Source organism: Streptomyces sp. NPDC088810 (assembly GCF_044750305.1).
In the GTDB taxonomy this organism is placed as follows: domain Bacteria; phylum Actinomycetota; class Actinomycetes; order Streptomycetales; family Streptomycetaceae; genus Streptomyces.
The window spans coordinates 109436-166489 of record NZ_JBIVJQ010000009.1; the positions used below are offsets into that span (position 1 = coordinate 109436).

Below are 57054 nucleotides of genomic sequence, written 5' to 3' on the forward strand. Positions count from 1 at the left end.
GCCGGCCGCAAGCCGACCGTCGCGCAGTGGATGGAGACCTACCTGACCGAGATCGCGAGCCTGAAGCTCAAGCCGCGTTCCCTGGACGACTACTGGTCGAAGACCCGCAACGACATCATCCCCGGCGTGGGACAGCACCGGCTCGACAAGCTCGCCCCGGAGCATCTGGAACGGATGTACCGCGCCATGTTGGACGAGGGACACGCCCCGTCGCACGTCCTCAAGGTGCACCGCATCCTGTCGCGGGCGCTCAAGATCGCGCACCGCCGCCGGATCATCGGCGAGAACGTAGCGACACTGGTCGACCCGCCGACCGTCGATGAGACCGAGGCGAACCCCTTCACCACCGAGGAAGCCAAAGCGTTCCTGGAAGCCGCGGCGAAGCGGCCCACCTTCATGCGGTGGTGCGTCGGTGTCGGCATGGGCTTCCGGCAGGGCGAGACGCTCGGCCTGCGCTGGTCGTACGTCGACCTGGAGAACGAGCTGTTTCACCCCCAGTGGCAGCTCCAGCGGCTCACCTGGCGGCACGGCTGCAAGGACCCTCACGGCTGCGGTGCTCGACTGCACCGGTTCGAGCCCTGTCCGCCGGACTGCCAGACGCACAGGACCTACAAGCGCGGGTGCCCCAAGCCGTGCCCGAAGGGCTGCACCCGGCACGCGAGCGCGTGCCCGGAACGCAAGAACGGCGGACTGGTCTTCACCCGGCCGAAGACGAAGAAGAGCCGGAACCCGGTACCGATCCCTCCGCCGTTCGTCCCGTACCTGGTCGAGCACAAGGAACGGCAGGACGCCCTGCGAGTGTCGGCGGGTGACTCCTGGGAGGAGTGCGGCGCCGTCTTCACGCGGCCGGACGGCCGGCCGATCGACCCCCGGGCCGACTGGGAGGAGTTCAAGGAGCTGCTGGCGGAAGCCGGGATCGATGATCGCCGGCTGTACGACGGGAGTCGCCACACCGCCGGCACGATCCTCAACGAACTGGGGGTGGACATGCCGACCATCATGGAGATCCTGCGGCACACCCAGATCAGTCAGACCCGGCGATACGTGAAGGGGCGCTCGCACCTCTCGAAGGACGCGATGCGCCGCATGGGCGACGCCTTCATGCCCCGTCCGGAACCCGCGACTGAGACCAGAAGTGAGACCGGCGACAGCCGAGCGGCCCGCGCCCGGCGCCGCCGTCGCGTCCGCTGAACGACGAAAGACCAGCTAGGAACGTTCCTGGCTGGTCTTTCCAATGGAGCCGCTTTCGGGATTCGAACCCGAGACCTACGCATTACGAGTGCGTTGCTCTGGCCATCTGAGCTAAAGCGGCGTGCTGCCCGCACCATGGTGCGATCGGCAACGTCGGTAAGTCTACACAGTTTCCGGGGGTGCTTCGTACCCGCCCCGGAGGGGGTGGTTCCGGGGCGGGCGGGAGGGGTCAGGAGCAGCGCTTTCCGGGGGTGGGCGGGGTGCCGCGGAGGAGGTAGGTGTCGATCGCGGTGTCGATGCAGGCGCTGCCGCGGCCGTACGCCGTGTGGCCGTCGCCGTCGTAGGTCAGGAGGCGGGCCGAGGAGAGCTGGGCCGCCAGGGACCGGGCCCAGCGGTACGGCGTCGCCGGGTCGCGGACCGTGCCGACCACCACGATCGGCGCCGCGCCCCTCGCCTGGATGCGGTGCGGCTCGCCCGTTGCCCGCACCGGCCAGTACGTGCAGCTCAGCGTGGCCCAGGCCAGGCCCGGACCGAAGACCGGGGACGCCTTCTCGAACACGGGCAGCGCCTTCTGCACGTCCTCGGGGCCGCTGAAGGCCGGCGGCAGGTCCAGGCAGTTCACGGCGGCGTTGGCCATCATCAGATTGCTGTAGCGGCCGTCGGCGTCCCGCTCGTAGTAGCTGTCGGAGAGGGACAGCAGGCCGGCGCCGTCATTGTCCTTCATCGCCGAGTTCAGGGCCTCGCGCAGCTGCCCCCAGGCCCCCTCGTCGTACATGGACGCGATCACTCCGGTGGTGGCCAGCGCCTCGCCCAGCCTGCGGCCGTCCGCGTCGCCCGCCGGGATCGGATGGGCGTCCAGCTTGCGGAAGAACGCCTTCAGGTGGTCGCCGGCCTGCGCGGGCGTCGTCCCCCTGCCGCCGAGCGGGCAGTCGGAGTGCCGTACGCAGTCCTTCGCGAAGGCCCGGAACGCCGTCTCGAAGCCGGCCGTCTGGTCCAGGTTCAGCCTGCGGGCGTCCAGGGACGGGTCCATCGCTCCGTCCAGCACCATCCGGCCGACCCGCCGGGGGAACAGTCCGGCGTACGTCGCGCCGAGGAACGTGCCGTACGACGCCCCGACGTAGTTCAGCTTCCGGTCGCCGAGCACCGCCCGCAGGATGTCCATGTCGCGTGCCGCCTCGACGGTGGAGACGTGCCGCAGCAGCCGCGCCGAGCGGGCCCCGCAGCTCTCCGCGAACTTCCGGTCGGCCGCGACCAGCGCGTTCCGTTCCCTGGCGTCGTCGGGGGTCGTGTCCGTCTGCGTGTACGCGTCCATCTGCCGGCCGTCGAGGCATTCGACGGGCTCGCTGCGGGCGACGCCCCGCGGGTCCACCGCCACCATGTCGTAGCGGGCGCGGATCCGTGCCGGGTAGCCGACGCCGGCGTACTGCTGGAGGTACTCGACCGCCGAACCGCCCGGGCCGCCCGGGTTGACCAGCAGGGAGCCGAGCGGCTCGCCCTTGCCGGTCGCCTTCTTGCGGGCGACGGCGAGCCGGACGTCACCCGTGTCGGGTTTGTCGTAGTCCAGCGGGGCCCGCATCGTCGCGCACTGGAATCCGGGGACACCGCAGTCGCGCCACCGCAGCCGCTGGGCGTAGTACGGCGCCAGCGCCGACGGCGTCGCACGTGGCAGCTCGGCGAGCGCCGCCTCCACCCTCCCGCCCGCCGACGGGGTCGAGTTCCCCGACGAGCAGGCGGACACGAGCAGGGCGGCGGCCGCGAGGAAGCCGGCCGTCAGGCGGATCGCCAGCCGGGTGCGGGTGCGCCGGTGCCGACGGGAACGGGGGGATGGCCTGGTACGCATCGGACGAGCGTAACCGTGAGCGACGAGGTGAGTGCGGTGCGTGGGCCGGGGTGGCTCGTACGAGGGACAGAGCCGGGTCGGCTCGTACGCGGCGCGGGGCCCGGGTCGCCCCTACGAGTGACATCCCCACGAGTGACATGGTGCGCGGCGCCTCACCCCGCTCGCAACGCCATCGTCATCGCCTCCACCGCCAGCAGCGGGGCCACATTGCGGTCCAGGGCCTCGCGGCACGCGGCGATCGCCTCAATACGGCGGAGCGTGGCCTCCGGGGTGCTGCCACGGGCCAGCCGCTCCAGGGCGTCCTCGGCGTCGGCGTTGGCGATCGCCACGCGGGTGCCGAGCTGCAGGGCGAGGACGTCGCGGTAGAAGGCGGTGAGGTCGCCGAGGGCGACGTCCAGGCTGTCGCGCTGTGTACGGGTTCTACGGCGCTTCTGCATGTCCTCCAGGTCCTTCATCACCCCCGCCGTACCCCGCGGCAGCCGGCCGCCCTGGGCCGCGCCGAGCGCCGCCTTCAGCTCCTCGGTCTCCTTGCCGTCCATCTCCTCGGCGAGCTCCTTGGCGTCCTCGGCAGCCGCGTCGACCAGCTCCTGGGCGGCCTTGAGGCAGGCACCGACCTCGTCCAGCCGCAGCGGCAGCTTCAGCACGGCGGCACGGCGCTCGCGGGCCGCCGGGTCGGTGGCCAGGCGGCGGGCGCGGTCGACATGGCCCTGGGTGGCGCGTGCAGCCGACGCGGCCACCTCGGGCTCGATGCCGTCGCGCCGGACGAGCATGTCGGCGACCGCCTCGACGGACGGGGTGCGCAGGTTCAGGTGGCGGCAGCGGGAGCGGATGGTCGGCAGGACGTCCTCGATGGAGGGGGCGCACAGCAGCCAGACCGTGCGGGGGGCGGGCTCCTCCACGGCCTTGAGGACGGCGTTGGCCGACTTCTCGTTCAGCCGCTCGGCGTCCTCGACCAGGATGATCTGCCAGCGGCCGTTCGCCGGGGAGGTGAACGACTTGCGGACCGTGTCCCGCATGTCCTTGACCAGGATCTCGGCGCCGACCGCGGCGACCGTCGTGACGTCCGCGTGGGTGCCGAGCAGCGCGGTGTGGCAGCCGTCGCAGAAACCGCAGCCGGGGGTGCCGCCGAGGGCGCGGTCGGGGCTGACGCACTGCAGGGCGGCGGCGAAGGCCCGCGCCGCCTGGTTCCGGCCCGCGCCGGGCGGGCCCGTGAACAGCCAGGCGTGGGTCATCTTCGACGCCTCGGGCAGCGGTTCGTCCGCGGCGGCGGCCGTGACGAGGGCGTCGGCGTCCCGCGCGGCCGCGTCGAGCACCGCGCTCACCTTCTCCTGCCCGACGAGGTCGTCCCACACGGTCATGGGTCACGCCGCCCTTCCGTCACGTTCCGCGTTCCGGAGTCCATTGTGCGGGTGGGGACTGACAACGGGGGCGGGTGGAGGGTGCGGGGGCGGTGGGGCCGGAGGTGGCTGCCCAGTGCGGGGGGGTGCGGCTGGCGTCGGCGTCCGGTCCGTTGTCCGTCGCCGACGCCTGGCGGGAGCTACAGCCGTCACCGGCGCCCAGAAGCACCGTGCTGCCGATGTCCCGGGCGCCCGCTCTCACCGGCGCCCGGAGACCCGGCTCGCAGCGGCATGCCGCTCAGCCCCGGCGCCCCCGGCCGCGTCCCTTGCGGCCCGGTTCCTCGCCGGCGCCCTGGTCGCCGTGCTCCCCCTCGTCGTAGGAACCCAGCAGTTCGTCGGCCAGCGTCGGCAGGTCGTCGAGCGGGGTCTCCTCGGCCCAGTCGGAGCGCGGTCGGGTGCGGGGCGTGCCGTCGGCGTCGAGCTGGGGCATCTCGCGCGTGCGCGGCTCGGAGCCGTCGGGGCCCGCGGCGGGCTGCTCGTCCCGGAAGAAGCCGGGCGGCACCCGGTCCGACGGGTCCCGTACGGGCGGCAGCACCGCGGTCTCGTCCGCCGCACCCGGAGCCACCGACGGCAGCTCGGCCGTCTCGTCTGCGGGCACCGGCGGCAGCACGGCCGTCTCGTCCGCCGCGCCCGACGGCACCCGCGGCAGCACCGCGGTCTCGTCGGCCGGCCCGGTGGCCGCCGGCGGCTGCGGCAGCTCGGTGGTCACCTCGGAGTCGGAGTGGACACCCCGGGCGTCACGTGCGGGGCGCTCCTCGCGCACCGGACGCAGCACCGTCGTCTCCTCGTCCGTGTCCCGCGTGTCCGTCCCGCGCGGGGCCGCTTGCGGCGACACCACCGGCGTGGGGACCGTCACCGCGTCCGGGACCACGCCCGGTGCCGCGGGCAGGGGCGCGCTGGGCCTGCGGGCCGCCGCATCGGCGGCCGCGGCGGCCGCGGCGGCCTGCCGGCGGGCCTCCTCGGCCCGCAGCAGCGCCTCCTCGGCCTTGCGCTGCGCCTCCAGGCGCCGGGCCTCCTCCTCGGCGCGCAGACGGGCCTGCCGGGCCTCTTCCTCGGCGCGCCGCCGGGCCTCTTCCTCGGCCTCCTTGCGGCGCCGCTCTTCCTCGGCCCTGCGGCGGGCCTCCTCCTCGGCGCGTGCCTTCTCCTCGGCGAGCAGCCGCTGCCGCTCCTCCTCCGCGCGCCGGCGCGCTTCCTCGGCCCGCTGCCGGGCCTCCTCCGCCTGCCGTTCGGCCTCGCGCCGCTGCGCCTCCTCCAGCTCGCGGCGCTTACGCTCCTCCTCCTCGGCGCGCAGGCGGGCGAGCTGCTCCTGGCGCTCGCGCTCCAGGCGCTCCTCCTCGGCCTTGCGGGCGGCCTCTTCCTCGGCCTTGCGGCGGGCTTCCTCCTCGGCCTTCCTGCGGGCCTCTTCCTGGGCCTTGATCTCGGCCTCGGACAGCGGCAGCACGGTGTCCAGGCGGTGCCGGATCACGGTGGTGACGGCCTCGGGCTCCTGCCCGGCGTCCACGACCAGGTAGCGGCCGGGGTCGGAGGCGGCCAGCGTGAGGAAACCGGACCGCACGCGCGCGTGGAACTCCGCGGGCTCCGACTCCAGCCGGTCCGGCGCCTCGGTGAACCGCTCGCGCGCGGCCTCCGGGGAGACGTCCAGCAGGACGGTGAGGTGCGGGACGAGCCCGTCGGTGGCCCAGCGGTTGATGCGGGCGATCTCGGTCGGGGACAGGTCGCGGCCGGCGCCCTGGTAGGCGACGGACGAGTCGATGTAGCGGTCGGAGATCACGATCGCGCCGCGCTCCAGGGCGGGGCGCACGACCGTGTCGACGTGCTCGGCGCGGTCGGCTGCGTACAGCAGCGCCTCCGCGCGGTGTGACAGGCCCGCCGAGGACACGTCCAGCAGGATGGAGCGGAGCCGCTTGCCCACCGGGGTGGCGCCGGGCTCGCGGGTGAGCACGACCTCGTGGCCCTTGGCGCGGATCCATTCGGCGAGGGCCTCGGCCTGGGTGGACTTGCCCGCGCCGTCACCGCCCTCCAGGGCGATGAAGAAGCCGTTCGTCGCCGGTGCCGTGACGGGGTCGTCGCCGCCGAGCAGCGCGTCCCTGAGGTCCTGGCGCAGCGGCACCCCGGACCGGTCGTCGACCTTGGCGAGCACCAGTGCGGCCACCGGCAGCAGCAGCGCGCCGACCAGCATCAGTGTGAAGGCGGCACCGCCGTGCGCGAAGACGAACCTGCCGTTCTCCAGCCGGTGCGGGCCGATCAGCGCGGCGACCAGGGGTGCGACCAGGGCGCCGAGCGCTATGAAGACGCGGACCACGGCGTGCAGGTGCTCGGTGGTGCGCGCCCGGCGGTGGTCCTCGGTCTCCTGGTCCAGCAGGGTGTGCCCGGTGTGGGCGGCCACGCCCGCGGCGGCGCCGGCCAGCGTGACGATCAGCAGGACGGTGGTGACGTCCGGGACCAGTCCGGCGGCCAGCAGCGCGATGCCGGTGACGGCGATCGCCAGGGCCAGCAGGCGGCGGCGGGAGAGCGAGGGCAGCAGCGCGGGGGCGGTACGGACGCCGAGGGCGACACCGCCGGTCAGGCCCAGCACCAGCAGGCCGTAGAGCACCGGGCCGCCGCCGAGGTCCTTGGCGTGCAGCACGCACACCGCGACGGCCGCCGCGATGGCGCCGGCAACTCCGGCGCAGGCCGGGACGAGCAGCGGGATGGCGCCCGTACGGCCCTTGTCGACGCCGGTGGCGGTGCGCGGGCGGCGCAGGCCCTCCAGCGGGGACCGCGCGCGCGGGGTGCGCGTGTCGGGCAGCTCCAGGTAGACCAGCACGGACAGCGAGCCGGCGAACAGGCCCGCCGCCACGTACGAGCCGAGGGCCGCGTGGTGCTGGTCGAACCAGGCCACGCCGGTGCCGAGCAGGTTGTTCAGCAGGGCGGCGACGATCAGGGCGGCGGCGGCCAGCGGGATCGCCAGGAAGGTCGTACGCAGCGACAGGCGGCGCAGCGCGTCCATGTGGTCCGGCAGCGGCCGTACCGTCGCGCCCTCCGGGGGCGGGGCCGGCAGCAGGGCGGGGGCGGCGCTCTCCCGGCACACGGTCCACAGCCGCTCGGCGACGCCGGTGACGAAGGCGGTGACCAGCAGGACCGCGAGCGCGTTGTCCGGGGTCCAGTCGATCCACAGGGGCGCGACGATCAGCAGGGCGGCACGCAGGCCGTCGGCGCCGACCATGGTCCAGCGGCGGTCGAGCGGGCCGTCCTGGGCGGTGAGCGAGGTCAACGGACCGAGGAGGACGGCGCCGAAGAGGAGCGCGGCGAGGATGCGGGCCGCGAAGACCGTCGCCACTGCGAACGCCACGCCGCGGTAGCCACCGCCGAAAGCCCCCTCGGCTATGGCCGCCTGGAGGACCAGGACGACCAGTACGAAGAGGGAGAGGGCGTCACCGACCCCGCTGACCAGCTGCGCGCTCCACAGGCGCCTCAACTGCGGTCGGCGCAGCAGGGAGCGAACGGCGCGTTCGCGGGAGTCCGCGACCAGGGCGTCGTCCGGTGCTGTGGTGTGGGCCGTTGGCTGCTCGGCTCGCGTCATGCGTTCAGCCTATCCGCAGCCACTGACACCACACCTCGCGTGTCCGTACGAGCGCGCCCCGGCACCGATACGGCGCCGGGGCGTTCTTTTCGCGAACCCGACCGGGAAGCGACCGAGCCGGGGCGGAGTCGCCGGCCCGGTGGCCAGACGCCGACCGGCCCGGTGGGCAGACCACCGACCCGGCGGTGAAGCCGCCGGGCCGGCGCGAGGTCAGTCCTCCGTGCCCGAAGCCGTCGCCTTGGAAGCCGTCGCCTTCTTGGCGGTGGTCTTCTTGGCGGTCGTCTTCTTCGCGGCAGCCGTCGTCTTCTTCGCGGCCGTCTTCTTGGCGGCGGTCTTCTTCGCCGGTGCGGTCTTCTTCGCCGCCGCCTTCTTCGCGGTCTTCTTGGCGGGAGCCTTCGCCCGCTTCTCGGCGAGCAGCTCGAAGCCGCGCTCCGGAGTGATCGTTTCGACACTGTCGCCGGAGCGGAGGGTCGCGTTCGTCTCGCCGTCGGTGACGTACGGGCCGAAGCGGCCGTCCTTGACCACGACCGGCTTGCCGGAGACCGGGTCCTCGCCCAGCTCCTTCAGCGGCGGCTTGGCCGCGGCCCGGCCACGCTGCTTCGGCTGGGCGTAGATCGCCTGCGCCTCCTCCAGCGTGATCGTGAAGATCTGGTCCTCGGACTGCAGCGAGCGCGAGTCCGTGCCCTTCTTCAGGTAGGGCCCGTAGCGGCCGTTCTGCGCGGTGATCTCCTGGCCGTCGGCGTCGGTGCCGACGACGCGCGGCAGCGACATAAGCTTCAGCGCGTCCTCGAGCGTCACCGTGTCGACGGACATGGACTTGAAGAGCGAGGCCGTCCGCGGCTTGACCGCGTTCTTGCCCGACTTCGGGGTGCCCTCGGGGAGGATCTCCGTGACGTACGGGCCGTAGCGGCCGTCCTTGGCGACGATCGCGTGGCCGGTGGCCGGGTCGGTGCCCAGCTCGAAGTCGCCGCTGGGCTTGGCCAGCAGTTCCTCGGCCAGCTCGACGGTCAGCTCGTCCGGCGCCAGGTCGTCCGGGATGTCGGCGCGCTGGTGCTGCTCGGTGTCCTTCTCGCCGCGCTCGATGTACGGGCCGTAGCGGCCGACGCGGAGCACGATGCCGTTGCCCACGGGGAACGACGACACCTCGCGCGCGTCGATCGCGCCCAGGTCGGTCACCAGCTCCTTGAGGCCGCCGAGGTGGTCCCCGTCGCCGTTGCCGGCGTCGGCCGCGCCGCCGGTGGCGGTGCCCTCACCGAAGTAGAAGCGCTTCAGCCACGGCACGGCCTTGGCCTCACCGGCCGCGATGCGGTCGAGGTCGTCCTCCATCTTGGCCGTGAAGTCGTAGTCCACGAGCCGCCCGAAGTGCTTCTCGAGCAGGTTCACCACGGCGAAGGACAGGAAGGACGGGACGAGTGCCGTGCCCTTCTTGAAGACGTAGCCGCGGTCGAGGATGGTGCCGATGATCGACGCGTACGTCGACGGGCGGCCGATCTCGCGCTCTTCCAGCTCCTTGACCAGGCTGGCCTCGGTGTAGCGGGCCGGGGGCTTGGTGGCGTGGCCGTCGACCGTGATCTGCTCGGCGGACAGCGCGTCGCCCTCGGAGACCTGCGGCAGCCGGCGCTCGCGGTCGTCCAGCTCGGCGTTCGGGTCGTCGGCACCCTCGACGTAGGCCTTCAGGAAGCCGTGGAAGGTGATCGTCTTGCCGGAGGCGCTGAACTCGACGTCGCGGCCGTCGGCGGCGGTACCGCCGATCTTCACCGTGACGCTGTTGCCGGTCGCGTCCTTCATCTGGGAGGCGACGGTCCGCTTCCAGATCAGCTCGTACAGCTTGAACTGGTCGCCGGTCAGGCCGGTCTCCGCGGGCGTACGGAAACGATCACCCGAGGGACGGATCGCCTCGTGGGCCTCCTGCGCGTTCTTGACCTTGGCGGCGTAGACGCGCGGGGTGGCCGGCAGGTACTCGGCCCCGTACAGCTGGGTGACCTGGGCGCGGGCCGCGGTGACCGCGGTGTCGCTCAGAGTCGTGGAGTCCGTACGCATGTACGTGATGTAGCCGTTCTCGTACAGCTTCTGGGCGATCTGCATGGTCGCCTTCGCGCCGAAGCCGAGCTTGCGGCTGGCCTCCTGCTGCAGCGTCGTCGTACGGAACGGGGCGTACGGCGAGCGGCGGTACGGCTTGGACTCGACGGACCGCACGGAGAAGCGGGTGTTCTCCAGGGCGGCGGCGAGGGCGCGGGCGGTCGCCTCGTCGAGGTGGAGGGTGTTCGCACTCTTGAGCTGTCCCACGGAGTCGAAGTCGCGGCCCTGCGCGACCCGCCTGCCGTCGACGGTCTGCAGGCGGGCGACCAGCGACGACGGGTCCGACGAGTCTCCAGCGCGGCCGGTACCGAAGGTACCCGTCAGGTCCCAGTACTCAGCAGAACGAAACGCGATGCGCTCGCGTTCCCGCTCGACGACGAGTCGCGTGGCGACCGACTGGACACGGCCGGCCGACAGCCGGGGCATGACCTTCTTCCACAGGACCGGCGAGACCTCGTAGCCGTAGAGGCGGTCGAGGATGCGGCGGGTCTCCTGGGCGTCGACCAGCTTCTGGTTGAGCTGGCGCGGGTTGGCGACGGCCTCGCGGATGGCGTCCTTGGTGATCTCGTGGAACACCATGCGCTTGACCGGGATCTTCGGCTTCAGGACTTCCTGGAGGTGCCAGGCGATCGCCTCGCCCTCCCGGTCCTCATCGGTGGCGAGGAAGAGCTCGTCGGAGTCCTTCAGCAGGTCCTTGAGCTTCTTGACCTGCGCCTTCTTGTCCGCGTTGATGACATAGATCGGCTGGAAGTCGTGGTCGACGTCCACACCGAGTCGACGCACCTCGCCGGTGTACTTCTCCGGCACCTCCGCGGCGCCGTTGGGAAGGTCGCGGATGTGCCCGACGCTCGCCTCGACGATGTAGCCGGGGCCGAGGTAGCCCTTGATCGTCTTCGCCTTGGCAGGCGACTCGACGATGACGAGTCGGCGACCGCCCTGTGCGGTCTCGCTGGTCGGGGACAACTTCGCTCTTCTCTCCGGTCGACGCTGGGGGGCCTCCCCAGGCCTTGGTCCCGGGGTCGCGGCGTACTGCTGGCTCGTGTGACGCTGCGGAGTGTGACGCTACATCCCGCCCCCGTGTCAAACGGGAAAAGCCCACAACGGCCACTCGAACGGTAACCCGACTACCGCCATTCCTGCCGCCCGGACTGCCCGGCCACCCCCGCACCCCTGTCCGGAGCGTGACGCTCCCCTCACTCGGTGGACATGGTGCGTGCCCGCCTCAGAGGCGGGTCAGGCAGTACGCGGCGAGGGCCAGCGCGGCTGCCGCGGCCACGCTCGCGACGGTGGCCGATGCGACGCGGTTCACACCCACGGCCACCGGCTCCCGGCGCCGCAGACGAGTCCCGGTCCAGGCCAGCAGACCGGCCCCGAACAGGGCGAACACCACTCCCGCGAAGATCGCCGGACCGCTCTCCATCGTCCGCCCGCCCCCTGCCTGCCGTCGGTTCCGCCCAGCGCGGGGAGGGTGGCACGCGCGGGCGGCGAACAGGCGACATCGGGGTGAACGGAAGACCCACCCTCGCTCGAATGCAGGTTCGAACGAAGACGTGTGGGATCGCCCACCCATATTTTTCCGGCCGTTTTCCGGAAGCGGGTCCGTTCCGGCCGTGCTCGGCAGGTTCCGGGGGCGCGTGCCCCCGGCATACGACGATGCTCACGCCCCGATCAGATGATGATCGGGGCGCACCTGTGACGGCAGCGCCGCCCGGGTACGGCAGCTGCCCGGCCCCCTCTCACGGCACCCCGGCGCCCGGTCAGCGCACCGGCTCCAGGAAGCCCTGCTCCACCAGCAGCCGGATCTGCGCGGGCGTGCGGTCGCGGAGCAGCACCGGGTCCTCGCCGACGAGCTGCGCGATGGCGTCCAGGATCCGCCCCGCGCTCAGCGTGCCGTCGCACACACCCGCGAACCCGGCGCCGACCGTGTCCACCTTCGTCGCCCGGCGCATCCCGCGGTGCTGGCGCAGCACCACGTGCTCCGGGTCCTCGGCGCCGGGCAGCCCGACCTGCTCCTGGACCACCTCGGCGGCGAGCTTGAAGTGGCTGTCCAGCAGCGCCGCGTCGTCGTGCGCCCGGAGGTAGTCGAGCCGGTCGAAGTGCGCCCGGATCGTCTCCCCGAGCGGCTGCTCGACCGGGTGCGGCCACTCCTCCACGGTGACGACGGGTTCGGCGGACCCGGTCCTGCGCAGAGTGATCCAGCCGAAGCCGACCGCCCTGACCTTGCGCGCCTCGAACTCGTCGAGCCAGGCGTCGTACCGTGCCTGGTACTCCGCCGGGTCCCCACGGTGGTCACCGGCGTCCCTCAGCCACAGCTCGGCGTACTGCGTGACGTCCTGCACCTCGCGCTGCACGATCCAGGCATCGCACCCGCGCGGCACCCACGACCTGAGTCTGTCCTGCCAGTCCTCCCCTGCCACGTGCTGCCAGTTCGCGAGGAACTGCGCGAACCCGCCCTCGTTCAGCCGTTCCCCCGCCTCCTGAACGAGCGAGCGGCACAGATCGTCCCCGCCCATGCCGCCGTCCCGGTAGGTCAGCCGGGCCCGCGGGGAGATCACGAACGGCGGGTTGGAGACGATCAGGTCGAACGTCTCGTCGCTGCGGACCGGCTCGAACAGCGACCCCTCGCGCAGGTCTGCGGCGGGCGCGCCGGACAGCGCCAGCGTGAGCGCCGTGATGTGCAGCGCGCGCGGGTTGAGGTCGGTCGCCGTCACGCGCGTGGCGTGCTGCGCGGCGTGCAGTGCCTGGATGCCGGAACCGGTGCCGAGGTCCAGGGCGGAGGTGACGGGCGTGCGCACGGTGATGCCGGCGAGGGTCGTGGAAGCGCCGCCGACGCCCAGGACGACCCGCTCGTCGCGTCGGCCGATGCCGCCGGCCCCGCCCACCGCGCAGCCGAGGTCGGAGACGATGAACCAGTCCTCGCCGCCGGGACCGCCGTACGGCCGGACGTCCACGGTCGCGGCCACCTCGTCGCCGCCCACGCGCGTGAGCCAGCCGGCCTCCAGCGCGTCCTCGACCGGCAGAACGCCCACCACGCGCGCGTGGGGCACCGGCTGCTGGAGCAGGAACAGCCGTACCAGCGTCTCCAGCGGCGTGTCGCCACGGGTCGCCCGGAGCGCGGGCACGGTCTCGCTGCGGGCCAGCGCCGCGTACGCGGCGGGCCCGAGCAGGTCGAGCAGCCCGTCGGCGGTGAAGGAGGCGGCCAGCAGCGCGTCCCTCAGGCGCGCGGCGCTGTCGGGCCGGTCGGGAGCGGGCAGGGGAGCGAGTCCGGAGTCAGTCACGCCCCCATTGTGGCCCGCGGCGGCCGCCCGGGACCGACTGCGCGCGCGGCGTCCGCCGACGTCAGCCCGCGGTCGCCGGCGCCGTCGGGGACCCGGAGGAGGACGCGGCGACCTTGCAGCTGGGCTGCTTGGCCATCGCCTTCTTGACGTCCTCCTGCTCCAGCCGCTTCAGCGCCTGGGTACCGCTGTCGCTCTGCTTGCCGATCTCCTTGGACTGGCTGGCGACGTCCTTGAGGCCGCGGGCGAACTTGCCCTGGTCCTTGGTGTCGAGCCCGTCGACCTTCTTCTTCAGCTCGGCGTACGACGAGGAGAGGCCGGCGAGGTTCTTGGCGGCGTCCCGCTGCAGCTTGGCGCCGCCGTCGACGCCGGGGGGCGCGCCGGCGGTGTCGAGGGCGTCCGCGAGCGCCTTGTAGCCGTCGGCCATGTCCTGGAAGGCCTCCGCGTACGTCTTCTGGGCGCTCTTGGGCGGGAGGTTGCTGTCCGTGGCGATGGCCGCGATCGCGGCGTTGGCCGACCTGATCTTGGCGTTCGGCGCGGGTACCGCGTCGCAGACCGTCTTGGCCCAGGACACCAGCTTGGGGTCGGGCCCCTTCTCACCGCTGCCGCTGCATCCCGACACCGCCACTACCAGTACCGCACCGCCGGACAGCGCGGCCGCGAGCTTCTTGTTCACCGGATTGGTCCCTTCCATGGCTCTCGGCCCCCGGAATCTACACGGCGAACACACCCCCACCCCCTGCCGGACGGGTCGTAAGTCGGCTTTTGTGACCTTTCGCACCACAGGAGAGAAGGCTCACGACGTGGGCGAGCACACACGGAAGCGGGCGGCCGGCGCGTCAGCACGCGCCGTCCGCCCGCCCGTTGACCAGGCCTTGGCGACCGGTCCTACGAAACGACCGCGGCGTCCGGCGAGTTGGCGACCCGCTGGGCACTGTCGTCGTCACCGACGGAGATCCCGCGCCGCTTGGAGATGTACACGGCCACGACGATCACCAACAGCGCGAGGACCGCGATCCCGATCCGCACGCCGAGGTTCTTGTCGTCGCCGTAGGAGAACCTGATCACCGCAGGTGCGATGAGCAGCGAAACCAGGTTCATGACCTTCAGCAGCGGGTTGATCGCGGGGCCGGCGGTGTCCTTGAAGGGATCGCCCACCGTGTCCCCGATCACCGTGGCCGCGTGCGCCTCGCTGCCCTTGCCGCCGTGGTGGCCGTCCTCCACCAGCTTCTTGGCGTTGTCCCAGGCGCCACCGGAGTTGGCCAGGAACACCGCCATCAGCGTGCCCGCGCCGATCGCGCCGGCGAGGTAGGAGCCGAGCGCGCCGACGCCGAGCGTGAACCCGATGAAGATCGGCGCCATGACGGCGAGCAGACCCGGCGTGGCCAGCTCCCGCAGGGCGTCCCTGGTGCAGATGTCGACGACCTTCCCGTACTCGGGCTTCTCGGTGTAGTCCATGATCCCGGGGTGCTCGCGGAACTGCCGCCGCACCTCGAACACCACCGAACCCGCCGAGCGGGACACCGCGTTGATGGCCAGTCCGGAGAAGAGGAAGACGACCGCGGCGCCCGCGATCAGGCCGACGAGGTTGTTGGGCTGCGAGATGTCCATCGACAGGCTGAGCGGCGAGCCGGGCCCGGTCAGTTTTTCGCCGACGTCCTGCACATTGGTGGTGATCGCGTCGCGGTACGACCCGAACAGCGCCGACGCGGCGAGGACGGCGGTGGCGATGGCGATGCCCTTGGTGATGGCCTTGGTGGTGTTGCCGACCGCGTCCAGGTTGGTGAGCACCTGCGCGCCCGCGCCCTCGACGTCGCCGGACATCTCGGCGATGCCCTGGGCGTTGTCGGAGACCGGCCCGAAGGTGTCCATGGCGACGATCACGCCGACCGTGGTGAGCAGGCCGGTGCCGGCCAGCGCCACCGCGAACAGCGCCAGCATGATCGACGTTCCGCCGAGCAGGAACGCGCCGTACACGCCGAGCCCGATGAGCAGCGCGGTGTAGACGGCCGACTCCAGGCCCACCGAGATGCCGGAGAGGACGACGGTGGCGGGTCCGGTGAGGGAGGTCTTGCCGATGTCGCGCACCGGACGGCGGTTGGTCTCGGTGAAGTAGCCGGTCAGCTGCTGGATGACGGCGGCGAGCAGGATGCCGATGGCCACCGCGACCAGCGCGAGGATGCGCGGATCGCCGTCCTTGCCCTTGATCGCCGCGTCGGTGACGCCGTTGAGGGCGGAGTACTTCGACGGCAGGTAGACGAAGACCGCGATCGCGACCAGCGCGAGGGAGATCACCGCGGAGATGAAGAAGCCGCGGTTGATCGCCGTCATGCCGCTGCGGTCGGCTCGGCGCGGGGCGACCGCGAAGATGCCGATCATCGCGGTGAGTACGCCGATGGCGGGCACCAGCAGCGGGAAGGCCAGTCCGGAATCGCCGAAGGCGGCCTTGCCGAGGATCAGCGCGGCCACCAGGGTCACGGCGTACGACTCGAAGAGGTCGGCCGCCATGCCCGCGCAGTCGCCGACGTTGTCGCCCACGTTGTCGGCGATGGTCGCGGCATTGCGCGGGTCGTCCTCCGGAATGCCCTGTTCGACCTTGCCGACCAGGTCGGCGCCGACGTCGGCGGCCTTGGTGAAGATGCCGCCGCCCACCCGCATGAACATCGCGATCAGGGCGGCGCCGAGGCCGAAGCCCTCCAGCACCTTCGGGGCGTCGGCGGCGTACACCAGCACCACACAGGAGGCGCCCAGCAGGCCGAGCCCCACCGTGAACATGCCGACGACGCCGCCCGTGCGAAATGCGATCTTCATCGCGGTGTGCGAGACGGTGGTGAGATCCTTTTCCGGTTCGCCTTCCGCCGGGGTTGCTTCCCGGGCCGCCGCGGCGACCCGCACATTGCTGCGCACGGCGAGCCACATGCCGATATAGCCGGTGGCCGCCGAGAACGCCGCTCCGATCAGGAAGAACACCGAGCGGCCGGCCCGCTGATTCCAGTCGTCCGCGGGCAGCAGCATGAGCAGGAAGAAGACGACGACGGCGAATACGCCGAGCGTGCGCAGCTGCCGGGCGAGATACGCCTTGGCACCTTCCTGGACCGCCTCGGCGATCCGTTTCATGCTGTCGGTGCCCTCGCCGGCCGCCAGCACCTGGCGGACCAGAATCCCCGCGACCACCAGCGCGGCCACGGCGACCGCCGCGATGACGGCCACGATGATCCGGTTGTCGTCGGTCAGGACCGCGGCTGCGAGGGAAGAGGGGTGACCCAACTGACGTGGGGTAGAAAGCCCCGCCATTCGTCCTCCTTGACGCTTGGGCTGAGCTCAAGATGTGGACGGATTGTAGGTACCACCGGGTGATCTAAACAGGGGACGGTAAACGGAATTGGCCTGCATGCACCTACAGCGAACCCGAAAGAAGTAATGCCCCTGAGCCATTGACGGCCAGTTGGGTGCTTGATCAAATTATCGTGCTTTTGATCGTGAATTCCTTCACGAATTCCCCGGGGCCGTCCGAAAAACGCGACAGGGGCCCTGCTCAGCAGGGCCCCTGTGCGATTGCTCGGGGTCGGACCGGCCCGGTCGGCCGACCCGGTCATGCGAGTGCGGCGGCCGGCGGTGTGGTCGGCCAGGTCATGCGGATCAGGCCGCCGTTCTGCCCGGTGCTGACCTCCACGTCGTCGACGAGGCCGCTGATGACCGCGAGGCCCATCTCGTCCTCCTCGACCTCCGCGTCGCCGTCCTGAGCGGCGCCGGACGTGTCGCCGCCCGGCGCGGCGTGCGGCGCCTCGTCGCCGACCTCGATGGAGAACTGTTTCTCCTCTTCGATCAGCGCCACCTTCACCGGTGCCGTGACGCCACTGTTCTGGTGCAGTCCGACGGCGCGGGAGCAGGCTTCGCCCACGGCGAGCCGCACCTCGTCCAGGACGGCCTCGTCCACTCCGGCCCTGCGCGCCACCGCTGCCGCCACCAGTCGGGCGGTCCGGACGTGCTCGGGCAGCGCGCTGAAGCGGAGTTCGACGGTGGCCATGCATCCCCCTCGCGACTACGGGCGTGCGGTCGGGGGCGGGGCCGCCGGGCGCCCGCACCCCAGGTGTACTTCTGTGCCCGGCCCGCCTCCTGCGCATCCTCTGCGTCGGTCCGGGACGGGACCGGCCGGACGGGACCGGCCGACGTACAGACCCCCGCAGGAGCCCGACGCCGGCAAGCGGTCCGGATCGGTCAATGGCCGATCAGTCGGTGACCGATCAGTCGGTGGCCGCCACCGCTTCCTCGACCGAGGTGTGGATCGGGAACACCTTGGTGAGGCCGGTGATCCGGAAGATCTTGAGAATGCGCTCCTGGTTGCAGACCAGGCGCAGCGAGCCCTCATGGGCTCGAACCCGCTTCAGGCCGCCGACCAGCACGCCGAGCCCGGTGGAGTCGAGGAAGTCCACGCCCTCCATGTCGACGACGAGGTGGAAATTCCCGTCGTTCACCAGCTCGACCAGCTGCTCGCGCAGCTTGGGCGCGGTATATACGTCGATTTCGCCACCGACCTCGACGACCGTACGATCGCCGACGGTACGGGTCGACAGGGACAGGTCCACGGATCCTCCAGCACCTTGCTATCGAGCGGTTCGCCCCTCGGGCACCTCGGCTTGCGGCCCCCGGGACGCTACGCCAGCCGCGATGGCATTCAATCACTTACCGGCAGGCGTGCACGACGCCTTGACTCCATTGTCCGTCACGCCAGTGACACACTCGGTGCCGATGGCCAAGAATCACCGATCCGATCGACCCCAGGCCCACGCGGCCTCCCGCCCGTCTCCGGGCACGGTCCTGGACCGCCTCGCCTCCGGGCCGAGCCGGGCTGCGCGCATCACTCATACGGAGCACTTGCCCCCGCGCGCGGGCCGCCATGCCGTCTGGCCTGAGCGGATTCGATCCGAGGTGATCGCCGCCGTCCGGGCGTGCGGCATCGAGCACCCGTGGGCGCACCAGGCGCTGGCCGCGGAGCACGCCCTGGACGGGGACTCGGTGGTCGTCGCCACCGGCACCGCCTCCGGCAAGTCCCTCGCCTATCTCGTGCCCGTCCTGTCCACCCTTCTGGGTGGCGCCGAGGCGCCGAACGGCCGCGGCGCCACCGCCCTCTACCTGTCCCCCACCAAGGCGCTTGCGGCGGACCAGTGCCGGTCGGTGAAGGAACTTTCACAACCTCTCGGCACCTCGGTCCGCCCGGCCGTGTACGACGGCGACACACCGTTCGAGGAACGGGAGTGGATCCGCCAGTACGCCAACTACGTCCTGACCAACCCGGACATGCTGCACCGCGGGATACTCCCCGCCCACCCGCGCTGGTCCTCCTTCCTGAAGTCGCTCAAGTACGTCGTCATCGACGAGTGCCACACCTACCGGGGCGTCTTCGGCTCGCACGTCGCCCAGGTGCTGCGCCGGCTGCGCCGCCTCTGCGCCCGCTACGGCTCCTTCCCCGTGTTCCTGCTGGCCTCGGCGACCGCCGCCGAGCCGGCCGTCGCCGCCCGGCGGCTGACCGGCCTGCCGGTCGTGGAGGTCGCCGACGACGCCTCCCCGCGCGGAGAGCTGGTCTTCGCCCTCTGGGAGCCCCCGCTGACCGAACTGCAGGGCGAACGGGGAGCACCCGTACGGCGTACCGCCACCGCCGAGACCGCCGATCTGCTGACCGATCTGACCGTGCAGGGGGTGCGCTCGGTCGCCTTCGTGCGTTCCCGGCGCGGCGCCGAGCTGATCTCGGTGATCGCCCAGGAGCGGCTCGCCGAGGTCGACCGCTCCCTGGTCCGGCGTGTCGCGGCCTACCGCGGCGGCTACCTCCCCGAGGAGCGCCGTGCCCTGGAGCGCGCCCTGCACTCCGGCGAGCTGCTCGGCCTCGCCGCCACGACGGCCCTGGAGCTGGGCGTGGACGTCTCGGGCCTGGACGCGGTGGTCATCGCCGGCTACCCGGGCACGCGCGCCTCCCTGTGGCAGCAGGCGGGCCGCGCGGGCCGCTCCGGCCAGGGCGCCCTCGCGGTCCTGGTCGCCCGCGACGACCCGCTGGACACTTTCCTGGTCCACCACCCCGAGGCCCTGTTCGACCGGCCGGTGGAATCGACGGTCCTCGACCCCGACAACCCGTACGTCCTCGCCCCGCACCTGTGCGCCGCCGCCGCGGAGCTGCCGCTGACCGAGGAGGACCTGGACCTCTTCGGCCCCGCCTGCGCGGACGTGCTGCCGCAGCTGGAAGCCGCGAAACTGCTCCGCCGCCGGACCAAGGCCTGGCACTGGACCCGGCGGGAGCGGGCCGCCGACCTCACCGACATCCGCGGCGCCGGCGGCCGTCCGGTGCAGGTCGTCGAGTCCGGCACGGGCCGCCTGCTCGGCACGGTCGACGAGGGCGCGGCGCACTCCACGGTCCACGAGGGCGCCGTCCACCTGCACCAGGGCCGCACCTATCTGGTGCGCTCCCTGGACCTGGAGGACTCCGTCGCCCTGGTCGAACAGGCCGACCCGCCCTACTCCACAGTCGCCCGCGACACCACGTCCATCTCCATCCTGGAGACGGACACCGAGATCCCGTGGGGCGCCGGCCGCCTCTGCTACGGCTCGGTGGAGGTCACCAACCAGGTGGTCTCCTACCTCCGCAGACGCCTGATCACCGGCGAAGTGCTGGGCGAGACGAAACTCGACCTCCCTCCTCGTACGTTGCGTACACGCGCGGTGTGGTGGACGGTCACCGAAGACCAGCTGGACGAGGCCCGGATCACCCCGGAGATCCTCGGCGGCTCCCTGCACGCCGCCGAGCACGCCTCCATCGGCATGCTGCCCCTCTTCGCGACTTGCGACCGCTGGGACATCGGCGGCGTGTCCGTGCCCCTCCACCCCGACACCCTCCTCCCCACGGTCTTCGTCTACGACGGCCACCCCGGCGGCGCGGGCTTCGCCGAGCGCGCCTTCCACACCGCCCGTTCCTGGCTCACCGCCACCCGCGAGGCCATCGCCTCCTGCGAGTGCGAGGCCGGCTGCCCGTCCTGCATCCAGTCCCCCAAGTGCGGCAACGGCAACGACCCCCTGCACAAGAGAGGCGCGGTCCGCCTGCTCACGGTGCTGTTGCGGGGGGCGCCGGAGGAGAAGCCGACGGGGGATGGGGAGGCGGGTTAGGGGCTGGGCCCAGGAGACGGTGGCTGGGGGCCGGGCCCAGTGGCCAGGGGCTGGTGACTGGGGCCGGGCACAGGGCTTTGCTGCTGGCTGCTGGCTGCTGGCTGCTGGCTGCTGGCTGCTGGCTGCTATCAGCGTCCGGGCTGCTCGGCGCCTCCCGGCACCGGGGTGTCAGGCGCCCGCGGGACGGCGGGCGGTGCGGCCTGGGACGCGCCGGGCGGCAGCGGGCCCGGTGGTCCCGGCGGTCCTGGCGGTCCCGCTCTCGCCCTGACCTCCGCCGTGAACGGCCCCCGCCCCGCGGCCGCCGTCACCTCCGAGGTGTCGCCCACGATCGCGCACCGAACCAACCGCACCTCCTGGGCCGCCGCCAGCCGCTCGGCCCGGGCGCAGGCCGCCGCGCCACCCTCGGCCCAGTGGTCCGCCGCCGCGAGCGCGGCCAGGTCGGCGCCCCCGGCCGCCCGGTGCCGTACGACGACGGCCTGCCCGAGCGCGAGCACGGCACCGAACACCACGCACAGCACAGCGATCGCCCCCAGACTCCAGACGGTGGCGGACCCCCGATCGGAGTCCTGCCCCCGCCCCGGGCCCACAGGCCTCCTGCCCGGCGCCTCACCGCCGCCCTGGCGGCACCACCGGCGCACGCGTCCGGCCCGCCGCCGGCCATCGGCACATCCCTGCCCGCGGCCCATGTCACCCCCACACATCACGGCCCCGCCTCGCCCGCTCCGGGCGGCGCCCCCACCGTGTCCTCGGCGAGCGCCACGGCCTCCTCCCGCACCTCGAACGGCAGCCCGCTCAGCACCGGTGGTCTGGCCACCACCGTCACGCGGATTCGGTCGCCCTCGCGGGCGACGGTCACCCGTGCTCCCCGCGGTGCCGCTTCCCGGGTCACCGTCACCACCGCGTCGGCCGGGTCCTGACGGGCGGCGGCCCGGGCGCCCGCGCGGGCCGCGTCCACGCACTCGATCTGCGCCGCCACCACGAGCAGCCCCCAGACCAGCGCCATCGTGAACGCCACCAGCACGGACAGCACCACGGCCGCCTCCGCGGTCACGAACCCCCGGTCACCGCCTCGCTCACATCCGCGCACTGAGCGCCTTCTTCACGATGTCCTGCAGCTCCGCCTGGACCTGGCCGCTGTTGACGACCTTGTAGAGCACGAACGCGAACGCGACGGCCGCGATGATGCCCATGGCGTACTCGGACGTCACCATTCCGGCGTCCTGACGGCACGCTTCGCGCAACCGAACCGCTACTTTCCTGATCTTCCTGAACATTTCAACCCCCGTGAGGCTTTGATCCATTGCCGTCTTCCGGCGCTTACCTGACGTCTGTGTGCTGGTCCGCTCTCGTCCCGCTCACCTCCCTCCCAGCACCCCGCCCGCCAGTCCGATCACGACGGGCAGCACCCCGACCGCGATGAACGCGGGCAGGAAACACAGGCCGACCGGCGCGGAGATCAGTACGGCCGCCCTGCGTGCCCGGGCCGTCGCCGTGCGGGCCCACTTGGCGCGCGCGTCCGACGCCAGGCGGGTGACCGGGCCGGCCGCGGGCAGCCCGGACTCGTCGGCCCGCTCCAGTAGCCGCGCCAGCACATCCGCGCCGGGCAGCGCCGCCAAATTCCGCCATGCGGCCGCCGGTTCACCGCCGAGCCGGACCTCCGCCGAGCCGCGCGCCAGCGCCTGCCCGACGGGGCCGCCGAGGGCCTCGCCCACCGCCTGGGCGGCGATCACCGGACCGGCACCGGCCGCGATGCAGGCGGCCAGCAGGTCGGCGGCGAGCGGAAGTTGGCGCGCGGCTCCAGCGGCGTCGATCACCTCCTGGTCACTGGCGGAGGTCTGCCGACCCCGCCACCGCCACAGCGCCGCCCCCACGCCCAACCCGAGCAGGATCCCGGTGACCCCGCCGACCAGCACCCACACACCGCACGCCGCACCGGCCGCCGGCAGCCACCGCCGTACCGCACCGGGGATCACGAACGGTGTTCTTGCCGCGGGCACTTCGAGCCCCAGCAGCTCAGCCATCCGGCGCCGCGCCCGACGCCGCCGCCGCGCCAGCTCCAACCGCATGGCAGCCCAGCCGAGAGCCAGCACCACGGCCACCGTCATCCCCAGCCTGTGGATGACTTCCCCGCTCATACCGCCCACCCTTTCCCCGCCGTCCGGACCTCCGGACCGCTGACCGCATCACCCACCAGCCGCCTCCCCCTGCCTCCACCCGCCACCTCGCACACCGCCAGCCTCATACCGCCCGCCCTTTCGTCGCCAGCACCCGCATCTCGCACCACCTCTCACACGACCGCCTCACACCGCCTCCGCCCCCCGCACGATCCGCACCGCCCACCACATCCCGGCCACCTCGAGCACCGCCCCGGCCGTCAGGCAGCCGAGGCCGGCCCCGCTGTGCAGCAGGACCCGCAGGGGATCCGCGCCCATGGCCGTACCGAGGAGCAGGCCGAGGGCCGGCAGTGCGGCGAGCAGCACCGCGGTGGCGCGGGCGCCGGACAACTGGGCGTTCAGGTCGGCGCGTTGGTCGCGCTCGGCACGCAGGGCCCCGTCCAGCCGGTCCAGGCCGGCCGCGAGGCCGGCGCCCCGGTCCACGGCCACCTGCCAGCACGCGGCGAGTCCGAGCAGGCCCTCCGCGCCCGGCCGCCGCGCCGCCGCGGCGAGCGCGCCGGGCACGTCTCCGCCGAACCGTGCCGCCGCCACCACGGCGGCCTGTGCGTCGCCGAGCCCGCCGGAGTCCCGCGCGGCCCGCAGCAGCGCCTCCCCCGGCTGTCGTCCCGCCCGCACCTCCCCGGCGAGCGCCCCGCACAGGGCGATCACCGCGTCGGTCCGCCGGTCCCTCGTACGCCGGGCCTGCCGGGCCAGCCGCATCCGGCGGAGCACCGGCACCCCGGCCGCCCCCGCGACGACCGGAATCACCGAGGCACCCAGCAGGGCGACCACGAGCCCGGCGACGAGTGCCCACCACTCGGTTCCCCACCGGCCGCACCGGCGCCGCAGTTCCGCGAGGGCCAGCTCCCAGACGGGCGGCCCGGTCGCCACCACCCCGCCGCCGGCCAGCAGCAGCCGTGCCCGCCGCATCCCGTAGTGCCGCCCGCCCAGCAGCCAGACCAACGCACCGAAACAGACCAGCGCGGCCCCCATGGACGTCTCACCGATCATTCCGGTCACCTCTCCCCCACTCCACGAACCTCATCCGTCGTCCCGAACGTCACCGGTCGCTCCCGAACCCGCGAAGGCTCTCCGAAATCCGCTGAAACCCCCAGCAGTTGCCGCAGCCGCTCCCACCCCCGCTCCCGCGCGAAAGCCCGCTCGCCCCAGCGCAGGGCCGGAACCGTCCGCACCAGCCCGGTGCCGTCCCGCTCCAGCACATGCACCTCGGCGATCCGGCGCCGCCCCGACCGGTCCCGTACGAGGTGCACCACCACCGAGAGGGCAGCCGCCAACTGGCTGTGGAGGGCAGCCCGGTCCAGTCCGGCGGCCGTGGCCAGCGCCTCCAGCCGGGCCGGGACATCCGCGGCAGCGTTGGCATGGACCGTGCAGCACCCGCCTTCATGGCCGGTGTTGAGGGCCGCGAGCAGGTGCACGACCTCGGGTCCGCGCACCTCGCCGACGACCAGCCGGTCCGGCCGCATCCGCAGCGCCTGCCGCACCAGGTCCTCCAGACTGACCAGGCCGGCGCCCTCCTGGTTGGCGGGCCGGGTCTCCAGCCGGACGACGTGCGGATGCTCCGGCCTCAGCTCGGCGGAGTCCTCGGCGAGCACGATCCGCTCACCCGCTCCGACGAGCCCGAGCAGGGCGCTCAGCAGGGTCGTCTTGCCGCATCCGGTGCCGCCGCTGACCAGGAAGGACAACCGCGCCTCGATCAGCGCTCGCAGGATCCGGTCGCCGCCGGGCGGCACCGTGCCGGCCGCGACGAGCTCCTCGACGGTGAAGGCCCGGGGCCGCACCACCCGCAACGCCAGGCAGGTGCAGCCGACGGCCACCGGGGGCAGCACCGCGTGCAGCCGGGTGCCGTCGGGCAGCCGGGCGTCCGCCCAGGGCCGGGCGTCGTCCAGCCGGCGTCCGGCCACGGCGGCCAGCCGCTGCGCGAGACGTCGTACGGCCGCCGCGTCGGGGAAGGTCACCGCCGTCAGCTCCAGGCCGCCTCCGCGGTCCACCCACACCCGGTCGGGGGCGGAGACCAGGACGTCGGTGACGTCCGAGTCGGCGAGCAGCGGCTCCAGGGGGCCGCTGCCGACGAGTTCTGAGCGCAGGTGTTCGGCCGCGCCGAGCACCTCCGCGTCGCCGAGCACGCGGCCTTGTTCGCGCAGCGCCTGGGCCACGCGCGCGGGGGTGGGTTCCGCACCGCTCTCGGCCAGCCAGCGGCGGACGCCGTCGAGCAGGGCCGCGCCGTCGGCCCGGTCGAGTCCCGGCAGGGTCATCGGGTGCCTCCCGCCTCGACCAGCGCACGCTCCCAGAAGTGCGCGCAGAAGCGGGCGAGCGGGCCGCGTCCGGTCACGCCCGGCGGTTTCGCGCTGCCCTGCGGGCGCAGCAGTGCCGGTTCGACGGGCACCTCGCCGGCCAGCGGCAGGTCGAGCAGCCGGGCCACCTCGTGGTCGTCCAGGCCGGGTGCGTACGGCCCGCGGACCGCCACCCGCAGGTCGCGCACGACCATGCCGACGGCGGAGGCGACGCGGCCGGCCGCCGCGACAGCCCGCAGTTCGGCCGGGACGACGAGCAGGGCGAGGTCGAGCTGGGCGAGGGCTTCGGCGACCCCGTCGTCGAGACGGCGGGGCAGGTCGACCACGACCGTGCCGCCGCGTCGTCGGGCGGCGGCCAGCACCGCACGGACCGCGGACGGCGGAATGGCGACGCAGTCGCCGCGGTCCCAGCTGAGCACACGCAGGGAGTGCAGTTCGGGCAGGGACTCCTCCAGGGCGCCGCCGCCGACCCGGCCGCGGGAGGCGGCGAAGGCGGGCCAGCGCAGCCCTTCGGCGCTCTCGCCACCGAGGAGTACGTCGAGTCCGCCGCCGAGCGGATCGGCGTCCACCAGGAGTGTGCGCAGTCCCTCGCGCGCGGAGGTGACGGCGAGCGCGCACGCGAGCGTGGACGCTCCCGCCCCGCCCCGGCCGCCGATCACCCCGACGGTGAGGGCCGGACGGCCGATGCCCTCGGCCACGTCGGCGATGCGGTCGACCAGCCACGGCTCGCCGTCGGGAAGCATCAGGACGTGGTCGGCACCGATCTGGACGGCTCGTTTCCACACCCCCGAGTCGTCCTGATCGCGGCCCACCAGCACCACACCGGGCCGGCGCGCGGCCCCGCGCACCCGGCGGGCGGCGTCGTCGCCGACGAGCACGAGCGGCGCGGCCGCCCAGCGGTCGTCGGATTCCGGTACGCCGTGGTGGACCTCGGGTGTGGCGCCCGCCGCCGCGCACAGGCGCAGCAGATCGTCCAGGAGAGCGGCGTCCTCGGTGACGATGAGCGGCCGTCCGGGCCTGCCTGCGGGGCCGGGCGGCGGATCGTGGGTGACGGTTCCGGTCACTGGTGTTCCCCCTTCGCTGCATGGGCCGCGCGGCCTCTGCGGCCACGCGATTGCCAAAGGTGTGAAGAACCGGCAAGCGGCCTCCATATGAACGGCCGACAGAAACCGGCCATACGCGCTCCGGCAATCGGAACCGGCCATGAACTCGCCGCGGCCGGAGTGCGCTGCAATCACGGTGCAGCGATCGGCGAAATGATGTGGATCTTGCTCGAAAACTGTGGACAGGCCGGGGCCTGTGAATATCTCCGTCACCCGTACCGGTGACCCATGTACTGATCCGTGTGCGACTTCCACAGAGCAATCTGTCGATTACGCGCAGTGACCGATCATGGGCATGGCGAAGAGCGGCCACGACGGCGCGATGCCGGCCGTACAGCCGCGTGGCGAAAGGGGAGGAGCGAGAAAACGCATCCGGACATGCGACGACCCCCGCCGGGGGGGAGAGCGGGGGTCGTCCCCACGGCCGACTCGGGGGGGGAGGAGTCGGACCGGGTTAGCACGGTCGCGAACGATCCGTGACTTCCATGGTGTACCCGAGAGCCCTCTCAGGCAAACCCACGCGCCACACCTTACGCCGAATGGTGGGCGCCTATGCTCAGGGGCGTGGAAAACCACTCCTTGCCCCGCGCAGCGGCCTTCTTTGACCTGGACAAGACGGTCATTGCGAAGTCCAGCACGCTCACCTTCAGCAAGTCCTTCTACCAAGGCGGGCTGATCAACCGCAGGGCCGCGCTGCGTACCGCATATGCCCAGTTCGTCTTCCTCGCCGGCGGCTTGGACCACGACCAGATGGAGCGCATGCGCGAGTATCTCTCCGCACTGTGCCGCGGCTGGAACGTCCAGCAGGTGCGGGAGATCGTCGCCGAGACCCTGCACGATCTGATCGACCCGATCATCTACGACGAGGCCGCCTCCCTCATCGAGGAGCACCACGCGGCCGGCCGGGACGTGGTGATCGTGTCCACCTCGGGCGCCGAGGTGGTGGAGCCGATCGGCGAGCTGCTGGGCGCGGACCGAGTGGTCGCCACCCGCATGGTCGTCGGCGAGGACGGCTGCTTCACCGGAGAGGTGGAGTACTACGCCTACGGCCCGACCAAGGCCGAGGCCATCAGGGAGCTGGCCGCGTCCGAGGGCTACGACCTCGACCGCTGCTACGCCTACAGCGACTCGGCGACCGACCTGCCGATGCTCCGGACGGTCGGACACCCGCACGCCGTGAACCCGGATCGCGCGCTGCGCCGCGAGGCACTCGCGCGCGGGTGGCCGGTTCTGGAGTTCCGCCACCCGGTCCCGCTGAAGAAGCGGCTGCCGGGGTTCTCCGTCCCGCCCCGCCCGGCGCTGGTCGCGGCGGCGGCCATAGGCGCGGCGGCGGCGACCGCCGGCCTCGTCTGGTACGCCAACCGGCGCCGCGGCACCGCCTGAACGGGCGCCCGTTTCAGCCTGTTTGAACCTGAAAGTAAAGAAGTGCGGGCTGGGGTTCCGCTTCCTCCCGGCCCGGGGTACAAAGAAGGTAGGCCCGCGAGACCAAAGGACATCCGCGAGGATCCCCTACTACTACGCACTGGCCCACGGACCCCGCATGAACACCGGGCACCCACGCGACGTCGACCCGTCGATTACGGGCCAGCCGCACCAGGTGACGGGCAAAGCACCCCGACCTGATGGGCGACATATCGAGGACGCTTGGTAACTCGGTGAGCATGCCAGCGGCGGTACGAGAACTCGTACCGCCGCAACCCCTTTCCGGGGCCCCGCAGCTTCCTCAGGCCGCGCCGCGCTGCAGTGCCTCGCACACCGCGGTCGACTCCCGCACGCCCAGTTCGACCGCCCGGCCGCAGTGGGCGATCCAGGCCGCCATGCCCTCGGGGGTGCCGGAGGCGTACCCGTTCAGAGCGGCCAGGTAGGAGGCGCGGCCCAGTTCGGCGTGGCCGACCTCGGCCGGGCAGACCGCCTTCGGGTCCAGGCCGCTGCCGATCAGCACGATCCGCTCGGCCGCGCGCGCGACCAGGCCGTTGTGGGACGCGAAGGGGCGCAGGGCGAGCAGTTCGCCGTGGACCACGGCCGCCGTCACCAGCGCGGGCGCGGAGGTGCCCGCGATGATCAGGTCCGCCAGCCCCTCCAGCCGGCCCGAGACCTCCTCGGCGTCCGGCAGCGGCAGCTCGATCAGCGGCTCGTCCACCGGCTCTCCGGCCTGGCGCGGCCTGCCGACCTGGTCGTCCCCGCTCGCCGCGGCCACCAGGTGCAGCCGGGCCAGCACCCGCAGGGGCGACTGCCGCCAGATGGACAGCAGCTGCCCCGCCTCCGCCGTGAGCCGCAGGGCCGCGCCCATGACGCGGGCCTCGGGGTCGACGCCGAAGTCGGTGCGCCGGCGCACCTCTTCCAGGGCCCAGTCCGCGCCGGAGAGCGCCGCCGAGCCGCGGGCGCCGCGCAGGGCCGCCTCGGAGGTGATCTCGTTGCTGCGGCGCCGCATGACCCGGTGCCCGTAGACCCGGTCCACGGCCTTGCGCACGGACTCCACGGACTCGGCCACACCGGGCAGCGAGCCCAGGGCCGCGAGCGGGTCGGCGGTCGCGCCTGTCGTACTCATGAGTACGACACTACGCATCCCACCGCCCGACCCCACGAAGGAGTGGTCTTCTTCACTTTCTCGTGACACATACAGCTACCACGCCACTACGCTTGGTGAACATGAAAATTGCTTTCGTCGGGAAGGGCGGCAGCGGCAAGACCACGCTCTCCTCCCTCTTCATCCGCCATCTCGTGGCCGCGGGCGCCCCCGTGGTCGCCATCGACGCGGACATCAACCAGCACCTCGGCCCCGCGCTCGGCCTCGGCGAGCAGGAGGCGGCCGCACTGCCCGCCATGGGTGGACAGCTGCCGCTGATCAAGGACTACCTGCGCGGCAACAACCCGCGCATCGCCTCGGCCGCGACGATGATCAAGACGACTCCGCCCGGCGAGGGCTCACGGCTGGTCCGGGTGCGCGAGCCCAACCCGGTCTACGACGCCTGTGCGCGTCCGGTGGAACTCGACGGCGGCGCCGTCCGTTTGATGGTCACGGGCCCCTTCACGGACGCCGACCTGGGGGTCGCCTGCTACCACTCCAAGACGGGAGCTGTGGAACTGTTCCTGAACCACCTCGTCGACGGCTCCGACGAGTACGTCGTGGTCGACATGACGGCCGGTTCGGACTCCTTCGCCTCCGGCATGTTCACCCGCTTCGACATGACGTTCCTCGTCGCCGAACCGACCCGGAAGGGGGTCTCCGTCTACCGCCAGTACAAGGAGTACGCCCGCGACTTCGGTGTCGCCCTGAAGGTCGTCGGCAACAAGATCCAGGAGCCGGACGACATCGACTTCCTGCGCGCGGAGGTCGGCGACGACCTGCTGGTGACGGTCGGGCGCTCGGACTGGGTGCGTGCCATGGAGAAGGGCCGGCCGCCCCGGTTCGACCTTCTGGAGGAGGCCAACGCCCGCGCCCTGGAGACGCTCCGGGCCACCGTCGACGCCACCTACGAACGGCGCGACTGGGAGCGCTACACCCGCCAGATGGTGCACTTCCACCTGAAGAACGCCGAGTCCTGGGGCAACGAGCGCACCGGGGCCGACCTGGCGGCGCAGGTCGACCCCCACTTCGTGCTCGGCGAGAGCGTGGCGACGCCGGTCTGACGTCTACGGCCTGTCCGCCGGCGCCCCGGGCACGCCCTTGGGCGCCGGGGCCGGGCGGCCGGACAGGAAGGACGCCCAGCCCTGCCGGGGCGCCTCACCCACCTTCAGGGTGCGCAGCCTCGCCAGGGTCTGCGGGTCCTGGGCGTCCAGCCAGTCGGCCAGCTGGTGGAAGGAGACACAGCGCACCTCGGGCTTGGTGCACACCTCCTTCACCACGTCTTCGACGGCGCGCATGTAGGTGCCGCCGTTCCAGGACTCGAAGTGGTTGCCGATGATCAGGGGCGCGCGGTTGCCGTCGTAGGCGCGGTAGAAGCCCTTCAGGAGGCCGTCGCGCATCTGGTCGCCCCAGTAGTCGAACTTGTCGGGGTCGCCCTGGGTCTCGGTGCCGGACTGGTTGACCATGAAGTTGTAGTCCATGGTCAGCTGCTCATAGGTGTGACCCGGGAAGGGCACCAGTTGCATGGACAGGTCCCACAAACCCTGCTTCTTCTTGGGCCACAGCTGGTTGTTCACTCCGCTGGAGTCGTAGCGGAAGCCCAGCTGGCGTGCGGCCCTCATGAAGTTCTTCTGCCCTTCCAGGCAGGGGGTGCGGGCACCGATCAGCTCCTTGTCGTAGTCGAAGGGGAGCGGGGCCGCCTGCTTCATGCCGCTGTTGGTCCGCCAGGACTTCACGAACTTCTTGGCCTGGGCGATCTCGCTCTTCCACTCCTCCACCGACCAGGTGCCGACCCCGCCGTCGGGCCCGCAGAAATGGCCGTTGAAGTGGGTGCCGATCTCGTTGCCCTCCAGCCAGGCCAGCCGTACCTGCTCCAGGGTGTCGGCGATTCCCTGCTCGTCGTTGAAACCGATGTCTGAGCTGCCCGGCGCGTGCTGGGGCGGCTTGTACAGCTCGCGCTTCTCCTTGGGCAGCAGGTACACGCCGCTCAGGAAGTAGGTCATCGTCGCGTTGTTCTCCTTGGAGACCTCGCGGAAGTGCGAGAACAGCTTCTGGCTGTCCTCGCCCGCGCCGTCCCACGAGAACACGACGAACTGCGGCGGCTTCTGACCTCGGCTCAGGCGCTCGGCTCGGGGCAGATGCGGCTGGGATCCGGTGTACGCGGTGGATCCGTCGCCGATCGGCCGCAGGACGCTGCCCGGCGCCGGCGCCCCCCGCTCCGGGCCGGGCGCCCCTTCCTTCGTGCCGCTGGAGTCGGTCGCGCAACCGGCGAACGACGCCGCACAGGCCGCGGCGACCATGGCGCCGACGGCGATCCTCTGGGTGGCGGCCATCTTCCGCCCACCTTCTTCCTTCTCTCAGGCACACGCTGACGAGGGCCGTTTTCTGGGGATGTGCCGGGCTTGTACCGGCAGCGCCGCCAAGGTCGCACGCGATCGAGAAGGAATTAGTACGACAAGCCGATCAACTGCTCACTTCACCCAAGCGAGCGATCACCTGCCCCATTTGCCCCGAAAAGTTATGCTCTTGCTTTACGTGGCATTACGGTTCCTTTACCGAACGTTGATCCATCCCGCCGCTGCACGCCGTGACCCACGGCCGCGACCGACCCCGCCCATCGCCGCGGGTCCCACCCAGTCCGCGACCGCGCCGCCCCGGAGGAGACGGGAACATGCCAGCCTGCGCACCCCCTCACACCCAGCACCCCCACCCGCCGCACACTCCCGCTCCCGCACCCCGCCGCTTCCCCGTGGCGGGCGCCGACCTGTCCGCGGCCGTCGCGGTCTTCCTGATCGCCCTGCCCCTCTCCCTCGGCATCGCCCTGGCCACCGGCGCCCCGCTCCAGGCCGGTCTCGTCGCCGCCGCGGTCGGCGGGATCGTCGCCGGCCGGCTGGGCGGCTGCCCCCTGCAGGTCAGCGGGCCCGCCGCCGGACTCACCGTGGTCACCGCCGATCTGATTCACCGTTACGGCTGGCGGGCGACCTGCGGCATCACCGTCCTCGCCGGTCTGGCCCAGCTCGGCCTCGGCTGCCTGCGGGTGGCGCGCGGCGCGCTCGCGGTCAGCCCGGCCGTGGTGCACGGCATGCTCGCCGGCATCGGCATCACCATCGCCGTCGCCCAGCTGCACATCGTCCTCGGCGGCAGCCCGGACAGCTCCGTCCTCGCCAACCTGCGGCAACTGCCCACCCAGTTGGCCCACCTGGATCCGGCCGCCGTGTCGATGAGCGCGCTGACCCTGGCCCTGCTCATGGCCTGGCCGCGTCTGCCCGGCCGGGCGGGCCGGCTGCTGCGCCGGGTACCGGCCGCCCTCGTCGCCGTCACCGGGGCCTCCGCGACCGCCGCCCTCGCCGGCCTGGCCCTGCCCCGGGTGGAGCTGCCGTCCTGGCACAGCCACGCCCTGGCCGGACACCCCGAGGGCCCGGCGCTCGGCATCGCGGCCGCCGTGCTCACCACCACCCTGGTGTGCAGCGTGCAGTCGCTGCTCGGCGCGGTGGCCGTGGACAAACTGGTCGCCGCCCGGCCGGGCCCGCAGTCCCACGTCGGCCGCTCCGACCTGGACCGCGAGCTGCTCGGCCAGGGCACCGCCAACATCGTCTCCGGGGCCCTCGGCGGCCTGCCGATCGCGGGCGTGGCGGTGCGCAGTACCGCGAATGTGAAATCAGGTGCGGTCAGCCGGAACTCCACCATGCTGCACGGCGTTCTCGTAGTAGTCGCCGCGCTGCTGATGGTCCCGGTGCTGGAGGAGATCCCGCTCGCCTCCCTCGCCGCCCTGGTGATGGCCGTCGGCATCCAGATGGTGTCCCTGCACCACATCCGCACGGTGACACGCCACCGCGAAGTGCCGGTCTACGCCGCGACCACACTCGGCGTGGTGGCCCTCGGCGTCCTGCAGGGGGTGTTCCTCGGGATCGCCGTGGCGGTCGCCCTCGCCCTGCACCGCCTCGCCCGCACCCGTATCACCCACGAAGAGAAGGAAGGAGTCCATCACGTACGGATCCGAGGTCAGCTGACCTTCCTCGCGGTGCCCCGGCTCAGCAGAGCCCTGCATCTCGTACCCCAAGGCGCTCACGCCGTCGTGGAGTTGGACGGTTCGTTCATGGATCACGCGGCGTACGAGTCACTGCAGGACTGGCGCAGTGCCCACACCGCGCGGGGAGGCATCGCCGACCTGTCGGGCCGGCGCGGCGGAATCCGGACCGCCGAGCAGGCCCCGGCAACCGAGTGCCGGTGCCGCCCCTGGACCCCCTGGCGCAACCACCAGGCCTGCTTCGCCGCGGCCCCCGCCGCCCCGGCCGGGCAGGAGGCCGGCCGGGAACTGGCCCGTGGGATCAGCTCGTTCCAGCGGAACACCGCCCCGCTGGTGCGGGAGGAGCTGGCGCGACTCGCCCGGGAGGGCCAGCGACCGTCCCAGCTCTTCCTCACCTGCGCCGACTCCCGCCTCGTCACGTCGATGATCACCGCCAGTGGTCCCGGCGATCTGTTCGTCGTCCGCAACGTCGGCAACCTGGTGCCGCCGCCGGGCGAGGAACACGGCGACGACTCGGTGGCCGCCGCCATCGAGTACGCCGTGGACGTGCTCGGGGTGCGCTCCATCACGGTGTGCGGGCACTCGGGGTGCGGGGCGATGCAGGCGCTGCTGAACAGCGGGACCGGCCAGGGGGACGGCCCGCTGCGGCGGTGGCTGCGGCACGGGCTGCCGAGCCTGGCGCGGACGGCCGGCGACCACGGTGACCGGCCCCGGCTGGCCGGACGGGCCCCCGCGGACGCGGTGGAGCTGCTGTGCCTGACCAACGTGGTCCAGCAGCTGGCGCATCTGCGGGCGCACGCACCGGTCGCCCGGGCGCTGGCCAGGGGAGAACTTGAGCTGCACGGCATGTATTTCCACGTGGGCGAGGCACAGGCGTACCTGCTCGCGCGAACGGAAGGAGGAACGGTGTTCGAGGACGTCACGGAAGGCGTCGGCGGGGGCGAGGAGGCCGGCGGACGCGTGCGGGCCACCAGCCCCAGACAGGTCTAAACCAATTTTTCCGCCGACCCTTGTCATCGGACCCCCGCGTCTGATGAGCTGTGGCCTGGGACACAACGGACACCCTTGGAAAGGGAGATGTCGTGAGCAACGAGAGCCTGGCCAACCTGCTCAAGGAAGAACGCAGGTTCGCGCCGCCCGCCGACCTGGCAGCGCACGCCAACGTCACCGCGGAGGCGTACGAACAGGCCAAGGCTGACAGGCTCGGCTTCTGGGCCGAGCAGGCCCGCCGGCTGACCTGGGCCAAGGAACCGACCGAGACGCTGGACTGGTCGAACCCGCCGTTCGCGAAGTGGTTCAAGGACGGCGAGCTGAACGTCGCGTACAACTGCGTGGACCGGCATGTGGAGGCCGGACACGGGGACCGCGTCGCCATCCACTTCGAGGGCGAGCCCGGCGACAGCCGCGCGATCACCTACGCGGAGCTGAAGGACGAGGTCTCCAAGGCCGCCAACGCCCTGCTGGAGCTGGGCGTGCGCAAGGGCGACCGGGTCGCCATCTACATGCCGATGATCCCGGAGACCGCGATCGCGATGCTGGCCTCGGCCCGGATCGGCGCGGCCCACTCGGTCGTCTTCGGCGGCTTCTCGGCGGACGCGCTCGCGACCCGGATCAAGGACGCGGACGCCAAGGTCGTCATCACCGCCGACGGCGGCTACCGGCGCGGCAAGCCGTCCGCGCTCAAGCCGGCCGTGGACGAGGCGATCGGCAAGGTCGACAACGTCGAGCACGTGCTGGTGGTGCGCCGTACCGGCCAGGAGGTCGCCTGGGACGGCGAGCGGGACGTGTGGTGGCACGAGCTGGTGGGCCGGCAGTCCGCCGAGCACACCCCGGAGGCGTTCGAGGCGGAGCACCCGCTGTTCATCCTCTACACCTCGGGCACGACGGGGAAGCCGAAGGGCATCCTGCACACCTCCGGCGGCTACCTCACCCAGTCGGCCTACACCCACTGGGCGGTCTTCGACCTCAAGCCGGAGACGGACGTGTACTGGTGCACGGCCGACGTCGGCTGGGTGACCGGGCACTCGTACATCGTGTACGGCCCGCTGGCCAACGGCGCGACGCAGGTGATGTACGAGGGCACCCCGGACACCCCGCACCAGGGCCGGTTCTGGGAGATCGTGCAGAAGTACAGGGTCACGATCCTCTACACCGCGCCGACCGCGATCCGGACGTTCATGAAGTGGGGCGACGACATCCCCGCCAAGTTCGACCTGTCCTCCCTGCGCGTCCTCGGCTCGGTGGGCGAGCCCATCAACCCCGAGGCGTGGATCTGGTACCGCAAGCACATCGGCGCCGACCGGACGCCGGTCGTGGACACCTGGTGGCAGACCGAGACCGGCGCGATGATGATCTCGCCGCTGCCCGGTGTCACCGAGGCCAAGCCGGGCTCCGCGCAGACTCCGCTGCCCGGTATCTGCGCGACCGTCGTCGACGACGAGGCGAACGAGGTGCCGAACGGCGGCGGTGGCTATCTGGTGCTGACCGAACCGTGGCCGTCGATGCTGCGCACCATCTGGGGCGACGACCAGCGGTTCATCGACACCTACTGGTCCCGCTTCGAGGGCAAGTACTTCGCCGGGGACGGGGCGAAGAAGGACGACGACGGCGACGTCTGGCTGCTGGGCCGGGTGGACGACGTGATGCTCGTCTCCGGGCACAACATCTCCACCACCGAGGTGGAGTCCGCGCTCGTCTCGCACCCGTCGGTCGCCGAGGCCGCCGTCGTGGGCGCCGCGGACGAGACCACCGGCCAGGCCATCGTCGCGTTCGTGATCCTGCGCGGCACGGCCTCGGAGAACGAGGCGCTCCTCGGCGAGCTGCGCGACCACGTCGGCGCCACGCTCGGCCCGATCGCCAAGCCCAGGCGGATCCTGCCGGTGGCGGAGCTGCCGAAGACCCGCTCCGGCAAGATCATGCGCCGGCTGCTGCGGGACGTCGCCGAGAACCGCCAGCTCGGTGACGTGACCACGCTGACGGACTCCACGGTCATGGACCTCATCCAGGCCAAGCTGCCCGCGGCACCCAGCGAGGACTGAACGGCACCCCGGGGGGCACCCGGCCGGCGAACGTGCCGGGTGGCCCCCGGGCGTCTACGGTGAAGATCACCGGACCCGGCGCGCGGCACTTTAGGTAAACTAAGCAAAGTGTCGTACGACGCGGCACGCCAGGTGCGCCGGGAAGTCTGGTCGGCATGTGAGTTCCGCCTGCCCCCGGAGGTCTCCCGTGACCGGGCCCCGCACCAGCCCCCGCAAGCTCCTCGGCCGTCTGTCCCTGCCCGAGCGGACCTTCGTCGCGGACGCGCTGCGTACCGAGACGGTCGGCGGCGTCCTGCTCCTCCTCGCCGCCGTGGCCGCACTGCTCTGGGCGAACATCCCCGGCCTGCACCCCAGCTACGAGACGGTCAGCCACTTCCACCTCGGCCCCGGAGCCCTCGGCCTCGACCTCTCGATCGCCCACTGGGCCGCCGACGGCCTGCTCGCGGTGTTCTTCTTCGTCGCCGGCATCGAGCTGAAGCGCGAACTGGTCGCCGGGGACCTGCGTGACCCGAAGGCGGCCGTGCTGCCCGTGGTGGCCGCGCTGTGCGGGATGGCCGTGCCGGCGCTCGTCTACACGCTCAGCACCGTCGCCGGGGGCGGTTCCACGCAGGGCTGGGCCGTGCCCACCGCCACCGACATCGCCTTCGCGCTCGCCGTCCTCGCGGTCATCGGCACCTCCCTGCCCAGCGCCCTGCGCGCCTTCCTGCTCACCCTCGCGGTGGTCGACGACCTCTTCGCGATCCTGATCATCGCGGTGTTCTTCACCGACCGGCTGGACTTCGCCGCGCTCGGCGGGGCCGCCGCCGGCCTCGCGGTCTTCTGGCTGCTGCTGCGCAAGGGCGTGCGCGGCTGGTACGTGTACGTGCCGCTCGGGGTGGTCGTCTGGGCGCTGATGTACAACAGCGGCGTGCACGCCACCATCGCCGGCGTGGCGATGGGCCTGATGCTGCGCTGCACCACCCGGGAAGGCGAGGAGCACTCGCCGGGCGAGCACATCGAGCACCTGGTGCGCCCGCTGTCGGCCGGGCTCGCCGTACCGCTGTTCGCACTGTTCAGCGCCGGTGTGTCGATATCCGGCGGGGCGCTCGCGGACGTGTTCACCAGGCCCGAGACGCTCGGCGTCGTCCTCGGCCTGGTCGTGGGCAAGACCGTCGGCATCTTCGCCGGTACCTGGCTGACCGCCCGCTTCACCCGGGCGGAGCTGAGCGAGGACCTGGAATGGGCCGACCTGTTCGCGGTGGCGTCCCTCGCCGGGATCGGGTTCACGGTCTCGCTGCTCATCGGCGAGCTGGCCTTCGAGGGCGACGCCGTACTGACCGACGAGGTGAAGGCGGCCGTCCTCACCGGCTCGCTGATCGCGGCGGCGTGCGCCACCGCGCTGCTGAAGCTGCGCAACGCCAAGTACCGCAGGCTGTGGGAGGACGAGGAGCGCGACGAGGACCGCGACGGCATCCCGGACGTGTACGAGCAGGACGACCCGGCGTACCACCTGCGCATGGCCGAGATCCACGAGCGCAAGGCCGCCGAACACCGGCGTCTGGCCGCCGAGCGGGCGGCCGAGGCGCGCCACGGTCTTGCGGAAGTGCCGGGCGGGGCAGGCGATGAGGACGACCGTCCGGCATGATCTGACGAGACGGTACAAATCAAGACGGTACGCAAGACGGTTACGAGAGACCTCAGAGGGAGAACGCGATGAGCGCACCCGACGGCAGCCCGGTCGGCGCCGAACGCAGCATCGGCCAGCTGTTCGCCTCGGCGACGACCGAATTGTCGGCGCTGGTGCACGATGAGATCGCACTGGCCAAGGCCCAGCTCAAGCAGGACGTGAAGCGCGGCGCGGTGAGCGGCGGGGCGTTCTCCGTCGCCGGCGCGGTGCTGGTGTTCTCGCTGCCGATGCTCAACTTCGCGCTGGCGTACGGCATCAGGACCTGGAGCGGCTGGAACCTGGCCGTCTGCTTCCTGCTGTCCTTCGCGGCCAACGTGCTCGTCGCCGGATTCCTCGCGCTGCTCGGTGTGATGTTCGCGAAGAAGGCCAAGAAGGGCCAGGGCCCGCAGAAGGTGGCCGCCTCGATGAAGCAGTCCGCGGGCGTGCTGCAGAACGCCAAGCCGCACCCGCGGCGCCCGGAGCTGACCGAGGAGCAGACTCCCGCGGCCATCGAGGCTGTGGCACGCTCGTCGTCATGACGGAACCCGCCGCCCCCTCGGCCGTACGGATCGAAGGTCCCTGGACGCACAGGGACGTCGCCGCGAACGGCGCGCGTTTCCACATCGCCGAACTCGGCGACGGGCCCCTGGTGCTGCTCCTGCACGGCTTCCCGCAGTTCTGGTGGACGTGGCGGCACCAGCTGACCGCGCTCGCCGACGCGGGCTACCGGGCGGTGGCGATGGACCTGCGGGGCGTCGGCGGCAGCGACCGCACACCCCGCGGGTACGACCCCGCCAACCTCGCGCTGGACGTGACCGGCGTCATCCGCTCGCTCGGCGAGCCGGACGCCGCGCTGGTCGGCCACGACCTCGGCGGCTATCTGGCGTGGACAGCGGCGGCCATGCGGCCCAAACTGGTCCGGCGCCTGGCCGTGGTGTCCATGCCGCATCCGCGGCGCTGGCGCGCGGCGATGCTGCGCGACGCCCGTCAGACGGCCGCCAGTTCCTACATCTGGGGCTTCCAGCGGCCGTGGCTCCCCGAGCGCCAACTGACCGCGGACGGCGGCGCGCTGGCGGGCCGGCTGATCCGGGACTGGTCGGGGCCGCGGCTGCCGGAGGACGCAGCCGTGGAGACGTACCAGCGGGCGATGTGCATCCCCTCCACCGCGCACTGCGCGATCGAGCCGTACCGCTGGCTGGTGCGTTCCCTGGCCCGCCCGGACGGCGTGCAGTTCTACCGCCGGATGAAGCGGCCCGTGCGGGTGCCGACGCTGCACCTGCACGGCTCGCTGGACCCGGTGACCCGCACGCGCAGCGCGGCCGGTTCGGGCGAGTACGTCGAAGCGCCGTACCGCTGGCGGCTGTTCGACGGCCTCGGTCACTTCCCGCACGAGGAGGACCCGGTGGCGTTCTCCACCGAGCTGGTCAACTGGCTCAAGGACCCGGAGCCCGACCGGTGACGGTACGGTGACGATCCGGTGCGCGCAGTATCCGGTTCCTCAACACTTGTCCCCCGAACGGCCACATGCCCGCCGCATAGGCCAATTGGGGGGCGCGCGGGCGGTTATCGACCTTGGGGCGGGGGCACACGTCCGGGTATGGGCTGGACGCACGACTACAGTGACGCACCCCGCAACCGCCGCTCGGCCACGGGCCTGAGCACGCCTCAGCAAGGCACCCCGCAACTCGCGGAAGCGGACCCCCGGGTGGGGATTCCGCGCATCCTGCGCCGCCGGGCCCGCTGGGTCTCGGTTCGCCTGCGTCACCCGCGGGGCTGAGCGCCGCCGCCCCTACAGGGCGCAGCTGTCCGTACCCACCTGCTCGTTCGCCGTACGACCCCGCTGCACGTCGGGCTGGATCTCGTCCGCCGTCAGGGCGTAGCCGGTGTCCGCGTCGTCCAGGGACTTGGCGAACACCACGCCGTACACCTTGCCGTCCGGTGTGAGCAGGGGGCCGCCGGAGTTGCCCTGGCGGACGGTGGCGTACAGGGAGTAGACGTCGCGGCGGACCGTGCCGCGGTGGTAGATGTCCGGGCCGTTGGCTGTGATGCGCCCGCGCACGCGCGCGGCGCGCACGTCGTACGAGCCGTTCTCGGGGAAGCCCGCGACGATCGCGCCGTCACCGCCGGCCGCGTCCTGGCCGGTGAACCGCAGCGCGGTGGCCTTCAGGTCCGGTACGTCGAGTACCGCGATGTCGCGCTTCCAGTCGTACAGCACGACCTTCGCGTCGTACTTGCGGCCCTCTCCGCCGATCTGCACCCGCGGCGCGTCCACGCCGCCGACGACGTGCGCGTTGGTCATCACGCGGCGGTCGGCGAAGACGAAGCCGGTGCCCTCCAGGACCTTGCCGCAGCTCTGCGCGGTGCCGGTGACCTTGACGATGGAGCGCTGGGCGTGGAAGGCCACCGAGCTGTTGGCGAGGGCCGGGTCGGGCGGCCGCACGTCCTTGATCGGCTCGTTGGAGAACGGGCTGAAGACCTGCGGGAAGCCGTTCTGCGCGAGGACGGCGGAGAAGTCCGCGAACCAGGTGTCGGCCTGCGCGGGCAGCACCCGGGAGACGCCGAGGAGCACCTTGGAGCCGCGGACCTCCTTGCCGAGCGTGGGCAGGGTCGTGCCGGCCAGGGCGGAGCCGATCAGCCAGGCGACCAGCAGCATCGCGACGACGTTGACCAGCGCGCCGCCGGTGGCGTCCAGGGCGCGGGCCGGGGACCAGGTGATGTACCGGCGCAGTTTGTTGCCGAGATGGGTGGTCAGGGCCTGGCCGATGGAGGCGCAGACGATGACCACGACGACGGCCACGATGGCGGCGGTGGTGCCGACCTCCGCCTTGCCGGTCACGGCGTCCCAGATGACGGGCAGCGTGTACACGGCGACGAGACCGCCGCCCATGAACCCGATCACCGACAGGATGCCGACGACGAAGCCCTGGCGGTACCCCACCACCGCGAACCACACGGCCGCGACCAGCAACAGGATGTCCAGCACGTTCACGTACGACACCCTGTCATGCGTGCCAGTCGAGCGGGACCTGCTTCCCGCGGTCCCAGGGGCGCTCCCAGCCTGCGTAGTACAGCAGGCGGTCGATCACTCCGGCCGTGAAACCCCACACCAGGGCCGATTCGACCAGGAATGCGGGGCCGCTGTGACCTCTGGGGTGGACGGCGGTGGCGCGGTTGGCGGGATCCGTGAGATCCGCCACGGGCACGGTGAAGACCCGCGCCGTCTCGTTCGGGTCGACCACGCCGACCGGGCTGGGCTTGCGCCACCAACCGAGCACGGGCGTGACGACGAAGCGGCTGACCGGGATGTACAGCCTCGGCAGCACCCCGAAGAGCTGCACGCCGGACGGGTCGAGTCCGGTCTCCTCCTCCGCCTCGCGCAGCGCGGCCCGCAGCGGCCCCTCGCCCTGCGGATCGCCGTCCTCCGGGTCCAGCGCGCCGCCCGGGAAGGACGGCTGGCCGGCGTGCGAGCGCAGCGAGCCGGCGCGCTCCATGAGCAACAGCTCCGGGCCGCGCTCGCCCTCGCCGAACAGGATCAGCACGGCCGACTGCCGTCCCGAGCCGTTCTCCGGCGGCAGGAAGCGGCTCAGCTGGAGCGGCTGGACCGTGTCGGCGGCGCGCACGACGGGCTCCAGCCAGGCCGGCAGCCCTTCCCTGCTGAGCGTCACCGGACCGCCCTGTGTGTCACTTGTTCTCGTCATCGCCACCCCCGCCGCTCTGCCCTCTCCAACGCCCGAGGCCCCCGAGATCGTTCCGTCACGCGGCGCCCAGTGGCGGTGCCGGTTTGCCGCCCGCGTCGAGGTAGGCCTGCGGGGGCTTGAGCCGCTGGCCGGGGAAGCCGCCCTTCTCGTACTTCAGGAGCTTCCTGGCCTTCTCCGGGTCGGTCTCGCCCTCGCCGTAGGCCGGGCAGAGCGGGGCGATGGGACAGGCGCCGCAGGCGGGCTTGCGGGCGTGGCAGATGCGGCGGCCGTGCCAGATCACGTGGTGGGACAGGTCGGTCCAGTCGCTCTTCGGGAAGAGCGCGCCGACGGCGGCCTCGATCTTGTCGGGGTCGGTCTCGTCGGTCCACTGCCAGCGCCGCACCAGCCGCTGGAAGTGGGTGTCCACGGTGATCCCGGGCCGGCCGAAGGCGTTGCCGAGCACGACGAAGGCGGTCTTGCGGCCGACGCCGGGGAGCGTGACCAGCTGCTCCAGCTTTCCGGGCACCTCGCCGCCGAAGTTCTCGACGAGCGCCTTGGAGAGCCCTATGACCGACTTGGTCTTGGCCCGGAAGAAGCCGCAGGGCCGCAGGATCTCCTCGACCTCCTCCGGGTTGGCCGCGGCGAGGTCCTCCGGGGTGGGGTACTTGGCGAAGAGCGCCGGGGTCGTCTGGTTGACCCGCAGGTCGGTGGTCTGGGCCGACAGCACGGTGGCGACCACCAGCTGGAAGGGGTTCTCGAAGTCCAGCTCGGGGTGGGCGTACGGGTACACCTCGGCCAGCTCGCGGTTGATGCGGCGGGCGCGGCGGACCAGCGCGGTGGGGGACTCGCCGGCCGGCGGCCTCACGGCGATCTTCTTGACGGGCGCGGCCTTCTTGGCGGGCTTTTCGACGGACGCGGCCTTCTTCACGACGGCGGGTGCCTTTTGGGCTGATTTGCCTTTTTTATTACTTCCTCCGGGGCTCTGTTCGCCCACAGCGGAATCACGACGTGCAACCACCCGCCCAGCCCCCTTGTCCTGTGCTCTCACCGGCGATTTGGACACCCGGCCAGCCTAAAGCCCGGCACCGACATCCGCCCCGGAGCCCGCGCAGCGGCCCCCGATCGGACCCCTGACGCTTACCCCCGGACACCTGTGCGGCATCCTTGTGACAGATCACACTGTTTGGACCGTCCGGCAAAATGGGGAACACGGACCCCTGGCACGCGGGGGAGCAAGATCCCCTGAGCAGGTCGACAAGGAGAGAACTCGTGGACGACGTTCTGCGGCGCAACCCGCTCTTCGCGGCTCTCGACGACGAGCAGGCCGCGGAGCTTCGCGCCTCCATGAGTGAGGTGACCCTCGCACGCGGCGACTCCCTGTTCCATGAGGGAGACCCCGGGGACCGGCTGTACGTCGTCACCGAGGGCAAGGTCAAGCTGCACCGCACATCCCCCGACGGCCGCGAGAACATGCTCGCCGTCGTCGGCCCCGGCGAGTTGATCGGCGAGCTGTCGCTGTTCGACCCCGGCCCCCGTACGGCCACCGCGACCGCGCTGACCGAGGTCAAGCTGCTCGGCCTCGGCCACGGCGACCTCCAGCCCTGGCTGAACGCCCGCCCCGAGGTGGCCGGCGCCCTGCTGCGCGCCGTCGCCCGCCGTCTGCGCAAGACCAACGACGCCATGTCCGACCTGGTCTTCTCCGACGTCCCCGGCCGCGTGGCGCGCGCCCTGCTGGACCTCTCCCGCCGCTTCGGAGTGCAGTCCGAGGAGGGCATCCACGTCGTCCACGACCTCACCCAGGAGGAGCTGGCCCAGCTGGTCGGCGCCTCCCGCGAGACCGTGAACAAGGCGCTGGCGGACTTCGCCCAGCGCGGGTGGCTCCGCCTGGAGGCGCGGGCCGTGATCCTGCTGGACGTGGAGCGGCTCGCCAAGCGCTCGCGCTGACACCGGTCCCGGCGGTACGACCCGGGGGCCCGCTTCCCGGAAGCCGGCCCCCGTCGTCATGGCCGCCGCCGGCCCGCCAGCGCCGAAAACCGGCTGCCCAGGGCCACCGCGGACGGCACAGTGGGCGCATGACCGTGCTCCCCGCCCCCCGGGGCCTCGACGCCCAGGGCCGGCTGGCCCGCGAAGGCTCCCTCGTGCGCGTGCCGCCCGCCTTCCGCCCGGTCGTGGCCGCCGTCCGCGACCGGCTGCCGGCCGTCTTCGGCGCGCGCCTGCACAGCGCCTACCTCTACGGGTCGGTCCCGCGCGGCACCGCGCGCGTGGGGCGCAGCGACCTGGACCTGCTGATCGCCCTGCACGAGGAACCGGCCGACGCCGACCGGGCCGCCGTACGAGCCCTCGGGGAGGCGCTCGACCAGGAGTTCCGGCAGATCGACGGCGTCGGCACGCTGCTCTACAGCCGGGAGCGGCTGCTGAGCGACCCGGAGCGGTACGACCTGGGCTGGTTCGTCGCCTGCCTGTGCACCCCGCTGATCGGCGACGACCTCGCCGCCCACCTGCCCCGCTACCGCCCCGACTCCCTGCTGGCCCGCGAGACCAACGGCGACCTCGGGCGGTGGCTGCCCCACTGGCGGGAGCGGATCGCGCGGGCCCAGGACACCGAGGAGGCCCGCCGGCCGCTCGTCCGGTTCATGTCCCGCCACCTCGTCCGCACGGCCTTCACGCTCGTCATGCCCCGCTGGCAGGGCTGGACCAGCGACCTGCGGGAGATGGCCGAGGTGTTCGGCGCCTACTACCCCGAGCGGGCCGCGAAGCTGCGTACGGCGGCCGAGTACGGCTACGAGCCCGTCGGCGACCCGGAGGTGCTGCGGTCGTACGTCGACGAGTTGGGCCCCTGGCTCGCCGCCGAGTACGCGCGCGTGCACGGCGTCAAGGCACCCCGCCCGGACTAGATCAGCCCGTGGTCGCTCAGGTAGTCCATCTGCGCGCGCACCGACAGCTCCGCCGCCGGCCACAGCGAGCGGTCCACGTCGGCGTACACGTGGGCGACGACCTGGGCAGCCGTGCGGTAGCCGTTCTCGACCGCGGTCTCCACCTGGGCGAGCCGGTGGGCGCGGTGGGCGAGGTAGAACTCGACGGCGCCCTGCGCGTCCTCCAGGACCGGCCCGTGGCCCGGCAGGACGGTGTGTACGCCGTCGTCCACCGTCAGGGACCTCAGCCGCCGCAGCGAGTCCAGGTAGTCGCCGAGCCGGCCGTCGGGGTGCGCCACGACGGTCGTACCGCGCCCCAGGACGGTGTCGCCGGTCAGCACGGCCCGGTCGGCCGGCAGATGGAAGGACAGCGAGTCCGCGGTGTGCCCGGGGGTCGGTACGACCCTCAGCTCCAGGCCGCCGACGGTGATCACGTCTCCGGCGGCCAGGCCCTCGTCGCCGAGCCGGAGCGCCGGGTCGAGGGCACGCACGCGCGTGGCGGTCAGCTCGGCGAACCGGGCGGCGCCCTCGGCGTGGTCGGGGTGGCCGTGGGTGAGCAGGGTCAGGGCTATGCGCTTGCCGGCCTTCTCGGCCGTGTCCACGACGTTGCGCAGATGGCCGTCGTCCAGTGGACCGGGGTCGATCACCACGGCCAGGTCGGAGTCGGGCTCGGCGACGATCCAGGTGTTGGTGCCGTCCAGGGTCATCGCGGAGGCGTTCGGCGCGAGGACGTTGACCGCGCGTTCGGTGGCCGGGCCCGAGGAGACGGTGCCCCGGGGCTGGCCCGGCAGCGCGCTTGCGTCGGTCATGCGGGGCCTCCACCGGTGGTCTCAGCGGGCGTCGGGGCGGTCGGGACGTGCTTGGTGAACTCGTCGTGCCCGGGCCAGGACAGGACGATCTCGCCGTTCTCGAGGCGGGCCCGGGCCAGCACCGGGGTCATGTCGCGCGCGGGCGCGGCGGCCAGCGCCTCGGCGGCACTGCCGTACGGCAGCAGCTGGCGCAGGGTGGCGACGGTGGGCGGCATCATCAGCAGCTCGCCCTTGTCGTACCCGGCGGTGGCCTCCTCGGGGCGGATCCACACCGTGCGGTCGGCCTCCGTGGAGGCGTTCCGGGTGCGCTGCCCCTCGGGGAGGGCGGCCACGAAGAACCAGGTGTCGTAGCGGCGGGCCTCGAACTCCGGGGTGATCCAGCGGGTCCAGGCGCCCAGCAGGTCCGAGCGCAGCACCAGGCCGCGCCGGTCGAGGAACTCGGCGAAGGACAGCTCGCGCGCGACGAGGGCGGCGCGGTCGGCCTCCCAGTCGTCGCCGGTGGTGTCACCGACGACCGAGTCCGGGTCGGGCCCGGCGAGCAGGACGCCGGCCTCCTCGTAGGTCTCCCGTACGGCAGCGCAGACGATGGCCTGGGCGCCCGCCGCGTCGACGCCGAGCCGCTCGGCCCACCACGCGCGCGCGGGTCCCGCCCAGCGGATCTGGCGGTCGTCGTCACGCGGGTCGACACCGCCCCCGGGATACGCGTACGCGCCTCCGGCGAAGGCCATGGAGGCGCGTCTGCGCAGCATGTGGACGACCGGTCCGGCGGGGGTGTCCTTCAGCAGCAGCACCGTGGCCGCGCGCTTGGGGGTCACCGGGGTGAGCGTGCCTGCCGCGAGCGCGCGGATGCGGTCGGGCCACTCCGGGGGATACCACTGACCGTTCGCCATGGCCGGAGGCTATCCCGTGTAGGGCGAATGTTCGAGAGGTACCCGAGGTCAGCGGGGCTACTGAGCGAGTTCCACCTGGATCTCGACCTCGACCGGCGCGTCCAGCGGCAGCACCGCGACGCCGACCGCGCTGCGAGCGTGCACGCCCTTGTCACCGAGCACCTCGCCGAGCAGTTCGCTGGCGCCGTTGACGACACCCGGCTGCCCGGTGAAGTCGGACGCCGAGGCGACGAAGCCGACGACCTTCACCACGCGCGCGATGCGGTCCAGGTCACCGACGACGGACTTCACGGCGGCCAGTGCGTTCAGCGCGCAGGTGCGGGCCAGCTCCTTGGCCTCCTCCGGCGTGACCTCGGCGCCCACCTTGCCGGTGACCGGCAGCTTGCCCTCCACCATCGGCAGCTGGCCGGCGGTGTAGACGTACACGCCGGACTGCACGGCCGGCTGGTAGGCGGCCAGCGGCGGTACGACGGCCGGCAGGGTCAGGCCCAGTTCGGCCAGCTTGGTCTCGACCGCGCTCACGCCGGGTTCTCCTGCTTCTCGCGCTTGAGGTAGGCCACGAGCGACTCCGGGTTCGGACCCGGCACCACCTGCACGAGCTCGTAGCCCTGATCGCCCCAGCTGTCCAGGATCTGCTTGGTGGCGTGGATGAGCAGCGGCACGGTCTGGTATTCCCACTTCTTGGTCATGAGGGCGACTGTAGCCGCTGTGCCCCAGGGGGCCGGCGGCCCACCACGGCCCCCGTTATCCACAGCCTCCCGCGTGAGTGTCGGCCGGACTGGTTAGTCTCGAAGACGTGAGCAGGCTCCAGGTCGTCAGCGGCAAGGGCGGGACCGGAAAGACGACGGTCGCCGCCGCACTCGCGCTGGCCCTCGCGACCGAGGGGAAGCGGACGCTTCTCGTCGAGGTCGAGGGCCGGCAGGGCATCGCCCAGCTCTTCGAGACGGAGGCACTTCCCTACGAGGAGCGGAAGATCGCGGTCGCGCCGGGCGGCGGCGAGGTGTACGCCCTCGCGATCGATCCCGAACTGGCCCTTCTGGACTATCTCCAGATGTTCTACAAGCTCGGCGGCGCGGGCCGGGCCCTGAAGAAGCTCGGCGCGATCGACTTCGCCACCACCATCGCGCCCGGGCTCAGAGACGTCCTGCTGACCGGCAAGGCGTGCGAGGCCGTGCGCCGCAAGGACAGGTCCGGGCGGTTCGCGTACGACTACGTCGTCATGGACGCCCCGCCGACGGGCCGCATCACCCGGTTCCTGAACGTCAACGACGAGGTGGCGGGCCTCGCGAAGATCGGCCCGATACACAATCAGGCGCAGGCCGTCATGCGGGTGCTGAAGTCGCCGGAGACGGCGGTGCACCTGGTGACGCTGCTGGAGGAGATGCCGGTCCAGGAGACCGCCGACGGCATCGCGGAACTCCGCGCGGCCCGGCTTCCGGTGGGCCGGGTCATCGTGAACATGGTCCGGCCGGAGGTGTTGGACGCGGCAGATCTGGAACTCGTACGGACCGTGGAGCGTTCATCGGTTGCGCAGGCGCTCTCGGCGGCCGGTCTGGGCGGGGCCCGGCGCGGCGGGAACGCCGAGAAGCTGGTGGACCCGCTGCTGGCGCAGGCCGCGGAGTACGCCGAGCGGTACACGCTGGAGCAGGAGCAGCGCGCGGTCCTGGGCGAGCTGGGCCTGCCGCTGCACGAACTGCCGCTGCTCGCGGAGGGCATGGACCTCGCGGGCCTGTACGAACTCGCCACCGAGCTGCGGAAGCAGGGGTTGTCATGAGTCCGGAACCGGCCGAGGCATCCGAGACGGCCGCGGGGCCCGAGCAGGGCCGCCGCCTCTCCCCCGCGCGCGTGCTGGACGTGGACCCGCTGCTGGACGACCCGAAGACCCGGATCGTGGTGTGCTGCGGCGCGGGCGGGGTCGGCAAGACGACGACCGCGGCGGCCCTGGGCCTGCGGGCGGCCGAGCGGGGCCGCAAGGTGGTCGTGCTGACCATCGACCCGGCCAAGCGGCTGGCCCAGTCCATGGGCATCGACTCCCTCGACAACGTGCCGCGCCGGGTGAAGGGCACCGATGGTGACGGCGAGCTGCACGCCATGATGCTCGACATGAAGCGCACCTTCGACGAGGTCGTGGAGGCGCACGCGGACCCCCAGCGGGCCGCCGCGATCCTGGCGAACCCCTTCTACCAGTCGCTCTCGGCGGGCTTCGCGGGCACGCAGGAGTACATGGCGATGGAGAAGCTGGGCCAGCTGCGGGCGAAGGACGAGTGGGACCTGATCGTGGTCGACACCCCGCCCTCCCGCTCCGCGCTGGACTTCCTGGACGCGCCCAAGCGGCTCGGTTCCTTCCTGGACGGCCGGCTCATCCGCCTGCTGACCGCTCCGGCGAAGCTCGGCGGCCGCGCGGGGATGGCGTTCCTCAACGTCGGCATGTCGATGATGACCGGCACGCTGGGCAAGCTGCTGGGCGGTCAGCTGCTGAAGGACGTCCAGACGTTCGTGGCCGCGATGGACACCACCTTCGGCGGCTTCCGTACGCGCGCGGACGCCACGTACAAGCTCCTCCAGGCCCCCGGTACCGCGTTCCTGGTGGTGGCGGCACCGGAGCGGGACGCGCTGCGCGAGGCGGCGTACTTCGTCGAGCGGCTGGCCGCGGAGGACATGCCGCTGATGGGCCTGGTGCTCAACCGGGTCCACGGCAGCGGCGCCGGCCGGCTGTCGGCCGAGCGGGCGCTCGCCGCCGCGGAAAATCTTGAGGACCCCCGCATTGTCGATCAGGGGGACGGGAAAGCTGGACTTCGTAACTCTCCCGACACGTACGGCAGTTCACAATCTCCCGCACCCGAGACCGCAGTCACCGCTTCCGAAGAAGGCTCCCCCGCCGACGCGGAACGCTCCGTCGACCGGCTCACCGCGGGTCTGCTCAGGCTGCACGCCGACCGCATGCAGGTGCTCTCGCGTGAGCAGCGCACGCGGGACCGTTTCACCGCCCGCCACCCCGAGGTGGCGGTGGTCGAAGTACCCGCGCTGCCCGGCGACGTCCACGACCTCGCGGGCCTGCGCCACATCGGGGACCGGCTGGCAGCCGGGCGCCCGGAAGACCCGTAGGCCGCGGGCAGCCACGACGGCGCACGCGGCGGGCAGCCGGTCGCCGGCGCCCCGCGCGGCCCATGCGGGCGACACGCGAGGAGGGTCGCGGGCGCGCGAGTGGCGGTCGGGGCGCACGAGCGGCGGTCGCGGGTGCGCGTGGCCCGCGGCGGAGGAAGCTCCGCACGGCACGGCCGTCACAGACGCGTCGCATGCGAGGAGCGCACCTTCCGCACACGGCGGTCAGCAGTGCGCAGCAAGCGGCGCTCGCAGAGGTGGCGGTTGCCCGAAGCGGGCTCGCCCGGACCATGTGCCCGGGATACGCCCCAGGTGGGTGCCCGAGGGGGGTGCCCCTCAGCTCACCGCCGCGTAGTTCTCGTACACCTCGTCGCTGTCGAGGGGCACGATCCCGATGCCCCGCTCGTACTCCGAGCGGGCGGTTTCCAGCAGTCTGCGCCACGAGGTGACGGTGGGCCGGCGACGCAGCAGCGCGCGGCGCTCCCGCTCCGTCATGCCTCCCCACACGCCGAACTCGACGCGGTTGTCCAGCGCATCCGCCAGGCATTCGGTGCGTACCGGGCATCCGGTGCACACCGCCTTGGCCCTGTTCTGCGCTGCTCCCTGAACGAACAGTTCATCCGGATCGGTAGTGCGGCAGGCAGCCTGCGCACTCCAGTCGGTTACCCAGCCCATACCGGCGCCGTCCTCTCCCGAATCGAGGCTCCCCCACGGCGGCAGCGGCATATTCACCGCCGCCAGTTGAGGACGTTACGGAAGGTGGGCACAGCGCAACACCCCCTGCGGGCCCAATCTTGAATGGCCCGAACGGACTATGGGTAAGCGGCAGATCACCCGCGGGAGTGAGCTGGCGACATGCGTGATCATCCCGGCAAACCGGGACAGTCGTGGTACGTCACGCCGGGGCGCCAGGCGACACACGCGGCGGAATCGGGCTCGTCCCCGGGGGAAGCGGGACGCTCCCTGCGGATCTCCGGCTGGGTCCGGAACGATTCGGGGTCGCCGGACGTATAGCTACATGACCGCACTGCTGTGACAGTTGAGAGCAGCTTAGGCCAAGGCCTGGGCGCGTGTCCGGCGAATGGGAACGCAGACCCACCGCTTTGCCGTGCCGTGATGCGGTCGCTCCTTCGGAACGCTCAACAGTACGGATTAGGCTGCCCCCATGCCAAAGAAGCGCTCGGGCGGCGGTTTGTCGCCCATGCAGCAGGCCGCCAAGTTCCTCGGCGTCAGTGTGCTCGCCGGAGCCGTGATGGCCGGCATCGCGCTGCCCGCGGCCGGCGCGCTGGGCCTCGCGGCCAAGGGCTCGGTCAAGAGCTTCGACGAGATCCCTGCCAACCTGAAGAGTCCCCAGCTGAGCCAGCGCACCACGATCCTGGACAACCAGGGCAAACAGATCGCGACCGTCTACTCCCGCGACCGTACGGTGGTCGACCTCAAGGACATTTCGCCGTACATGCAGAAGGCGATCGTCGCGATCGAGGACTCGCGCTTCTACAAGCACGGCGCCGTCGACCTCAAGGGCGTCCTGCGCGCCCTGAACAAGAACGCGCGGGAGGGCGGGGTCGCCCAGGGCGCCTCCACGCTCACCCAGCAGCTCGTGAAGAACTACTTCATCGAGGAGGCCGGCGACGACCCGACCAAGGTCGCCGAGGCCACCCAGCAGACCCTGGGCCGCAAGATCCGCGAGCTGAAGTACGCGATCCAGATCGAGGACAAGCTCGGCAAGAAGAAGATCCTCGAGAACTACCTGAACATCACCTTCTTCGGCGAGCAGGCCTACGGCGTCGAGGCCGCCGCCCAGCGGTACTTCTCCAAGCACGCCAAGGACCTGAACCTGCAGGAATCGGCGCTGCTGGCCGGCATCGTGCAGTCCCCGAGCCGGTACGACCCGGTGAACGACGAGGCGGAGGCCACCAAGCGGCGCAACACCGTCCTGCAGCGCATGGCGGAGCTGGGCGACATCTCCCAGAAGGAGGCCGACCAGGCCAAGGAGAAGCCGCTCGGCCTGCACACCAGCCGCCCCAAGAACGGCTGCATCACCGCCGTGAAGGGCGCCGGCTTCTTCTGTGACTACGTCCGCCAGGTCGTCCTCACGGACCCGGTCTTCGGCAAGACCAGGGAGCGGCGGGCCAAGCTGTGGAACCAGGGCGGCCTGACGATCCGCACCACGCTCGACCCGCAGGCCCAGAAGTCCGCGCAGGCGTCCATCAAGGACCACGTCTACAAGAGCGACGCCGTGGCCACCGCCGCGACCATCGTCGAGCCCGGCACCGGCAAGATCCTCGCGATGGGCCAGTCCCGCCCGTACGGCGTCAACGTCAAGAACGACGAGACGACGATCAACCTCTCCGTCAACTCGGACATGGGCGGCGGCGCCGGGTACCAGCCCGGTTCCACGTTCAAGCCGATCGTCGCCGCGGCGGCCGTCGAGGGCGGCAAGCCCCCGACGCAGGAGTACTCGTCGCCGTACGAGATGGCGTACCCGAGCCCGGTGTCCGCGTGCAACGGCAAGATCTGGCGCGACGACCCGAACAAGCCGACCAAGCTGACCAACGAGAACGAGTCGGAGCGCGGCCCGTACGCCATGAAGGAGGCGACCGCGAAGTCGGTCAACACCTACTACGTGCAGCTGATCAGCGACATCGGCATCTGCCCGGTCGTCGGCATGGCCAAGAAGATGGGCGTGCAGCGCGCGGACGGCCGCAAGATCCAGCAGGCGCCGTCCATCGCGCTCGGCACCCAGGAGGTCTCGCCGCTGACGATGGCGAACGCGTACGCCACGTTCGCCTCGCGCGGGATGTACTGCACCCCTGTCGCCATCGAGTCGATCACCCAGAAGGTCGGCAGCGACCAGAAGTCCCTCGAGGTGCCGAAGTCGACCTGCTCGCGGGCGATGTCGGAGAACACCGCGGACACGGTCAGCACGCTCCTCAAGGGCGTGGTCGAGGACGGCACGGGTCAGGAGGCCGGTCTCGGCAGCCGCCCGAGCGCGGGCAAGACGGGTACGACGGACGAGCGCTTCGCGGCCTGGTTCGTCGGCTACACCCCGAACATGGCGGGCGCGGTGTGGGTCGGCGACCCGCAGCACAAGCGCAAGATGACCAACATCACCATCGGCGGCATCCCGCACGACAAGGTCTACGGCGGTGAGGTCCCGGGCCCGATCTGGCGCGACATGATGAGCGGCGCCCTCGAAGGCAAGACCGTGGAGGACTTCCACCTGGTCGACATCCCCGACGCCACCCACGAGGGTGATGATCAGGGAAAAGGCCGAGGGGGGAGGGACGACGGCAACAACGGGGACACGACGGGACAACTGATCGGCGGACTGGTCGGCGGCCCGACGGACGGGGGAACGCCGGGCACGGCCGCCACGGGTGACACCACCGCCGGCGCGCTCGGCGGCACGTTCCCGACGCCGACGTTCTCCATCCCCGAGAACTTCATCCAGGGCCAGGTGAACGGCGGGAACAACGGGAACGGGAACGGGGGCGGCCGGGGGTAACCGGTTCGCGGTACGACGGCGGGGCCGCACCCTGAGTGGGGGGTGCGGCCCCGCGGTCGTGGGCGTGGAGGTTCGGTTCGGCCGTCGTACTCGGCGCGGCGGTTGCCTTTGAGGAGCTGCTCAGCCGCAGAGCTACGGCCGAGACCCGGCCCTGCAGCCGAGACCCGGCCCTGCAGCCGAGACCCGGCCCTGCAGCCGAGCCCTGGACCTGCAGCTGAGCCCTGGATCCGCTGCTCAGCCCTGGAGGAGCTTCTTCACCGCGGCGGCGACGCGGCCGCCCTCGGCCTGGCCGGCCACCTTCGGGTTCACGATCTTCATGACGGCGCCCATGGCCCGCGGCCCCTCGGCGCCGGCCGCCCTGGCCTCCTCCACGGCCTGGGCGACGATCGCGGTCAGCTCCTCGTCGGACAGCTGCTTGGGCAGGTACTCGGCGAGCACCTCGCCCTCCGCCTTCTCCCGCTCGGCCTGCTCGGGCCGGCCACCCTGCGCGAAGGCCTCGGCCGCCTCACGGCGCTTCTTCGCCTCGCGGGTGATCACCTTGAGGACCTCGTCGTCGGAGAGCTCCCGCTTCTCCTTGCCCGCGACCTCCTCCTTGGTGATCGCGGTGAGCGTCAGCCGGAGCGTCGAGGAGCGGAGCTCGTCGCGCTCCTTGATCGCGGCGTTGAGGTCGTCCTGCAGCTTCGACTTGAGCGTGGTGGTCATGGCCCGATTGTCGCAGGTACACGGCCGCTCACGCCCGCGCATTTAACCGGGCGGCCGGTCTCGCCGTACCCAACCGGTCTGACACGATGGGCACATGCGCGCGCGATACGGAATCCCCCTTGGCATCGTGGCGGCCGGCGCCGCCGGCCTGGTGTATGCGGCGGGCTTCGAGGCCCGTTCCTTCCGACTCCGACGGGTCACCGTCCCCGTCCTGCCCCCGGGCATGCGCCCGCTGCGTGTTCTGCAGGTCTCCGACATCCACATGGTGAGCGGTCAGCGCAAGAAGCAGCGCTGGCTGCAGTCGCTGGCCGGGCTGCGCCCCGACTTCGTGATCAACACGGGCGACAACCTGTCGGACCCCGAGGGCGTCCCCGAGGTCCTGGACGCGCTGGGCCCGCTGATGGAGTTCCCGGGTGCGTACGTCTTCGGGTCCAACGACTACTACGGCCCCAGACTCCGTAACCCGGCCCGCTACCTGCTGGAGAAGACGAGCGGCCGGCACGGCCTGAACGGCAACCCGCCGGTGGTCGGTGCGGTCCACAACCCGTGGGAGGACCTGCGGGACGGCTTCGACGCGGCGGGCTGGCTGAACCTGACGAACACGCGGGGGGTCCTCAAGATCGAGGGCGCCTCCATCGAGCTGACCGGCCTGGACGACCCGCACATCAAGCGCGACCGGTACGCCCAGGTGGCCGGCGGCCCGTCCGGTACGTACGACTTCTCGCTCGGCGTGGTCCACGCGCCGTACCTGCGGGTACTGGACGCGTTCACGGCGGACGCCTATCCCCTGGTCCTGGCCGGCCACACCCACGGCGGCCAGCTGTGCATCCCCTTCTACGGCGCCCTGGTCACCAACTGCGACCTGGACACGGACCGCGTGAAGGGCCTCTCCACGCACACGGCGGAGGGCCACACCTCCTACCTCCACGTCTCGGCAGGCTGCGGCACCAGCCGCTACACCCCGGTCCGCTTCGCCTGCCCCCCGGAGGCGACGCTGCTGACGTTGGTGGGGCGGGAGTAATCCCGCGCGCGGGGGAGGGCCTGGCTGTGGGTAACCCACCTGGACGAGTCCGCCTGGCCGCGCCCCTCCCCCGCTCCTAGCGTGAGGGCATGACCGTCCCGATACCCAGGGACATCCCGGAACTGCCCGCGGTCCCGGGCCCGCCCCTGCTGCTGCCCGCCCCGGTCCCGGCCACGGCGGTGGTGGCGCCGGTCCGCCGCCCCCTGGCCGCGGTGTTCCGCCTCCTGACCGCCGTGGCGGCGGCAGCCGGCGTCGCCCTGGAACTCCTGCTGGGCCCCCCGGCCCGCGTCCTGAGCTACTTCAGCGTCCAGACCGGCGTCCTGCTGGCGGTGGTCATGCTCCTGTCGGCGAGACGGGCCTGGCACGCCCGCCGCCCGCTCCCCTCGGCGCTGACAGGCGCCACACTCCTGTACGCCCTGACCGCCGCGCTCGTCTACCACCTGCTCCTGGGCCACACGACGCCCCCGTTCTCCCTGACGGGCGCGACGACGGCCCCGGAGCGCTGGCACGCCCAGTGGGCGGCCCTCCAGATCCTCCACACGCTGGTCCCGACGGCGGCCCTGCTGGACTGGCTCCTGCTCACGCCCTCGGCCCGCCTGCACCTCCGCCAGACGGCGGCCTGGCTCCTCTACCCCCTGGCCTACCTGACCTTCTTCCTCACCAGGGCCGCCTTCCTCCCCACCACCAGCCCGTCCCGCTACCTCTACCCCTTCCTGGACGTGGCGGCCCACGGCTACCGCAGCACCCTGGCCAACGCCCTCCTCCTGGGACTCGCGATCTACGCCCTGGCCGTCCTCCTGGTGGCCCTCGACCACACCCGCCCGACCCCGGTCCGCCGCCGCGCCTGAACCGGATTTCGTCCAGAGCCACCAGTGGGCTAAAGTAAACGACGTCGCCGCGACAAGCAGCGACATCGGGGTGTAGCGCAGCTTGGCAGCGCGCTTCGTTCGGGACGAAGAGGTCGTGGGTTCAAATCCCGCCACCCCGACGCTGGTCAGAGGGCCAATCGCGTGATCGCGATTGGCCCTCTGTCGTGCTTGGGGGGCCAAACAAAGTTGATCAGGCCCCCGCGCCACAGTCGCCCTCCTCAACCTGCTCCCAGGAGCCGAGGAGGCAAGCTTCGGGCATCGCTACGCCGTTGTGCTCTTGACGTACTGACGCTCCGCTCGGGTCCTTGCCTGGCCAGCCGCAAGGCGGAGAGGATGCCGCGATGAACGGGGTCTTCTGGTTAGGGCTCATTCTCGGAGCCCTTCTTGGCATCGGAATGGATCTTTGGAAGCGTCCACTCGACAGGCTGCTTGATCGAAGACTGGAACATCGAACAGGCGTTCGCACTGAGGAATTGGTGCGTCGGCTAACGAACGACCGTCCAGCCCTTCGCGACCACGTCACTGAAGTCATCCTGCAGACGACGCTAGTTACCGCCCTCGTCGGAGTCTTGCAGGGCGTTCTAGCCACGGCGATGTTCCTGTACGCCAAGGTTGCCGGTGAGGTGGACCCACTCATCCTCCCTGTGCTTGCCGTCGTCTCCGCGGTAACCGGCGTGATTAGCGCCGGGTACATCGTCCGACTGGCAGGGGACGCATTGACGGTCGCTCGGCGTGTCTCCAGAGCGCACCAAGCAGACACGCCCCCTTCCCCACCATCTGGTGATGGACGGGAGTAGTTCCCCTCATCGAGTCGAATCATGCTGAGAGTGGGCCGCATCCCAGTGCAAGGGAGAGGGCCATTCACGTGACCGCGAATGACCCACCTTTGTGCCGTCGATCAGGCTACGGCGTCGCCTCTTCGTAGTCCGCTTCCTGATCACCAGCAAAGATGTCGTCCATGGCCTCGGCGCGCTTCGTGATCATAGGCCGGAGCTGTTTGCGGTAGATCGCCTCGGTCGTGACCAGTAGAGCGATGGTCTCCAGTGGGATGCCATGGTCGGAGAGCAGCGGCACGAAGCTGTGCCGGAGCGCCCGCGGCGTCCACTCCGGCTTGAGGCCTGCTTTTCGCACGATGGCCTTGAAGTCGCGACGGACGTTGGCTGCGTCGAGCGGCTCGCCGGCACGGGTCGTGAATACGCGACAGGCCGGGCTCCACTCCATCCCCCCGTGAGGCACGTTCCTGCTTCTGCCACCTCCGGTGCTCTTCGAGGACGTCGACCACCTGCTTCGGAAGAGCGATGGTCCGCCGGCTCTTCCTGGTCTTCGTCTCGCCGTGCTTGCGCACAGAGCGCCACACCGCGACGTGCGGGGGGATGCCGTCCTTCGTCTCCAGAAACACATGGTCCCAGGTGAGGGGGCGCGCCTCCTCCGTGCGGACGCCGCTCAGGAGCGACAGCACCAGGTACGCGTACAGCCGCGAGCCTCGCGCGGCGGCGAGCACGGCCTTGGCCTGCTCCAGGTCCAATGCCTTGCTCGGCCGGCCGGGGCGCCCCTCCGGGGCGGTGACGAGCAGGGCGACGTTCCGTGCCGCCTTGTCCCTGCGCTGGGCGTGTGCGATGGAGCGGCGCAGGATGGCGAGCAGGTCGCGCAGGCTGCGCGTAGCGAGCACTTCGGCCCTGTCGTCCAACCAGTCGTCAACGTCGTCCGCGCTGAGATCCTTCAGCTTGGCCTTGCCGAGCAGCGGAACCAGGTGCTTGTTCGCCATACTGCGGTTTTTGCTGCGAGTTAGCTCCTCGCGTCCCTTGATGCCGCGCTCCAACCAGTCGTTCACAGCGTCGGCCACGGTGTAGTTCACCGGTGACTTGACACCGGTCTGGACTTCCTTCTTCAAGTCCCGGATTTTCTGGCGCACTTCGGTCTTCGTCTTGCCGTAGACCTTCGGCCGGCGGCGCTTGCCCTTCGGGGCGAAGCCCAGGGAAACGGCCCCGACGTACCGCTTCTTGGCCGCGTCCCAATAGATGGTGTCTTCACCATGACCGGCCCGGGTGGTGCGCTTCGGGCTTTCGCTCATACTGCGTTGTGCCTCCAAGAATGCAGGGCTGCGCCCTGAAGGACGCGTCCCTGTGGAACGGGGTATTGAGGAATTCAGATGTTGGCTTCCGCCTCGCGCTTGAGGAGTTCGAAGTACTGCGCGATGTACTCCGGCGGCACGAGTCGGCGACGGCCG

General features: G+C 71.8%; 47 protein-coding genes, 2 tRNA genes and 1 pseudogene (2 of these 50 only partly in view). 18 read left to right on the forward strand and 32 right to left on the reverse strand.

Annotation, left to right across the window (positions count from 1 at the left end; all coding sequences use genetic code 11):
• Positions 1-1191, forward strand: the 3' portion of a protein-coding gene (locus tag ACIP4Y_RS26710; RefSeq protein WP_401398057.1) for a tyrosine-type recombinase/integrase. Its footprint begins 195 nt before the window's first position; only the last 1191 of its 1386 coding nucleotides appear in the window; its start codon lies off the left edge, out of view; it ends in the stop codon at positions 1189-1191.
• Positions 1192-1235: 44 nt separating this feature from the next.
• Here ACIP4Y_RS26710 and ACIP4Y_RS26715 read toward each other — a convergent pair.
• From ACIP4Y_RS26715 to bldG, 11 genes are all read right to left on the reverse strand, one after another.
• Positions 1236-1312, reverse strand: a tRNA-Thr gene (locus ACIP4Y_RS26715).
• Positions 1313-1420: 108 nt separating this feature from the next.
• Entirely contained in the window at positions 1421-3031 is a 1611-nt protein-coding gene (locus ACIP4Y_RS26720) for an alpha/beta hydrolase (protein ID WP_401398059.1), read from the reverse strand.
• 152 nt (positions 3032-3183) lie between these two features.
• A complete protein-coding gene (locus tag ACIP4Y_RS26725; RefSeq protein WP_401398061.1) occupies positions 3184-4389 on the reverse strand; it encodes a DNA polymerase III subunit delta' in 1206 nt (401 codons plus the stop codon).
• Between the two features lie 277 nt (positions 4390-4666).
• Complete coding sequence (gene tmk, locus ACIP4Y_RS26730) at positions 4667-7990, reverse strand: dTMP kinase (RefSeq protein ID WP_401398063.1); 3324 nt, start codon at positions 7988-7990, stop codon at positions 4667-4669.
• 210 nt (positions 7991-8200) lie between these two features.
• Positions 8201-11032, reverse strand: a complete 2832-nt coding sequence (gene topA, locus ACIP4Y_RS26735) for a type I DNA topoisomerase (protein ID WP_401398065.1) — start codon at positions 11030-11032, stop codon at positions 8201-8203.
• Positions 11033-11291: 259 nt separating this feature from the next.
• The gene (locus ACIP4Y_RS26740) at positions 11292-11489 is read right to left on the reverse strand and encodes a hypothetical protein (protein WP_401398067.1); all 198 of its coding nucleotides are present in this window, start codon (positions 11487-11489) and stop codon (positions 11292-11294) included.
• A gap of 337 nt (positions 11490-11826) precedes the next feature.
• On the reverse strand, positions 11827-13347 hold the full coding sequence (locus ACIP4Y_RS26745; protein WP_401398069.1) for a methyltransferase: 1521 nt from the start codon (positions 13345-13347) through the stop codon (positions 11827-11829).
• Positions 13348-13408: 61 nt separating this feature from the next.
• Positions 13409-14020, reverse strand: a complete 612-nt coding sequence (locus tag ACIP4Y_RS26750; RefSeq protein ID WP_358637795.1) for a small secreted protein — start codon at positions 14018-14020, stop codon at positions 13409-13411.
• A 212-nt stretch (positions 14021-14232) separates the two neighbouring features.
• On the reverse strand, positions 14233-16638 hold the full coding sequence (locus tag ACIP4Y_RS26755) for a sodium-translocating pyrophosphatase (RefSeq protein ID WP_401398071.1): 2406 nt from the start codon (positions 16636-16638) through the stop codon (positions 14233-14235).
• A gap of 298 nt (positions 16639-16936) precedes the next feature.
• Entirely contained in the window at positions 16937-17371 is a 435-nt protein-coding gene (locus ACIP4Y_RS26760) for an ATP-binding protein (RefSeq protein ID WP_401398073.1), read from the reverse strand.
• Between the two features lie 217 nt (positions 17372-17588).
• A complete protein-coding gene (gene bldG, locus ACIP4Y_RS26765) occupies positions 17589-17930 on the reverse strand; it encodes an anti-sigma factor antagonist BldG (protein ID WP_010986038.1) in 342 nt (113 codons plus the stop codon).
• Between the two features lie 82 nt (positions 17931-18012).
• Here bldG and ACIP4Y_RS26770 point away from each other — a divergent pair, with 82 nt between their 5' ends.
• Positions 18013-20493 (forward strand): DEAD/DEAH box helicase, encoded by a 2481-nt coding sequence (locus tag ACIP4Y_RS26770; RefSeq protein ID WP_401398075.1) that lies wholly within the window; start codon positions 18013-18015, stop codon positions 20491-20493.
• A 128-nt stretch (positions 20494-20621) separates the two neighbouring features.
• On the opposite strand, the gene ACIP4Y_RS26775 is transcribed toward ACIP4Y_RS26770, so the two are convergent.
• The 7 genes from ACIP4Y_RS26775 to ssd all read right to left on the reverse strand — a co-directional run bounded on the left by ACIP4Y_RS26775 (position 20622) and on the right by ssd (position 26022).
• Positions 20622-21179, reverse strand: coding sequence for an Rv3654c family TadE-like protein (locus ACIP4Y_RS26775; RefSeq protein ID WP_401398077.1), 558 nt, complete (start codon positions 21177-21179; stop codon positions 20622-20624).
• Positions 21180-21193: 14 nt separating this feature from the next.
• On the reverse strand, positions 21194-21544 hold the full coding sequence (locus tag ACIP4Y_RS26780; protein ID WP_401398079.1) for a TadE family type IV pilus minor pilin: 351 nt from the start codon (positions 21542-21544) through the stop codon (positions 21194-21196).
• Between the two features lie 22 nt (positions 21545-21566).
• Positions 21567-21767 carry a DUF4244 domain-containing protein gene (locus ACIP4Y_RS26785; RefSeq protein WP_401398081.1) on the reverse strand — a complete coding sequence of 67 codons (201 nt, stop codon included), beginning with the start codon at positions 21765-21767 and terminating at the stop codon, positions 21567-21569.
• An 81-nt stretch (positions 21768-21848) separates the two neighbouring features.
• Positions 21849-22628, reverse strand: a complete 780-nt coding sequence (locus ACIP4Y_RS26790; protein WP_401398083.1) for a type II secretion system F family protein — start codon at positions 22626-22628, stop codon at positions 21849-21851.
• A gap of 165 nt (positions 22629-22793) precedes the next feature.
• Positions 22794-23657: a type II secretion system F family protein gene (locus ACIP4Y_RS26795; protein WP_401398085.1), complete on the reverse strand. Its 864-nt coding sequence runs from the start codon at positions 23655-23657 to the stop codon at positions 22794-22796.
• A 5-nt stretch (positions 23658-23662) separates the two neighbouring features.
• Positions 23663-24919, reverse strand: a complete 1257-nt coding sequence (locus ACIP4Y_RS26800) for a TadA family conjugal transfer-associated ATPase (protein WP_401398087.1) — start codon at positions 24917-24919, stop codon at positions 23663-23665.
• Positions 24916-26022, reverse strand: a complete 1107-nt coding sequence (gene ssd, locus ACIP4Y_RS26805; protein ID WP_401398088.1) for a septum site-determining protein Ssd — start codon at positions 26020-26022, stop codon at positions 24916-24918. The genes ACIP4Y_RS26800 and ssd overlap by 4 nt, the downstream gene beginning before the upstream one ends.
• A 591-nt stretch (positions 26023-26613) precedes the next feature.
• On the opposite strand from ssd, the gene ACIP4Y_RS26810 reads away from it, so the two are divergent.
• Entirely contained in the window at positions 26614-27444 is an 831-nt protein-coding gene (locus tag ACIP4Y_RS26810) for an HAD family hydrolase (protein WP_401398090.1), read from the forward strand.
• Between the two features lie 340 nt (positions 27445-27784).
• On the opposite strand, the gene ACIP4Y_RS26815 is transcribed toward ACIP4Y_RS26810, so the two are convergent.
• The gene (locus ACIP4Y_RS26815; RefSeq protein ID WP_401398092.1) at positions 27785-28609 is read right to left on the reverse strand and encodes an oxidoreductase; all 825 of its coding nucleotides are present in this window, start codon (positions 28607-28609) and stop codon (positions 27785-27787) included.
• 101 nt (positions 28610-28710) lie between these two features.
• Here ACIP4Y_RS26815 and ACIP4Y_RS26820 point away from each other — a divergent pair, with 101 nt between their 5' ends.
• The gene (locus ACIP4Y_RS26820) at positions 28711-29691 is read left to right on the forward strand and encodes an ATP-binding protein (RefSeq protein ID WP_401398094.1); all 981 of its coding nucleotides are present in this window, start codon (positions 28711-28713) and stop codon (positions 29689-29691) included.
• 3 nt (positions 29692-29694) lie between these two features.
• On the opposite strand, the gene ACIP4Y_RS26825 is transcribed toward ACIP4Y_RS26820, so the two are convergent.
• Positions 29695-30960, reverse strand: a complete 1266-nt coding sequence (locus ACIP4Y_RS26825) for a hypothetical protein (protein WP_401398096.1) — start codon at positions 30958-30960, stop codon at positions 29695-29697.
• Between the two features lie 338 nt (positions 30961-31298).
• On the opposite strand from ACIP4Y_RS26825, the gene ACIP4Y_RS26830 reads away from it, so the two are divergent.
• From ACIP4Y_RS26830 to ACIP4Y_RS26855, 6 genes are all read left to right on the forward strand, one after another.
• Complete coding sequence (locus tag ACIP4Y_RS26830; RefSeq protein ID WP_401398097.1) at positions 31299-33644, forward strand: SulP family inorganic anion transporter; 2346 nt, start codon at positions 31299-31301, stop codon at positions 33642-33644.
• A gap of 92 nt (positions 33645-33736) precedes the next feature.
• A complete protein-coding gene (gene acs / locus ACIP4Y_RS26835) occupies positions 33737-35692 on the forward strand; it encodes an acetate--CoA ligase (RefSeq protein WP_401398099.1) in 1956 nt (651 codons plus the stop codon).
• 187 nt (positions 35693-35879) lie between these two features.
• A complete protein-coding gene (gene nhaA / locus ACIP4Y_RS26840) occupies positions 35880-37316 on the forward strand; it encodes a Na+/H+ antiporter NhaA (protein WP_401398101.1) in 1437 nt (478 codons plus the stop codon).
• A 68-nt stretch (positions 37317-37384) separates the two neighbouring features.
• A complete protein-coding gene (locus ACIP4Y_RS26845) occupies positions 37385-37876 on the forward strand; it encodes a phage holin family protein (protein WP_358645520.1) in 492 nt (163 codons plus the stop codon).
• Positions 37873-38796, forward strand: a complete 924-nt coding sequence (locus ACIP4Y_RS26850; RefSeq protein WP_358645518.1) for an alpha/beta hydrolase — start codon at positions 37873-37875, stop codon at positions 38794-38796. The genes ACIP4Y_RS26845 and ACIP4Y_RS26850 overlap by 4 nt, the downstream gene beginning before the upstream one ends.
• Before the next feature lie 138 nt (positions 38797-38934).
• Positions 38935-39114 carry a hypothetical protein gene (locus ACIP4Y_RS26855; RefSeq protein WP_401398104.1) on the forward strand — a complete coding sequence of 60 codons (180 nt, stop codon included), beginning with the start codon at positions 38935-38937 and terminating at the stop codon, positions 39112-39114.
• Positions 39115-39126: 12 nt separating this feature from the next.
• Here the strand turns inward: ACIP4Y_RS26855 and ACIP4Y_RS26860 are convergent, their stop codons facing one another.
• From ACIP4Y_RS26860 to nth, 3 genes are read right to left on the reverse strand one after another with little or no spacing between them, the layout of a single operon-like run.
• The gene (locus ACIP4Y_RS26860) at positions 39127-40326 is read right to left on the reverse strand and encodes a MarP family serine protease (protein WP_401398106.1); all 1200 of its coding nucleotides are present in this window, start codon (positions 40324-40326) and stop codon (positions 39127-39129) included.
• 13 nt (positions 40327-40339) lie between these two features.
• On the reverse strand, positions 40340-41035 hold the full coding sequence (locus ACIP4Y_RS26865; RefSeq protein WP_401398108.1) for an NUDIX hydrolase: 696 nt from the start codon (positions 41033-41035) through the stop codon (positions 40340-40342).
• Positions 41036-41090: 55 nt separating this feature from the next.
• Positions 41091-42008 (reverse strand): endonuclease III, encoded by a 918-nt coding sequence (nth, locus tag ACIP4Y_RS26870; protein WP_401398110.1) that lies wholly within the window; start codon positions 42006-42008, stop codon positions 41091-41093.
• Positions 42009-42283: 275 nt separating this feature from the next.
• Here nth and ACIP4Y_RS26875 point away from each other — a divergent pair, with 275 nt between their 5' ends.
• Together ACIP4Y_RS26875 and ACIP4Y_RS26880 are read left to right on the forward strand one after the other, a co-directional pair.
• Positions 42284-42958, forward strand: coding sequence for a Crp/Fnr family transcriptional regulator (locus ACIP4Y_RS26875; RefSeq protein ID WP_014674022.1), 675 nt, complete (start codon positions 42284-42286; stop codon positions 42956-42958).
• 128 nt (positions 42959-43086) lie between these two features.
• Positions 43087-43908: a nucleotidyltransferase domain-containing protein gene (locus ACIP4Y_RS26880; protein WP_401398112.1), complete on the forward strand. Its 822-nt coding sequence runs from the start codon at positions 43087-43089 to the stop codon at positions 43906-43908.
• Here ACIP4Y_RS26880 and ACIP4Y_RS26885 read toward each other — a convergent pair.
• Genes ACIP4Y_RS26885 through ACIP4Y_RS26900 form a run of 4 tightly spaced genes read right to left on the reverse strand, consistent with a single transcriptional unit; the run spans position 43905 to position 46314 of the window.
• The gene (locus tag ACIP4Y_RS26885; RefSeq protein WP_401398114.1) at positions 43905-44735 is read right to left on the reverse strand and encodes an MBL fold metallo-hydrolase; all 831 of its coding nucleotides are present in this window, start codon (positions 44733-44735) and stop codon (positions 43905-43907) included. The genes ACIP4Y_RS26880 and ACIP4Y_RS26885 overlap by 4 nt on opposite strands.
• Entirely contained in the window at positions 44732-45625 is an 894-nt protein-coding gene (locus tag ACIP4Y_RS26890; RefSeq protein ID WP_401398116.1) for an NUDIX hydrolase, read from the reverse strand. The genes ACIP4Y_RS26885 and ACIP4Y_RS26890 overlap by 4 nt, the downstream gene beginning before the upstream one ends.
• Positions 45626-45682: 57 nt before the next feature.
• Positions 45683-46147, reverse strand: coding sequence for a RidA family protein (locus ACIP4Y_RS26895; RefSeq protein WP_030342580.1), 465 nt, complete (start codon positions 46145-46147; stop codon positions 45683-45685).
• On the reverse strand, positions 46144-46314 hold the full coding sequence (locus ACIP4Y_RS26900) for a hypothetical protein (RefSeq protein WP_189982103.1): 171 nt from the start codon (positions 46312-46314) through the stop codon (positions 46144-46146). The genes ACIP4Y_RS26895 and ACIP4Y_RS26900 overlap by 4 nt, the downstream gene beginning before the upstream one ends.
• A 107-nt stretch (positions 46315-46421) precedes the next feature.
• Between ACIP4Y_RS26900 and ACIP4Y_RS26905 the strand changes: the two genes are divergently transcribed.
• Positions 46422-47399: an ArsA family ATPase gene (locus tag ACIP4Y_RS26905; protein WP_401398118.1), complete on the forward strand. Its 978-nt coding sequence runs from the start codon at positions 46422-46424 to the stop codon at positions 47397-47399.
• A complete protein-coding gene (locus ACIP4Y_RS26910) occupies positions 47396-48730 on the forward strand; it encodes an ArsA family ATPase (RefSeq protein ID WP_401398120.1) in 1335 nt (444 codons plus the stop codon). Before ACIP4Y_RS26905 ends, ACIP4Y_RS26910 begins: the two co-directional genes overlap by 4 nt.
• A gap of 333 nt (positions 48731-49063) precedes the next feature.
• Here ACIP4Y_RS26910 and wblA read toward each other — a convergent pair whose 3' ends face one another.
• The gene (gene wblA, locus ACIP4Y_RS26915; RefSeq protein ID WP_319147252.1) at positions 49064-49402 is read right to left on the reverse strand and encodes a transcriptional regulator WblA; all 339 of its coding nucleotides are present in this window, start codon (positions 49400-49402) and stop codon (positions 49064-49066) included.
• Between the two features lie 490 nt (positions 49403-49892).
• Here wblA and ACIP4Y_RS26920 point away from each other — a divergent pair, with 490 nt between their 5' ends.
• Entirely contained in the window at positions 49893-52235 is a 2343-nt protein-coding gene (locus tag ACIP4Y_RS26920; protein WP_401398122.1) for a transglycosylase domain-containing protein, read from the forward strand.
• Positions 52236-52469: 234 nt separating this feature from the next.
• On the opposite strand, the gene ACIP4Y_RS26925 is transcribed toward ACIP4Y_RS26920, so the two are convergent.
• Entirely contained in the window at positions 52470-52937 is a 468-nt protein-coding gene (locus tag ACIP4Y_RS26925) for a GatB/YqeY domain-containing protein (RefSeq protein WP_401398124.1), read from the reverse strand.
• Between the two features lie 94 nt (positions 52938-53031).
• Here ACIP4Y_RS26925 and ACIP4Y_RS26930 point away from each other — a divergent pair, with 94 nt between their 5' ends.
• From ACIP4Y_RS26930 to ACIP4Y_RS26940, 3 genes are all read left to right on the forward strand, one after another.
• Positions 53032-53958 (forward strand): metallophosphoesterase, encoded by a 927-nt coding sequence (locus tag ACIP4Y_RS26930; protein WP_358645492.1) that lies wholly within the window; start codon positions 53032-53034, stop codon positions 53956-53958.
• 89 nt (positions 53959-54047) lie between these two features.
• The gene (locus tag ACIP4Y_RS26935; RefSeq protein WP_401398126.1) at positions 54048-54806 is read left to right on the forward strand and encodes a Pr6Pr family membrane protein; all 759 of its coding nucleotides are present in this window, start codon (positions 54048-54050) and stop codon (positions 54804-54806) included.
• Between the two features lie 66 nt (positions 54807-54872).
• Positions 54873-54946 (forward strand) — tRNA-Pro (locus ACIP4Y_RS26940).
• Between the two features lie 784 nt (positions 54947-55730).
• Here the strand turns inward: ACIP4Y_RS26940 and ACIP4Y_RS26945 are convergent.
• The 3 genes and pseudogenes from ACIP4Y_RS26945 to ACIP4Y_RS26955 form a co-directional block, all read right to left on the reverse strand.
• Positions 55731-56228: a tyrosine-type recombinase/integrase gene (locus ACIP4Y_RS26945; protein ID WP_401398429.1), complete on the reverse strand. Its 498-nt coding sequence runs from the start codon at positions 56226-56228 to the stop codon at positions 55731-55733.
• A gap of 340 nt (positions 56229-56568) precedes the next feature.
• Positions 56569-56898: pseudogene (locus ACIP4Y_RS26950) on the reverse strand (site-specific integrase); the annotation flags it as partial.
• A 74-nt stretch (positions 56899-56972) separates the two neighbouring features.
• On the reverse strand, positions 56973-57054 hold the 3' end of the coding sequence (locus ACIP4Y_RS26955; RefSeq protein WP_401398128.1) for a helix-turn-helix domain-containing protein. It continues 128 nt past the right edge of the window; the window shows 82 of its 210 coding nt (coding positions 129-210); its start codon lies beyond the right edge, outside the window; the stop codon is at positions 56973-56975.

Bases quoted from the DNA above. Each gene is read 5' to 3' on its own strand.
- ACIP4Y_RS26720 (WP_401398059.1), bottom strand. From the start codon at position 3,031: ATGCGTACCAGGCCATCCCCCCGTTCCCGTCGGCACCGGCGCACCCGC.
- ACIP4Y_RS26725 (WP_401398061.1), bottom strand. From the start codon at position 4,389: ATGACCGTGTGGGACGACCTCGTCGGGCAGGAGAAGGTGAGCGCGGTG.
- tmk (WP_401398063.1), bottom strand. From the start codon at position 7,990: ATGACGCGAGCCGAGCAGCCAACGGCCCACACCACAGCACCGGACGAC.
- ACIP4Y_RS26740 (WP_401398067.1), bottom strand. From the start codon at position 11,489: ATGGAGAGCGGTCCGGCGATCTTCGCGGGAGTGGTGTTCGCCCTGTTC.
- ACIP4Y_RS26755 (WP_401398071.1), bottom strand. From the start codon at position 16,638: ATGGCGGGGCTTTCTACCCCACGTCAGTTGGGTCACCCCTCTTCCCTC.
- ACIP4Y_RS26760 (WP_401398073.1), bottom strand. From the start codon at position 17,371: ATGGCCACCGTCGAACTCCGCTTCAGCGCGCTGCCCGAGCACGTCCGG.
- ACIP4Y_RS26770 (WP_401398075.1), top strand. From the start codon at position 18,013: ATGGCATTCAATCACTTACCGGCAGGCGTGCACGACGCCTTGACTCCA.
- ACIP4Y_RS26775 (WP_401398077.1), bottom strand. From the start codon at position 21,179: ATGGGCCGCGGGCAGGGATGTGCCGATGGCCGGCGGCGGGCCGGACGC.
- ACIP4Y_RS26785 (WP_401398081.1), bottom strand. From the start codon at position 21,767: ATGTTCAGGAAGATCAGGAAAGTAGCGGTTCGGTTGCGCGAAGCGTGC.
- ACIP4Y_RS26790 (WP_401398083.1), bottom strand. From the start codon at position 22,628: ATGAGCGGGGAAGTCATCCACAGGCTGGGGATGACGGTGGCCGTGGTG.
- ACIP4Y_RS26795 (WP_401398085.1), bottom strand. From the start codon at position 23,657: ATGATCGGTGAGACGTCCATGGGGGCCGCGCTGGTCTGTTTCGGTGCG.
- ACIP4Y_RS26800 (WP_401398087.1), bottom strand. From the start codon at position 24,919: ATGACCCTGCCGGGACTCGACCGGGCCGACGGCGCGGCCCTGCTCGAC.
- ACIP4Y_RS26810 (WP_401398090.1), top strand. From the start codon at position 26,614: ATGCTCAGGGGCGTGGAAAACCACTCCTTGCCCCGCGCAGCGGCCTTC.
- ACIP4Y_RS26815 (WP_401398092.1), bottom strand. From the start codon at position 28,609: ATGAGTACGACAGGCGCGACCGCCGACCCGCTCGCGGCCCTGGGCTCG.
- ACIP4Y_RS26820 (WP_401398094.1), top strand. From the start codon at position 28,711: ATGAAAATTGCTTTCGTCGGGAAGGGCGGCAGCGGCAAGACCACGCTC.
- ACIP4Y_RS26825 (WP_401398096.1), bottom strand. From the start codon at position 30,960: ATGGCCGCCACCCAGAGGATCGCCGTCGGCGCCATGGTCGCCGCGGCC.
- ACIP4Y_RS26830 (WP_401398097.1), top strand. From the start codon at position 31,299: ATGCCAGCCTGCGCACCCCCTCACACCCAGCACCCCCACCCGCCGCAC.
- ACIP4Y_RS26845 (WP_358645520.1), top strand. From the start codon at position 37,385: ATGAGCGCACCCGACGGCAGCCCGGTCGGCGCCGAACGCAGCATCGGC.
- ACIP4Y_RS26850 (WP_358645518.1), top strand. From the start codon at position 37,873: ATGACGGAACCCGCCGCCCCCTCGGCCGTACGGATCGAAGGTCCCTGG.
- ACIP4Y_RS26855 (WP_401398104.1), top strand. From the start codon at position 38,935: ATGGGCTGGACGCACGACTACAGTGACGCACCCCGCAACCGCCGCTCG.
- ACIP4Y_RS26865 (WP_401398108.1), bottom strand. From the start codon at position 41,035: ATGACGAGAACAAGTGACACACAGGGCGGTCCGGTGACGCTCAGCAGG.
- ACIP4Y_RS26880 (WP_401398112.1), top strand. From the start codon at position 43,087: ATGACCGTGCTCCCCGCCCCCCGGGGCCTCGACGCCCAGGGCCGGCTG.
- ACIP4Y_RS26885 (WP_401398114.1), bottom strand. From the start codon at position 44,735: ATGACCGACGCAAGCGCGCTGCCGGGCCAGCCCCGGGGCACCGTCTCC.
- ACIP4Y_RS26890 (WP_401398116.1), bottom strand. From the start codon at position 45,625: ATGGCGAACGGTCAGTGGTATCCCCCGGAGTGGCCCGACCGCATCCGC.
- ACIP4Y_RS26900 (WP_189982103.1), bottom strand. From the start codon at position 46,314: ATGACCAAGAAGTGGGAATACCAGACCGTGCCGCTGCTCATCCACGCC.
- ACIP4Y_RS26910 (WP_401398120.1), top strand. From the start codon at position 47,396: ATGAGTCCGGAACCGGCCGAGGCATCCGAGACGGCCGCGGGGCCCGAG.
- wblA (WP_319147252.1), bottom strand. From the start codon at position 49,402: ATGGGCTGGGTAACCGACTGGAGTGCGCAGGCTGCCTGCCGCACTACC.
- ACIP4Y_RS26920 (WP_401398122.1), top strand. From the start codon at position 49,893: ATGCCAAAGAAGCGCTCGGGCGGCGGTTTGTCGCCCATGCAGCAGGCC.
- ACIP4Y_RS26925 (WP_401398124.1), bottom strand. From the start codon at position 52,937: ATGACCACCACGCTCAAGTCGAAGCTGCAGGACGACCTCAACGCCGCG.
- ACIP4Y_RS26930 (WP_358645492.1), top strand. From the start codon at position 53,032: ATGCGCGCGCGATACGGAATCCCCCTTGGCATCGTGGCGGCCGGCGCC.
- ACIP4Y_RS26935 (WP_401398126.1), top strand. From the start codon at position 54,048: ATGACCGTCCCGATACCCAGGGACATCCCGGAACTGCCCGCGGTCCCG.
- ACIP4Y_RS26945 (WP_401398429.1), bottom strand. From the start codon at position 56,228: ATGTGTTTCTGGAGACGAAGGACGGCATCCCCCCGCACGTCGCGGTGT.